Source organism: Streptomyces sp. NPDC059850 (genome assembly GCF_042731515.1).
Taxonomy (GTDB): domain Bacteria; phylum Actinomycetota; class Actinomycetes; order Streptomycetales; family Streptomycetaceae; genus Streptomyces.
The window spans coordinates 1-57,671 of record NZ_JBHWJI010000009.1; the positions used below are offsets into that span (position 1 = coordinate 1).

At 71.6% G+C, this 57,671-nt stretch carries 39 protein-coding genes and 1 pseudogene (1 of these 40 running past the window's edge); 16 read left to right on the forward strand and 24 right to left on the reverse strand.

Going from position 1 to position 57,671, the window contains the following annotated elements; all coding sequences use genetic code 11:
- On the reverse strand, positions 1-611 hold a 611-nt coding region (locus ACFV9T_RS09435), incomplete at its 3' end, for a lyase family protein (RefSeq protein ID WP_385438192.1).
- A 248-nt stretch (positions 612-859) separates the two neighbouring features.
- Between ACFV9T_RS09435 and ACFV9T_RS09440 the strand changes: the two genes are divergently transcribed.
- Entirely contained in the window at positions 860-1,771 is a 912-nt protein-coding gene (locus ACFV9T_RS09440) for a LysR family transcriptional regulator (RefSeq protein ID WP_385437899.1), read from the forward strand.
- Here ACFV9T_RS09440 and ACFV9T_RS09445 read toward each other — a convergent pair.
- From ACFV9T_RS09445 to ACFV9T_RS09460, 4 genes are read right to left on the reverse strand one after another with little or no spacing between them, the layout of a single operon-like run.
- Positions 1,739-2,707: a PfkB family carbohydrate kinase gene (locus ACFV9T_RS09445; RefSeq protein WP_385437902.1), complete on the reverse strand. Its 969-nt coding sequence runs from the start codon at positions 2,705-2,707 to the stop codon at positions 1,739-1,741. The genes ACFV9T_RS09440 and ACFV9T_RS09445 overlap by 33 nt on opposite strands.
- Positions 2,704-4,191, reverse strand: a complete 1,488-nt coding sequence (locus tag ACFV9T_RS09450; protein ID WP_385437903.1) for a purine-cytosine permease family protein — start codon at positions 4,189-4,191, stop codon at positions 2,704-2,706. The genes ACFV9T_RS09445 and ACFV9T_RS09450 overlap by 4 nt, the downstream gene beginning before the upstream one ends.
- Positions 4,192-4,224: 33 nt before the next feature.
- Entirely contained in the window at positions 4,225-5,232 is a 1,008-nt protein-coding gene (locus tag ACFV9T_RS09455; RefSeq protein WP_385437906.1) for an ADP-ribosylglycohydrolase family protein, read from the reverse strand.
- Between the two features lie 56 nt (positions 5,233-5,288).
- A complete protein-coding gene (locus tag ACFV9T_RS09460) occupies positions 5,289-6,005 on the reverse strand; it encodes a GntR family transcriptional regulator (RefSeq protein ID WP_385437907.1) in 717 nt (238 codons plus the stop codon).
- Positions 6,006-6,180: 175 nt separating this feature from the next.
- Here ACFV9T_RS09460 and ACFV9T_RS09465 point away from each other — a divergent pair, with 175 nt between their 5' ends.
- Positions 6,181-6,492 carry a hypothetical protein gene (locus ACFV9T_RS09465; protein WP_385437908.1) on the forward strand — a complete coding sequence of 104 codons (312 nt, stop codon included), beginning with the start codon at positions 6,181-6,183 and terminating at the stop codon, positions 6,490-6,492.
- Positions 6,493-6,591: 99 nt separating this feature from the next.
- Here ACFV9T_RS09465 and ACFV9T_RS09470 read toward each other — a convergent pair whose 3' ends face one another.
- From ACFV9T_RS09470 to ACFV9T_RS09485, 4 genes are all read right to left on the reverse strand, one after another.
- Positions 6,592-7,098, reverse strand: coding sequence for an inclusion body family protein (locus ACFV9T_RS09470; protein ID WP_385437910.1), 507 nt, complete (start codon positions 7,096-7,098; stop codon positions 6,592-6,594).
- 4 nt (positions 7,099-7,102) lie between these two features.
- Positions 7,103-8,953: a thiamine pyrophosphate-binding protein gene (locus ACFV9T_RS09475; RefSeq protein ID WP_385437912.1), complete on the reverse strand. Its 1,851-nt coding sequence runs from the start codon at positions 8,951-8,953 to the stop codon at positions 7,103-7,105.
- Positions 8,950-10,995, reverse strand: coding sequence for an FAD-dependent oxidoreductase (locus ACFV9T_RS09480; protein ID WP_385437914.1), 2,046 nt, complete (start codon positions 10,993-10,995; stop codon positions 8,950-8,952). The genes ACFV9T_RS09475 and ACFV9T_RS09480 overlap by 4 nt, the downstream gene beginning before the upstream one ends.
- Positions 10,996-11,317: 322 nt before the next feature.
- Positions 11,318-12,385: a LacI family DNA-binding transcriptional regulator gene (locus ACFV9T_RS09485; protein WP_385437916.1), complete on the reverse strand. Its 1,068-nt coding sequence runs from the start codon at positions 12,383-12,385 to the stop codon at positions 11,318-11,320.
- A 116-nt stretch (positions 12,386-12,501) separates the two neighbouring features.
- Between ACFV9T_RS09485 and ACFV9T_RS09490 the strand changes: the two genes are divergently transcribed.
- From ACFV9T_RS09490 to ACFV9T_RS09500, 3 genes are all read left to right on the forward strand, one after another.
- The gene (locus ACFV9T_RS09490) at positions 12,502-13,530 is read left to right on the forward strand and encodes an asparaginase (protein ID WP_385437918.1); all 1,029 of its coding nucleotides are present in this window, start codon (positions 12,502-12,504) and stop codon (positions 13,528-13,530) included.
- Positions 13,527-14,435, forward strand: a complete 909-nt coding sequence (locus ACFV9T_RS09495) for a nitrilase family protein (protein ID WP_385437920.1) — start codon at positions 13,527-13,529, stop codon at positions 14,433-14,435. The genes ACFV9T_RS09490 and ACFV9T_RS09495 overlap by 4 nt, the downstream gene beginning before the upstream one ends.
- Positions 14,436-14,580: 145 nt before the next feature.
- Positions 14,581-15,807: a hypothetical protein gene (locus tag ACFV9T_RS09500; protein WP_385437922.1), complete on the forward strand. Its 1,227-nt coding sequence runs from the start codon at positions 14,581-14,583 to the stop codon at positions 15,805-15,807.
- Positions 15,808-15,810: 3 nt separating this feature from the next.
- On the opposite strand, the gene ACFV9T_RS09505 is transcribed toward ACFV9T_RS09500, so the two are convergent.
- Genes ACFV9T_RS09505 through ACFV9T_RS09535 form a run of 7 tightly spaced genes read right to left on the reverse strand, consistent with a single transcriptional unit; the run spans position 15,811 to position 28,252 of the window.
- Positions 15,811-18,492, reverse strand: a complete 2,682-nt coding sequence (locus tag ACFV9T_RS09505; protein WP_385437924.1) for an endo-beta-N-acetylglucosaminidase — start codon at positions 18,490-18,492, stop codon at positions 15,811-15,813.
- A gap of 26 nt (positions 18,493-18,518) precedes the next feature.
- Positions 18,519-20,726 carry a glycoside hydrolase family 3 N-terminal domain-containing protein gene (locus ACFV9T_RS09510; RefSeq protein WP_385437925.1) on the reverse strand — a complete coding sequence of 736 codons (2,208 nt, stop codon included), beginning with the start codon at positions 20,724-20,726 and terminating at the stop codon, positions 18,519-18,521.
- On the reverse strand, positions 20,713-22,014 hold the full coding sequence (locus ACFV9T_RS09515) for a glycosyl hydrolase (protein WP_385437927.1): 1,302 nt from the start codon (positions 22,012-22,014) through the stop codon (positions 20,713-20,715). The genes ACFV9T_RS09510 and ACFV9T_RS09515 overlap by 14 nt, the downstream gene beginning before the upstream one ends.
- 1 nt (position 22,015) lies before the next feature.
- Complete coding sequence (locus ACFV9T_RS09520; RefSeq protein ID WP_385437929.1) at positions 22,016-22,888, reverse strand: carbohydrate ABC transporter permease; 873 nt, start codon at positions 22,886-22,888, stop codon at positions 22,016-22,018.
- Positions 22,888-23,808, reverse strand: coding sequence for a carbohydrate ABC transporter permease (locus ACFV9T_RS09525; RefSeq protein ID WP_385437931.1), 921 nt, complete (start codon positions 23,806-23,808; stop codon positions 22,888-22,890). The genes ACFV9T_RS09520 and ACFV9T_RS09525 overlap by 1 nt, the downstream gene beginning before the upstream one ends.
- Positions 23,809-23,834: 26 nt before the next feature.
- Positions 23,835-25,130 (reverse strand): ABC transporter substrate-binding protein, encoded by a 1,296-nt coding sequence (locus ACFV9T_RS09530; protein WP_385437933.1) that lies wholly within the window; start codon positions 25,128-25,130, stop codon positions 23,835-23,837.
- A gap of 11 nt (positions 25,131-25,141) precedes the next feature.
- Entirely contained in the window at positions 25,142-28,252 is a 3,111-nt protein-coding gene (locus ACFV9T_RS09535) for an alpha-mannosidase (RefSeq protein WP_385437935.1), read from the reverse strand.
- 154 nt (positions 28,253-28,406) lie between these two features.
- On the opposite strand from ACFV9T_RS09535, the gene ACFV9T_RS09540 reads away from it, so the two are divergent.
- The 7 genes from ACFV9T_RS09540 to ACFV9T_RS09570 all read left to right on the forward strand — a co-directional run bounded on the left by ACFV9T_RS09540 (position 28,407) and on the right by ACFV9T_RS09570 (position 47,170).
- Positions 28,407-29,465 (forward strand): LacI family DNA-binding transcriptional regulator, encoded by a 1,059-nt coding sequence (locus ACFV9T_RS09540; protein ID WP_385437937.1) that lies wholly within the window; start codon positions 28,407-28,409, stop codon positions 29,463-29,465.
- 188 nt (positions 29,466-29,653) lie between these two features.
- Complete coding sequence (locus ACFV9T_RS09545) at positions 29,654-33,628, forward strand: amino acid adenylation domain-containing protein (protein WP_385437940.1); 3,975 nt, start codon at positions 29,654-29,656, stop codon at positions 33,626-33,628.
- Complete coding sequence (locus tag ACFV9T_RS09550) at positions 33,625-43,113, forward strand: amino acid adenylation domain-containing protein (RefSeq protein WP_385437942.1); 9,489 nt, start codon at positions 33,625-33,627, stop codon at positions 43,111-43,113. Before ACFV9T_RS09545 ends, ACFV9T_RS09550 begins: the two co-directional genes overlap by 4 nt.
- A gap of 37 nt (positions 43,114-43,150) precedes the next feature.
- Positions 43,151-44,023, forward strand: coding sequence for a TauD/TfdA dioxygenase family protein (locus ACFV9T_RS09555; RefSeq protein WP_385437944.1), 873 nt, complete (start codon positions 43,151-43,153; stop codon positions 44,021-44,023).
- A gap of 29 nt (positions 44,024-44,052) precedes the next feature.
- Positions 44,053-45,294: a glycosyltransferase gene (locus tag ACFV9T_RS09560; protein ID WP_385437947.1), complete on the forward strand. Its 1,242-nt coding sequence runs from the start codon at positions 44,053-44,055 to the stop codon at positions 45,292-45,294.
- A 74-nt stretch (positions 45,295-45,368) separates the two neighbouring features.
- Entirely contained in the window at positions 45,369-46,403 is a 1,035-nt protein-coding gene (gene pip / locus ACFV9T_RS09565) for a prolyl aminopeptidase (RefSeq protein ID WP_385437949.1), read from the forward strand.
- Between the two features lie 59 nt (positions 46,404-46,462).
- The gene (locus tag ACFV9T_RS09570) at positions 46,463-47,170 is read left to right on the forward strand and encodes a DUF2470 domain-containing protein (RefSeq protein WP_385437952.1); all 708 of its coding nucleotides are present in this window, start codon (positions 46,463-46,465) and stop codon (positions 47,168-47,170) included.
- Positions 47,171-47,182: 12 nt separating this feature from the next.
- Here the strand turns inward: ACFV9T_RS09570 and ACFV9T_RS09575 are convergent, their stop codons facing one another.
- From ACFV9T_RS09575 to ACFV9T_RS09590, 4 genes are read right to left on the reverse strand one after another with little or no spacing between them, the layout of a single operon-like run.
- On the reverse strand, positions 47,183-48,343 hold the full coding sequence (locus tag ACFV9T_RS09575; RefSeq protein WP_385437954.1) for an NAD(P)/FAD-dependent oxidoreductase: 1,161 nt from the start codon (positions 48,341-48,343) through the stop codon (positions 47,183-47,185).
- Positions 48,344-48,387: 44 nt separating this feature from the next.
- Positions 48,388-49,152, reverse strand: coding sequence for an amino acid ABC transporter ATP-binding protein (locus tag ACFV9T_RS09580; RefSeq protein WP_385437957.1), 765 nt, complete (start codon positions 49,150-49,152; stop codon positions 48,388-48,390).
- On the reverse strand, positions 49,149-50,099 hold the full coding sequence (locus ACFV9T_RS09585) for an amino acid ABC transporter permease (RefSeq protein ID WP_385437959.1): 951 nt from the start codon (positions 50,097-50,099) through the stop codon (positions 49,149-49,151). The genes ACFV9T_RS09580 and ACFV9T_RS09585 overlap by 4 nt, the downstream gene beginning before the upstream one ends.
- The gene (locus ACFV9T_RS09590) at positions 50,096-51,007 is read right to left on the reverse strand and encodes an ABC transporter substrate-binding protein (RefSeq protein ID WP_385437961.1); all 912 of its coding nucleotides are present in this window, start codon (positions 51,005-51,007) and stop codon (positions 50,096-50,098) included. The genes ACFV9T_RS09585 and ACFV9T_RS09590 overlap by 4 nt, the downstream gene beginning before the upstream one ends.
- 131 nt (positions 51,008-51,138) lie before the next feature.
- Between ACFV9T_RS09590 and ACFV9T_RS09595 the strand changes: the two genes are divergently transcribed.
- A complete protein-coding gene (locus ACFV9T_RS09595) occupies positions 51,139-52,092 on the forward strand; it encodes a LysR family transcriptional regulator (protein ID WP_385437962.1) in 954 nt (317 codons plus the stop codon).
- Between the two features lie 164 nt (positions 52,093-52,256).
- Here the strand turns inward: ACFV9T_RS09595 and ACFV9T_RS09600 are convergent, their stop codons facing one another.
- Positions 52,257-53,108: a class I SAM-dependent methyltransferase gene (locus ACFV9T_RS09600; RefSeq protein WP_385437965.1), complete on the reverse strand. Its 852-nt coding sequence runs from the start codon at positions 53,106-53,108 to the stop codon at positions 52,257-52,259.
- Between the two features lie 179 nt (positions 53,109-53,287).
- Between ACFV9T_RS09600 and ACFV9T_RS09605 the strand changes: the two genes are divergently transcribed.
- From ACFV9T_RS09605 to ppk2, 3 genes are read left to right on the forward strand one after another with little or no spacing between them, the layout of a single operon-like run.
- Complete coding sequence (locus ACFV9T_RS09605) at positions 53,288-54,442, forward strand: anion permease (protein ID WP_385437966.1); 1,155 nt, start codon at positions 53,288-53,290, stop codon at positions 54,440-54,442.
- Between the two features lie 33 nt (positions 54,443-54,475).
- Positions 54,476-54,709 (forward strand): hypothetical protein, encoded by a 234-nt coding sequence (locus tag ACFV9T_RS09610; RefSeq protein WP_385437969.1) that lies wholly within the window; start codon positions 54,476-54,478, stop codon positions 54,707-54,709.
- Between the two features lie 17 nt (positions 54,710-54,726).
- A complete protein-coding gene (gene ppk2, locus ACFV9T_RS09615) occupies positions 54,727-55,620 on the forward strand; it encodes a polyphosphate kinase 2 (protein ID WP_385437970.1) in 894 nt (297 codons plus the stop codon).
- Positions 55,621-55,693: 73 nt separating this feature from the next.
- Here the strand turns inward: ppk2 and ACFV9T_RS09620 are convergent, their stop codons facing one another.
- The 3 genes and pseudogenes from ACFV9T_RS09620 to ACFV9T_RS09630 all read right to left on the reverse strand — a co-directional run.
- On the reverse strand, positions 55,694-56,707 hold the full coding sequence (locus ACFV9T_RS09620) for a Gfo/Idh/MocA family protein (protein ID WP_385437973.1): 1,014 nt from the start codon (positions 56,705-56,707) through the stop codon (positions 55,694-55,696).
- Positions 56,704-57,378, reverse strand: coding sequence for a Gfo/Idh/MocA family protein (locus tag ACFV9T_RS09625; RefSeq protein ID WP_385438195.1), 675 nt, complete (start codon positions 57,376-57,378; stop codon positions 56,704-56,706). Before ACFV9T_RS09625 ends, ACFV9T_RS09620 begins: the two co-directional genes overlap by 4 nt.
- Positions 57,370-57,671 (reverse strand): annotated as a pseudogene (locus ACFV9T_RS09630) (Gfo/Idh/MocA family oxidoreductase); its annotated part runs 55 nt beyond the window's last position; the annotation flags it as partial. The pseudogene ACFV9T_RS09630 and the gene ACFV9T_RS09625, both read right to left, overlap by 9 nt.

Consider the following 57,671-nt stretch of genomic DNA (forward strand, 5'->3'; position numbering starts at 1 on the left):
GAGAACTCCTGGCCGAGCGTCATCGGCACCGCGTCCTGGAGCTGGGTGCGGCCCATCTTCAGGATGTCGCGGAACTCCTCGGCCTTGGCGGCGAACGCCTCCCGCAACACACCCATGGCGTCGAGCAGTTCATGGACGGCGATGACGGTGGCGACCTTGAGGGCCGTCGGGTAGACGTCGTTGGTGGACTGGCTGAGGTTGACGTGTTCGTTGGGGTGGAGGACGCCGTACTCGCCCTTCTCGTGGCCGAGGATCTCTAGGGCCCGGTTGGCGATGACCTCGTTGGCGTTCATGTTCGTCGAGGTACCGGCGCCACCCTGGATCACGTCCACGGTGAACTGATCGTGCAGTCGGCCGTTCCGGATCTCCTGGCAGGCGGCGACGATGGCCGCGGCCTTCTCCGGGGCCAGGAGTCCGAGGTCCTCATTGGCGCGGGCGGTGGCCTCCTTGACCGCCGCGAGCGCGTTGATCAGGTGCGGGTACGCGGAGATCGCCGTACCGGTGATGGGGAAGTTCTCCCGGGCGCGCAGGGTGTGGATGCCCCAGTACGCGTCGGCGGGGACGTCCCGGTCGCCGAGGAGATCGTGCTCGCGGCGATGGTCCGCGGTGATGGACACAGAGGTTTCCTTCGTGGGGGGTGGGGCGTGAGCATGCGGGACGGGACATGACGCGGGCATGTCAGCGCATTTCGCCGACGACGGGCCGATGATCGGTATCGAGGGGGACGTACCAGGCGAGGGCCACCGCGGCCCTCATGAAGGACCACTCTGCGGTGCCGTCGCTGTGAGGTCCATCGGCAATTTCCCCGGTTGCTTATGAAGCTTTGCTTCATGGACACGCTTCTGGTCTACTCCGTCATGTGATCGATCCACGCAGGCTCCGGGTGCTGCGGGCGCTGGCCGAACATGGCACCGTCACCGCCGCCGCCCAGGCGCTCTACATGTCCCCGTCCGCGGCATCGCAGCAGCTCGCCGCGCTTGAGACGGAGGTCGGCCACGGCCTGCTGGAACGGCGCGGGCGCACCGTCCGGCTGACTCCCACCGGCACCGTGCTGGCCGCACACGCGACGAAGATCGCCGCGCAGCTGGAGCAGGCGGAGGCCGAGATGGCCGCGTGCTCGGAGGGCCTGGCCGGTGAAGTGACCATCGCCGCGTTCGCCAGCGCGATCACCGAAGTGGTGGCCCCGGCGGTGGCGACGCTGCGGGAGGACGCTCCGCAGGTGCGGGTCCGGGTGAAGGACGCCGAAGGCCATGCGAGCCAACGGCTCCTCATCGACGGTGCGGTCGATATCGCCCTGTCGGTGGAGCACCGGGACATCCCCGGCCAGAACAGCGAGCAGCTGCTGCGCGAGCCGTTGTACGCGGAGCCGTTCGATGTCGTGCTGCCGTCCGGCCATCGGCTGACCGACGTCCCGGAGGTCGACCTGGCCGACCTGAGCGACGATCCGTGGGTCACTCCCTGGCCCGGCAACCCGGTGCACGACGTCGTCCTGCGCGCCTGCGAGGACGCCCGTTTCCAGCCTCGGGTGGAATGCCTCGCCGATGACTCCCGGGCGGTGTGCGCCCTCGTCGCCGCGGGGGCGGGTGTGGCGCTGGTGCCCCGCTCGGCGCTCCACGGCATCGCCTTCGGCGGCGCCGCCACGCGCCCCGTGCGCGGCCACCGCCCCACGCGGCGGGTGTTCACAGCCGTCCGGCGCGGCAGCGAGCGCCACCCGCTGCTGAGGCTGGCGCTGCGCGAACTACGGGACCGGGCCGCCGCCCTCCGCTCCTGACGGCGGGTCGCCGTCGAGGAAGCCGCGGAGTTCGCCGCGGGTCGGCCCGGTGGCCGGGCCGTGCCGGGTGACGGCGAAGGCGGCCGCCGCGTTGGCACCCCGCGCCGCCTCGACCGGGGGCAGCCCGCTGGCGAGGAGGGCGAGGAAGGCGCCGGTGTGGGCGTCGCCCGCGCCATTGCTGTCGACGGCGGTCACCCGGCGGCCGGGAAGGTGTACGGCCTCGCCGCCGGGCGGTACGAGACGGCATCCGGCGGCGTCGGCCCGTACGATCACCCCGGTGTCCGGGCCCAGCCGCGCGGCGAGCGCGGCCGCGATCGGCGGGGCGTCGTCCAGGCCGGTCAGCAGCCGTCCCTCACGCTGGTTGCAGGTGATCCAGTCGCACCGCGCCAGGACGGGTTCCAGCACGTCCGGGGGAATGTCGGCGACCAGTGGCCCCGGGTCGAGGAAGACGCGGACGTCGTCGGGCAGCCGGGTGATGAGCGAGGCCAGGACCGGGCCGTTCACCGGGTAGGCGAGCCCGTACCCGGACACCTGCACCAGGTCGCCGGGGCGCAGCGCGGCGAGCACCGTGGCCGCGTCGGCCTCGGTCAGCCTGGCCTCCGCTCCGGGGCTGGTGGCGAAGGTGCGCTCGCCACCGTCGTCGACGAAGGCGACGCAGAATCCGGTGTCCGTGTCCGCCAGGGGCGGCAGCAGCACCTCGATGCCCTCGTGTGCGAGGTCGGCGCGCACCCGGTCCGCGAACGGGCCCGTGCCGTGGGCTCCGGCGTAGAGGGCGGGCAGACCCAGGCGGTGTGCGGCCACGAGGACGTTGAAGCCACCGCCCGTGGTGAAGGTGGTGTCCGTGGACACGGTGTCGCCACCGCGCTCGGGCACCTCCGGCACCCGCATCACCAGGTCGACGATGGCGTTGCCGAGGAGTACGAGCCTGCCACTCACGCGTGCTCCTGTGCGGTCGGCGCGAGCGGCGTGGTGTGCTGCGCGGAAGTGTCGTCGCCGCGGTCCGTGCCGTCCAGGCGCCGCAGCAGGGCGTAGACGGCGGCGGCGAGGGTGAGGGTCGCCACCCATCCCAGTCCGTTGACGCCGATCCAGCTGTCCGAGAGCGGTCCGGAGAACCAGATGTCGGTGGCGCCGGTGCCCGCTTCGGTGAAGCACAGCCCCACCACGATGGCCACCGCCCATGCGCTGGTCGCGGGCCAGGAGTAGCCGCCCCGGTACCAGTAGCGGCTGGTGCGGCCGGTGTTCATCAGGGCGTCGGTGTCGTACGACCGCCTCAGGAGCAGGTCGACGGCGAAGACGCCCACCCATGCGGTGATCGGCACGGCGAGGAGGGTGAGGAACGTGATGAACGGACCGTAGAAGTCCTTGGCGATCAGGATGAAGTAGATGCCGCCGACGAAGGTGACCACCACGTCCAGGGCGACGGCCAGGGTGCGCCGGACCCGTATCCCCAGGGTGATCATGGTGAGCCCGGCCGAGTACACGGACAGGTGGTTGGAGAGCAGCAGCCCGCCGAAGGCGGCGACCAGGTACGGGATGGCCATCCACCGGGGCAGCATCGCGTTGATCGCCGAGACCGGGTCGGCCGCGGAGGCGAGATCCGGCTGTCCCGCCGCGAGCAGCGAGCCGAGGGAGATGAGGACGACCAGGGGAATGCCCGCGCCGAACGCCGAGGCCGCCACGAGTTTGCCGCCGGGGATCCGGCGGGGCAGGTAACGGGCGTAATCCGCACCGGCGTTGGCCCAGCCGATGCCCGTTCCGGCGGCGATCATGCCGGTGCCCACGACCATGGCGCCCACCGGGGCGGCCGGGGCCTGGAAGACCTTGTGCCAGTCCACGGTGACCACGAGAAAGGCGATGACGACCAGGTTGAGCAGGCCGAAGGCGTAGGTGGCCCACTTGTTGATCCACATGATGGTGGCGTGTCCGAGGCCGCTGATCAGCAGGGTGCAGCCGATGAAGACCAGCAGGCAGACCACGGTGAGCACGGTGTTCTTCCGCACGCCGAAGGCGACGTCGAGCAGCGCCAGCAGGGCGAAGGCGGCCGTGGTCGTGTTGATCGTCTCCCAGCCGAGCCTGCTCAGCCAGGTGACCAGCGTGGGGCCCGCGTTGCCCCGGACCCCGAACACCGCCCGGGACAGGGTGAGCGCGGGTGCGCCACCGCGCTTTCCGGCGATGCTGAGGGCGCCCACCAGGGCGAACGAGCCGAAGGAGCCGAGCACGGCCACGATGGCCGCCTGCCAGATGTTCAGGCCTCGGAAGCTGACCAGCGCCGCGCCGAGCGGCAGACCCAGGATGCTGATGTTGGCCGCGAACCAGGTCCAGAACATCTGCCCCGGGTGGCCATGGCGTTCGGCGTCGGGCACGGGCTCGATGCCACGTGTCTCCACCGCGCCGACGCGGTCGTTGTCTGATCCGGCCATGGTCGTACCTGTCTTTCTGTTCGGGGAGAGCAGTCACCCGGTCGCGGCGGCCCGCAGTGCGAGGAGGGAGGTGGCCAGCGGCGCCAGGTCGAGGCCGTTGACGGAGCGGAGAGTGGTGAGCGCGTCGGCCGGGAGGCCGCAGGCGCCGCTGAGGGATCCGGCGACGGCCCCGGCGATGGCGCCGATGGTGTCGCAGTCGCCGCCGAGGTTGGCGGCCAGCAGGCAGGCGCGCCACGGTTCGCCGTCGGCCAGGGCCAGGACGGCGAAGGCCGCGGGAACCGACTCCTGGCTGGCGACGCTGGTGCCCACGAGGTCGCTGATACGGTCCAGGGCTTGCTGCTCGGGCAGCCCCCGGACCAGCTCCACGGCCCATTCGATACGGGCCGCGATGGCGGCCCCGTAGACCCAGTGGCCGCGCTCGGCACCGGCGGTCGCGGCCGTGATGGCCGCGGCGATGGCGTCCTCCAGGCCACCGCCGCCGATCCCCCGGCTCACCGCCGCGGCCACGGCGGCGGCGGAGGCGATGCCGAGGGTGGTGTCATGGGTGACCTGGCACGCCGCGGCGACCTGGTCGATGAAGGGCTCCAGCGGTGTGTCGGGGAAGGCCACGCCGACCGGGGTGATCCGCATGGCGGCTCCGTTGGTGGCGCCGGACTTCCCCGCCTCCTCGGGCGGTGTGCCACGGGACACGGCTTCCAGGGCGGCCTTGGTGGACGGGCCCAGCAGATCGAAGGAGCCCTTGGCCTTCATGGCGCGCTCCCACTCCAGCAGCTCCTGGGCGAGCCGCGTCGGATCGATGCGCCCGCCCCCGTCGACCAGCAGGCGGCCGACGATGACGGCCTGGTCGGTGTCGTCGGTGACCGATCCAGCGGGCATTCCGGCGCTCACCGGATTGTCGGCCGGGCCCGGTTCGAACCCGGTGACGGAGCCGAACCGGGTGACGATCGACCGCCGGGACATGATCTGGGTCGGCATGCCGAGCGCGTCGCCCATCGCCAGGCCGTACAGGGCTCCGAGGGCGCGGTCGTGCTGGTCGTTCATCGAGGGTTCCTGTCGGTGCGGTCCGGTACGGGGGTGTTCGGTGCGGGGGCGGCGGCTCATCCGGGCGGCTCGCCGAAGCCGAGGTGGAGTTCGAAGCGGGCTGGGTCCAGCAGGCTGGTCACGTGCTCGACGACGCGGCCGTCCGCTCCTCGGCTGACCCGGCGCGTACGGAGGAACACCTCCCCCTCGCCACGGCGCAGCAGGGCCGCCTCGTCCGCGTCCAGCCTGGTGATCGACGCCCACTCGTCCCCGTACGTGGCGCGGATGCCCACCTCGGCCAGGGTCCTGGTCAGCGAACCGTCCACCAGACCGCGCAGCGGCACCTCGGCGAGGGCGGGGGTCAGCGGGACCCTGCTGCGCTCCAGCGATACGGGGGTGTTCCCGGGCAGGACGCGCAGGCGGTCCAGGGCCAGGAAGCGGCCACCGTCGGTCTCCAGCTCCCCGGCCAGCGCTTCGTCTCGTACCGCTTCGAGGCGCAGCACTTCGGTGGTGATCCGGACGTCCTGGTCGGCCAGGGCCCTGGTCCAGCCCAGCCGGTTGTCCAGCAGGGCTCCGTCGAAGGTGACGAACGAGCCGACTCCGGCGTGGGTGGAGATCAGCCCCTGCTTGCTCAGCTCGTCCAGCGCCTGGCGGACGGTGGTCCGGCTGACCGCGAAGCGCCGGGTGAGCGCGTGTTCGCCGGGCAGCCTGCTGCCCGGCTCCAGGGCACCGCTGTGGATCTCACGGGCCAGGACGCGGGCGACGCGCTGGTGCTTGCGGACCTGTTCAGTCATGTCCGGAAGCTAGCCATACATGTCCAGTCCTGTCTAGAGGGCGGACCGAATCGACCGGCTCCTGGCGCCCACCACCGGGGCTCCACCGAAATTCCTGTGGGGATCGGTATCCAGGTAGGTGGTCAGTCGGTCTGGATATCCACACCGACCGCAGCACTCCGGGAAGGAGTCCGGCATGATGCGCCGCCTCACCACCACGGCAGGGATTCTGGCCGCCGCGGGAGCCCTCGTCCTCGGCATGGCACCATCGGCCTCCGCCGCTCACGGCGACCTCTTCAACAGCACCTGGCGCACCGTCAACCCCAGCGGCTGCATTTCCGTGCCGCTGGAGGACAACCGATTCCACGTGTACAACCAAACCAACGAATACGCGCTCGCCTACATGAACAACGACTGCTCCGGGCCGGTCATCGATGTGATCCCGCCCGACGGCGAGTCCGATGGAGGCGAAATCGCCGTGCTGGGGCGGGCCATCTGGATCCGCTGACGCCCACGGACCCCAGGAACGACGGGGTGGACGGCGCGGGCATGCGCGCCGTCCACGTGGTGTGCCGGGGAGGGTGTTACCCCACCGCGGCGAGGGTCGTCAGGAGCGTTTGTCGATGGTGATGAACGGGTCCCACTGGAAGTAGCCCACTGGCTTCAGGTCGCCGTCCAGGACCTGGAAGTAGAAGCGGTACGTGACCCGGCCGGTCTTGCGGACGTCCGCCTCCCAGTAGTGGTCCTCGTAGTCCTGCGTGACGAATTCCGGCCTGCCGTCGGACCCCTCCTTCGGCATCGGATAGGTGCCGTCGCCCACCACGATCCGTGGCGTGCTGATCAGCGGATCGCTGCTCACGTACCGGTACAGCAGGGCGCTGTATTCGCTGTTGAGCGAGAGCGTCGTCTCGCGCCACCTGATGATGTCCCTCGGATTGGCCCGGAAGTTCAGTTCGGCTCCCGAGGTGCCGACGACGCGGTCCTGACGCGTCGTCATATAGATCAGGCTGTGGTCGACCTGGGTCGGCGCGTCGGGATTCCTCGACGCGCTCGTGTAGCGATGGGCGATCGTGTACGCGTCGAACGCGATCATCACGTTGATGAACTCGGACATATTCCTAACCCCTTTTCTCTTGCACCTTGTAGGCCATCGCCCGCGGGTAGTCGTGCCGGTGCAGGCGGACGCGGACCAGCAGTGGCCCCGCGTTGAGCGGGTCGGTGGGGTCGGCGAGGCGGGTCAGCAGCTCGTCCAGCTCGGAGGTGTGCGCGATGCTGATCCCGTTCACCGGGGTCTTCTTGCCGGAGAAGACCTCCGCGAGGCGGTCGTAGTGCCACGGGTGGAGGACGTTGTAGAAGTCCGCCTCCGGCGCGTCGTCCCCCGCGCCGGAGTCCCGGTCGGCGTAGTAGGACGGGTGCACCAGCATCTGCTCGATGCCGTAGAAGTGTCCGTTGTCCATGACGAACACCACCGACCGCAGCCCGAGCCTGGTGTGGGTGGAGATCTCCTGGCAGGTCTCCTGGAAGGCGCCGTCGCCGACGAACACCATCGGGCGGGCGTGCTCGCGCTCGGGGGCGAGCGCGGCGCCGGTGGCCGCGCCGACGGACCAACCGATGGACAGCCAGCTGATCTGCGACAGGAACCCGCCCGCTGGCAGGCTCAGGTTCATCGAGCCGATGAGGGAGAACGCGGCGTCGGAGACGACCGTCCAGTCCCCTGGGCTCTCCTCGCCCAGGAAGTGGTTGATCCGGTCGAACACGCCGTCGTAGGTGAGCCGTTCGGCGGACCGGGAGTGCGAGCCGCGGGTGCGGAGGGTGGCGCGGTGGCTTCCCAGGCTGGCGGGGCGGTCGGCGGTGGCGCCGAGGTGGGCGTGGGCCTCGGCGTAGTAGTCGGCGGCCAGGCCTCCCGACCCGAAGCGCTTCACCAGCGCGTCCTGGAGGGCGGGCAGCAGCCGCTCCAGCTGGACGTCGGGGAAGTACCGGGTGCCGACGCTGACGCCGCCCTGCGCGGCCATCACCCAGTCGGTACCGACGTACTGGTCCCCGCCGAGGTTCTTCGACGTGGACCAGGCGCCGAGGCCGATCCGGCACGTGGCCCAGTCCTTGAAGATCCAGTGCACATCCGGGTGGCTGGCCGGGCCGTTGTAGACGCCGTGGAACTCCCGCAGTTCCTCGTCGACGACAGCCTTGGCACCCACGGTGGTGCAGAACGGCACTCCGGTGGCTTCCGTCAGGTCGGTGAGCTGGTCGCCGAGGCGGAACCGGTCGATCTCCTCGCCCGCCCACACGATCGGGCGGGGCCTGCCGTCCGGGCCGGGGTGGTCCTCGATCAGGGTGAGGATGGCGTCCACCGCGTTGTCCAGCATGGCCTGGTTGCGCGTACTGAACGGCCGCTCACGGCGGAGGAGGGGCTGCTCGGCGACGGCACAGGGCTCGTCCCACAGGTCCTCCATGACCTCCAGATAGACGGGCCTGCGCTCGGACAGGCAGGCGGTGAGCGCGGCGTCGATCTGGCCGGGGGCGAGGCCCGGGTTGGAGATGACCTGCGCCTCCACGGTGACCTGCCGGTAGACGTCCAGGTTGCTCTCCCGGCGGGGGCTCATATGGGAGGTGAGCAGGCCGACGGCGCGGTAGTTCTGCCACTGCTCGTACGGCGGGCAGGCGTTGATGGCGATGAGCGGGACGTGCTCGACGTAGGCACCGCCGCAGGCGTTGAGCAGGTTGAACGCGCCCACACTGTAGGTGACCGCGGCCGCGCCGATGCCGTGGATACGGGCGTACGCGTCGGCGGCCTGGCCCGCGCCGCCCTCGGTGGGCGTGCCGACCCACTCGATGTCGCCCTCGGCCCGCAGGGTGGTGAGGAACGGGCCCAGGTGGTTGCCGGGGACGCCGAACAGATGGGTGATGCCCAGCTCGGCCAGGCGGCCGGCCAGATAGCGGGCGACCGTGCACTCGGGCGTGAACGCCGTCATGAGCGGCCCCCCGCGTTCGGCCCCGGGGTCGTGAGCTGCGGGGCCTGGTGGACGGCGGTGGCGGCGCGGATGGCGCTCTCCAGAGCGCCCTCGATCCAGGCGTGTTTGAGTGAGGTGTGCTCTCCGGCGAAGTGGACGGGGCCCTCGGGGCGGGAGACGTCCAGGTGGAAGCTGGTCATCTGGTGCGGGGTGTAGATGGCGGCCTCGCCGAACGCGTACGGATCGCGGGCCCAGCTCTTGGTGGCGCCCCGGCCGGTGAAGAACACCTCGATGCGGCGGCCGTGCAGGGCCTGGAGGTTGCGCAGGGCGTAGACGTAGCGCTCGTCGGGGCGCATGGAGTCCCAGCGCGCGGCGTCGTCGGACCAGGAGTACGAGGCGAGCACCACGCCACCGGTGCTGCCCTCGACCTGGTGGGAGGGGTAGTACATGAACCGGTTGGGGTTGTCGGTGGCGGAGCCCCCGCCGAAGCAGTTTGAGGCGGGGCGGACGGCGGGGCCGCGCAGGGGCATGGTGCTGCCCAGCTTCCGCATGTCCTCGGTGACGCTGCTGTCCTTGACCGCGGCACCGAGCAGGCCGGTGACGCCCGCTTCGGCGAACGCGGGGGCGGGGGCGGCTTCGGCGTCCTGCTCGCCGCTCGTCTGGTAGTAGTCGTAGAGACCGGGTGCGATGCTCTCCAGCTCGTTGCGCCAGTCGTCCTCGGTGAACTCCCACCACCGGCGGCTGAACTCCAGCAGCACCTTGGTGGCCTGGTCGTAGTGGGTCTCGATGATGGCGCGGCGCTTCTTGTACGACATCGAGGGGACGATCTCCACGAAGCGCAGCGCGGAGAACGGGATGGTGACGATCGCCAGGTCCGCGGTCCACTGGCGCGGCGCGGCCTGCGGGTCGTCCTCGGGGACGGTGTGCACGGCCACGCCCCATCCGTCGGGTCCGACGGCGCAGGCGCCCTCGGGGGCGGTGTCGCGGCTGGGGTCGTGGTATTCGAGGCGGATCATGCGGTGGCCGAGCTTCACCTCGTCGCGCAGGCCCTGGTGGAGGGCGTGGGGCAGGCGCCAACTACCGCCCTCTATCTCCCAGTAGCGCACACCGGGGTTGATGTCGCTGCGGCTCAGGAAGCTGTGGAAGAAGGAGAGGTGCAGACGCGAGGACATGTTCTCCAGCGTGCCGACGGCCTCGATCGCCTCGTCGCTGAGCCCGCCGCGCTCCCGCAGGAAGCCGCCCATGGAGTAGCCGTCGAAGTCACGGATGACCCGGGCCCAGCCCTCGACCCACTCGTCGAACGGCTTGTTGACGCGCCGCCCGTCGACCACGTCGGAGTAGTAGTCGCGGACGATCTCCAGCGCGTCGTCCACCATCCGCACGACAGGGGCGCGGACCTCGTCGTCGGTGAGGTGGAAGCCCTCGTTGATCCGCTCGGGGGCGGTGGCGTAGTCGGAACGCCGCACCTGCACCCGGTTGGCGCGGATCCAGGAGTTGCCGCGCTTGTCGGGCTCCCGGAAGCCGGGGCTGTCCTCGCCGTGGGTCCAGGTCCGGCCGGTGAAGGAGGTGTACGTGACCGGGGGCACCCTGACGCCGGGGCCGCTGCCGGTGGAGGGGTCGATGTCCACGTTGTAGAACTGGCGGCGGGTGAGCCCGAGTTTGTCGACGAGGGCGAGGACGAGCGGGTGGAAGTCGGGCAGCCGCATGGCCCCGGCCTCGGCGTACTGGGCGGAGTCGTCGAAGGGCTGATGATGCTTGGTGGCGCGGAAGGTCTTGACGCGTCCGCCGACACGGCTGGCGTTGGCTTCCAGGATGGTGACGTCGTGCCCCGCGTCCTTGAGCAGACGTCCGGCGACGAGGCCGGTGATACCGGCGCCGATGATGAGGATCTTCTTACGGGGGTGCGGGGTCGGTCCGAGGCCGCCCGTATCGATCAGCGTGTCGAGATAGCTGAGCTTGAGGTCCTTGTCGTCCGGCCCGATGAGAAGAAGCTCGCGGGCGAGCTTGAGACACGTTTGCCAGCGCGCACGGGCTGCGGAGTTGCCGCGTGGAGTGTCGGTCATAGCTTGCGATCGTAGATATGAAGAAACGATTTCTCGATTCCCCAAACAGGCAATGCGTTGGCAAAGTCCTAAAAATATCGAACACGCGGTTGGCGGAATTGCAAGCTTGCCGGCTTTTACAGGTGAGGGGCCCATGATCCGCACGAGACGGAAGGGGAAGAGGGAACGCAATCGCGGGTGCGCCGGGCGAGTTAACCCGCCGGACCACCCAGTTCATCGAACTGGGCAGCGAATAGAGACCGTCACGCCGATGCGCACAGGAGTTCGGAAACAGTATCGCCTTGGCGCATTCCTGACGACCGTCTTTTGCGCCTACCCGGAATCAGCCGGCCGCACCGGCCCCCACCGTGCTTTCCCGGACCATCAAGCTGGGCTCGAGAGCCTTTGACGCCATTTCCCCGCCACCGATTCCTGTGAGCAGAAGACTCATCGCCTCCGCTCCCATCTCGCGCAGGGGGGATTTGACCGAACTCAACGGCAAGGGCAGTTCACCGGCCAGCGAGACGTCGTTGTATCCGATCACCGCGATGTCCCTGCCGGCGGTCATGCCCGCCGCGCGGAGCGTTCCGAGCGCGCCGATCGCGGCGAAGTCGTTGACCGCGAAGATGCCCGTAGGCATCTCGCCGGGCGCGTCGAGGATCTGCCGGCACGCGCGGTGCCCTCCGGCGACGTCGAACCGGGACGGGACGACGAGTTCGGGAACCAAGGGGTGGCCGGCTTCGCCATAGGCGTCGGCGAATCCGCGGACGCGGTCGAGCGCGGTGCTGGCGTACTGCTCACCCGCGATGACCGCGACCCTGCGGTGGCCCAGCTCCAGGAGGTGCCGCGCCGCCAGACGGCCACCCGCGTAGTCGTCGCAGGTCACGCTCGGGTGATCCTGAGACCACCTGCTGACCAGGACGAACGGCACGCGGCGCGCCTGGAGCTGCGCGATGATCTCGTCGTCTTCGATACGCGCGTCGCCGAGCACGATCCCGTCGACGTGGCGGGCCAGCAGCATGTCGAGCTTGGAGGCGCGTTCCGCCTCGTCGTCGTTGGTGTTCGCCACGAACGTCTGGTACTCGCGGCGGCGCGCCTCTTCGTCGATGCCTTCGTAGATCGTCGCGAGCACGAGGTCGGTGAGGCGCGGCACGAGCACACCGGCAAGCGAGGTGCGCTGCGTCCGCAGCCCGGCCGCGTGGAGGTTGCGGGAGAACCCCAGCTCCCCGGCGATCCGGCGAATGCGTTCGACCGTGTCGGCGGATCCGACGCGAACACCGCTCGACAGTGAGCTGGAGAGCGCGCGCGAGGCCGTCGATGTGTGGACACCCGCAAGGGCGGCGACGGTCGCCAGAGTCGGCCGCCCGGCCTTGTCCAGATGGGGAAGATCTTCTCTGGCTGGTCCGGACACGTATCCCCCTCCCCCTCCGGACACGACCGCCGGAGAGATCTGCAACCGACCCCTTGCCACCCCAAATGACCCCGGCTAGATTAGCACAATCGATTGGCGCAAACGATTGGGCAACTGTGCGGACCGTAGTCGTCATCACCACGGGCGGAACCATCGCCAGTACCTCGGACGAGGACGGCGCCAAGGTCGCGAGCGTCTCCGGCGCCACCCTGGTATCCGGTCTCACCGCCGGACGGAGCGTGCCGGTGCGGGTCGTCGAGGCGATGAACCAGAACAGCTACGCCATCGGCTTCGAGCAGATGGACGAGATCAACCGCCTGGTGAAGGGGGCACTGAGCGACATCGACACCTGCGGTGTGGTGGTGACACACGGCACCGACACGCTGGAGGAGTCGGCGATGCTGGTCGACCTCTGCCACGGGGACCCCCGGCCGGTCGTGTTCACCGGGGCCCAGTTGAGCCACGACGACCGGGCGGCCGACGGCCCGCGCAACCTTGCCGACGCGATCGCCACCGCGGCGTCCCCACAGGCTCGTGATCTCGGAGTCCTGGTCTGTTTCGCCGGCGTACTGCACTCGGCACGAGGGACCCGCAAGGTGCACAACAGCACGCGGTCCGCGTTCCTCGACGCCGACCACGGTCCCGTGGGCACGGTCAATCGCGACGGCCGCGTCCGCTTTCACACACAGCTGCGGCGGGCCGTGACCGGACTGCCACCCGAGGTGGCGATCTCCGGCACCCGGGTCGACATCGTCGCGATCTATCCTGGGTGCGACGCGGCCGCCCTTGAGGCGGTTCTCGCCAGGGGCGCCCGAGGGATCGTCCTGGAGGCGACCGGCTACGGAAACGCGAACGCGGACATCGCCGCCGCGGTCGCACGCTGCACACGCGCCGGGGTGCACGTCGCCCTCTCGTCGCGCGTGGCGGCCGGCGCCATCACACCCGTGTACGGCGGCGGAGGCGGTGGCGTCGATCTGGTCGCCGCGGGCGCCATCGTCTCGGGTCACCTACGTCCCAGCCAGGCACGGGTCCTGCTCGCCGCACTCATCGCGTCCGGGCGCACACACGACCAGATCGTCTCCGCGTTCGCCACCGAACCCGACCGGTCGGAAGCAGTACCCCCACCCCTAGGAGTCCTTCCATGACGGAAACCACCCGCTCGGCCACCCACCCGGCCGTGAGCCCGCTCCGCGTCGCCGCCGTCCAGTCCAACCCGCGGGTCGGACTGGAGAACAAGGCGGACAACGTCGCGGCCACCATCGAGCAGATCGAGGAGTGCGCCGGCCACGGTGCCCGGCTGATCGTGCTGCCCGAGCTGGCCGGCACCGGCTACTCCTTCGACACCCGGGAAGAGGCCTACGCACACGCCGAGCCCGTCCCGGACGGCCCCACCTGCGCGAAGTGGAAAGAACTCGCCGCCCGGCTCGATGTCTACATCGCGGCCGGCATCGCGGAGAGCGACGGTGTCCACCTCTACGACTCGGCCGTCCTGATCGGCCCCGAGGGCTTCATCGGCACGTACCGCAAGTCGCATCTGTGGAACCGGGAAAAGCTGATCTTCACCCCTGGCTCGTCCTACCCCGTCTTCGAGACCAGGATCGGCAGAATCGGGCTCCTCATCTGCTGGGACATCTGGTTCCCCGAAGTGGCCCGGATCCTCACCGCGCAGGGCGCCGACCTCATCTGCTCGGTGAACAACTGGGTGTGGACGCCGCCGCCGCTGTTCGACGAGGCCGGCAACTGCATGGCCAGCTACCTCACGATGGGCGCCTCGCACGTCAACAGCGTCCCGATCATCGCCGCGAACCGCGTCGGTGAGGAACGCGGCGGAAAGTTCCTCGGCTGCTCGCTGATCACCGGAGTGAACGGCTGGCCGACCGCGGGCATCGCCGACGCGGAGAAGGAAGAGATCCTCTACGCCGACATGGACGTCGTCGCGTCCCGCTCGGCAGTCGTCTGGAGCGAGCTCAACGACCTGCCCCGCGACCGCCGCACCGACCTCTACGACCCGCTGCTCGGCTACACCGGCGGCACTCCCGCGGTTCGCTGACCCGACAACGTCACAGCGGACCGCGCATTCCCCCTCGTTGAGCACCGAGTCACCGAGCACCAGGTCACCGAGCACCGGACACCGGACACCGAGCCACCGGGCACCAGCAATTGAGCACCAGCGCACCCTTCAGGCGGGCACCACGATGACGACTCCGACCCACCACCCCTCGCAGGCCGACTCCACACACCCGGACGAGAACCGACCCGAACTGTCACTGCCCGGGCTCCTGCTCGGCGGAGCGCTGACCGTGGGCGCCTTCATGGCCCTGGCTGCTCTCCTGGCCGGGGTACCGGCCGGGCATCACGCCCTGCCGGACTATCCGGACTGGCTCTCGGCAGTCACCCGCGAACCGGCCGCGCGGCTCCAGTGGGTCCTCGGTGACATCAGCGAACCACAGTTCTACAAGTCCTGGGTCGCCTCGCTCGGCCTGCTCGCGGGAGCCACCGTCGGCTGGTGGGCGCTGCGGGCGAAGAAGCCGTGGGCCGGGGAGCCCATCGCCTACGGCACCGGGCTGTGGCCGTGGATGCTCGGCGCGGCAGGCCTCAGCCTGGTGCTGTCCAACGCCCTGTTCGGCGGCAGTCTCGACAGCGGGTGGCAACCGACCTTCGTCCCCTTCGTGTGTGTCGCCACCGCCGTGGTCCTGGTCTACGGCCGCGGCTGGACGAGGCTGTTCACCGGCGCGATTCTCGGTGCGTTCACGACCCCGCTCGCCATGGTTCTCATCGACCATGTCACCGGGCCCCTCACCCTCCCGCCGGTCGTGGCGAACACCGCCTCCATGAGCATCGGTGCCGCGCTCGCCTTCCTGCTGTGCCGGGCACTGCCCTGGATGACACGCCCCGCGCCCGCGCCCGAGTCCCAGGAGGAGACGGTCGCCGCCGAGAAGGCGGCACCGACCCTCCTGAGTGACACCCGATGGATGATCCGCCGGATCATCACCGACTTCACCGAAACCCAGTTCTACGCCAACGAGTGGGCGAGCATCGGGCTGATCATCGGTGCGACCGTCACCACCGTGCTCAACCCGTCGTTCGCCTCCTACGGCACCGGGCTGCTGCCCAGGATCATGCTCGCTCAGGCTCTCACCTCGGCCATCGGCATCATCCTGTGGCGTCACCTCTACCGCGACGGAGGATGGGCACCCACCTACGTCTCGGTGGTGTCCGTGGCGCCGGCCACCGTCTTGGCCTACGGCGACAGCGCCACGGCGCTCATTCTCGGTGCCGTCGGCGGGGCGGTGCTCTGCCCCGTCATCGCGCGGCCGGTCTCCAAGGCGCTGCCCGACGACTTCCATCCGTTCATCGGCAACACCGTCTCCATGGCCCTCGCGACCGCGGCGATCGTCCCCGCCATCGGGCACCTGGTCTGACCGTCAGTTGTCGCGCAGCACCGTCGTCGCCTTGTTTCCGGCGTAGTCCTCCAGGACCGCGACGACCTTGCTGGTGGGGCTGGACATGGTCACCGTCATCGCCGGGCGGGTGGTGCGGCCACGGACGATGTACGGCTTGTTGCCCGAGCCGTAGGTCGTGGCGAACGATTTCGGCTGGCCGTTCTCCAGGATGGTGAGGGTGTGCCAGTCGGAAAGGGTGGGGCGGGAGAAAGCGAAAGTGTTTCCCGTGACTTTTACGGCGGACGCGGGATAGGAACTGATATCGGCATCGGCGAATGTGCCACGCACGCCGGTGGCCGTGCCGTCGCCGGTTTTCACGGTGAGGAGAAATTTACCGCCGCTCACGGGTACGCCGGTCAGGGTCGCGCCCGGCTGGTCGCCCGGTACCGTCACCTCCTTGGTGTACGGCTTGGAGCTGTCGAGGCCCCGGACCTTCACGGTGACGGGCTGACCGGTCTGCCGTGGGGTCCATGTCACCTTCAGGGTGCCGTCCGCCGCCGCTTTGGCGGTCACCTCGGACGGGGCGGTGGACAGGTCGAACGACACGGTCGCGGGCTTGCTCCGGGTGCCGTCCGGGCCGACCGCGACGAGCTTGACCTTCCCTGAGGTGGCGGTGAAGCGCTTGGCGTAGAACACGTCGTCGTAGATGCCGCCGAGGTATGTGTCGTCGAGGTAGACGTCGTAGCGGCGCACCGTGTCGTAGTCGCCGCGCTGCCACGACAGGAACAGCTCGTCACTGCCGGGCAGCAGCTGGTCCATGCGCAGTTGCTTCGGCATGGCCGGGGTGCGGTCGACGCCGTCGTGCAGGGCCAGGGCGCCCACGTTGACCTGGTAGTTCTTGATCGGCTGGGCGCCCGCGGCGACGACGAGGCCGAGGGAGGCGATGCGCTCGCCCGCGTACTTCGACAGGTCGGCGGACGCGGTGGTCCAGCCGGTGGTGTGCTTGCCGGAGCCGGACAGTGGCACCTGCACCACCTCGCCCGGGTCGGAGGCCAGCACCAGCGCGAGCCGCAGCTGGGAGTCGTCGTCCGCCGAGGGCTTGTTGTAGGTGAGGTCGAGGGTGGACGCCGAGGTGACACTCAGGTCGGTCTTGTAGAGGCGTACGGTGTTGTCGCTTTCGAGGGTGCCGCTGAGGGCCAGGGAGCTGCCCCCGTTGTAGGCGCCGATCGGCCGGTAGGAGAAGCGGTCGGCGGGCGTGTACTCGGGGCCGTAGTCGAAGTCGGCCTTGAGGGGCGACTTCCCGGCGTCGATCCACCACTGCCAGGTCAGCGGGATGTCCTGGAGGTTGATGTTGCCCCACTCGGCGTCGTTGGAGAGCTTGCCGTCGCTCCAGGCCGACAGGCCGTGTCCGGTGTTGAAGGACGTGGCGAAGGTGGAGCCCTTGATGACGGAGCGCTCGGCGATGTACTTCGACATGCCCTTCCAGGTGCCCTCCGGTGTGGTGGCGCCCTGGGACGAGCCGGTCCACCAGCGGCGTTCCCGGTCGAAGACGGCCGACTGGGCCTTGTCGTCGGTCTTATTCGCGTAGTCGGAGGAGACGAAGTCGGCGCCGAGCGTGGCGATGGCGTTCATGGGGGCGCCATCGGTGTCGAGGTTGTTGGCGAGGTCGTACGGCTGGTCGAACTGGTACATCCCGGCCTCGACCCCGGCGAAGACACTCTTGCGCGGATCGAGGCCCAGACCCTTCGCGTACGTCTTCGACTTGGTGAGCTTGGACTTGTTCCACCAGTAGTTGAGGAAGATGGAGTCGGACACGTCGCCCTGAGTGGTGTCCCGGACGAACGGGGCGTTCACCGCGTTGAACTCGTTCTGGTACGAGATCCTGCCGGTGGAGTTGTCGATGGAGTCGTACCACTGCACATACAGGCCGCCGTCGCGCAGCTGCTGGAGGAACTTCTTGTAGGCGGGTATGTCGGCCGGGGTCACCGCCTCCTCCTGGTTGATGAAGTAGCCGTCGAAGCCGTAGTACTTGGCGACCTCGATGAGCTTCGCGGCGGCGGGGAAGCTGCCATCGGCCTTCCGCTGGAGCAGTTCGGTGTACGCCTGGTCGCCCCGGTCGTTCGGCGAGAAGAAGACGCAGCCCAGGGACCGTACGCCGTTGGCGTGGGCGGCGTTGGTGTAGCCGGGGTTGGGGAGGTTGACCGCGCCGAACTCGAACCACTTCTCCTTCCAGTCGAGGTCGGGGTCGTAGTAGTCCACGGGTACGCCCTCGGTGGGCATGCCGTGCCAGGACGCGTACACGTCGCTGTACTGCCAGTAGTTGAAGAGGTACTGGCTGAACTCGTTGGTGTACGGGTGGCTTTCGAAGAACGCGTTGCCGTAGTCGCCCGCGAGGGTCAGGGACTGGGTGTCGGCGGGGAGCGACGGTGTGCGCTGGGTGGCGGCGTTGGGCGCGATACGGGTCTGCAGGGGCACCTTGGCGCGCAGCAGCTCGGCGTTCGTGTCGTCCGCCGGATTCCATCGCAGCAGGTCGGTGGAGGAGTAGCCGTGCTGGTAGGGCTGGTTGGCGCCGACGGCGCTCTCCCCCTCCCAGGGGAGGGTGTCGCTCGCCAGGGCGCTGCCCGCGCCCAGGGTCAGGGCCAGCGCCGCCGCCAGGACGCCGGTGCGGGCTCTTCTGGTGCGGGGGCGTCGCGATGGTCTCTGTCGTCGCTGTATTCGTGGCATGCCATGTCCTCGCTTTCGCTGAGCTTTCACTGAGGCGGGCGGATCGTGGTGCTCAGATCGCTCACATACAGATCGGTGCGGGCCCGTGCGGTGGCGCCCTCGGCGAAGCAGCGCGCGGCGGCCAGGTCCCAGGCGACGGTGACGCTGCCGCGTGGCGGGACGGTGACCCGGCGGAAGGCGAGGAGTTCCCGTCGCCGGGGCAGTGTCGTCCCACCGGTGCGGTGGCCGAACAGGGGGACGATGACCTCGGCTTCGGCGGGGGCCGGGTTGGTGAGGCCGACTTCGACGCGTACGGATCGCCCGGACACGTCGGCGGTGAGGTGGTCGAAGGCGATCGTCCCGTAGCGCAGGCCGAACCCGAACGGGAACAGCACCGGGTCCGGCGCGTCCCGGTAGACGTCGGCGGCCGGGTGGCGGTCGTTGTACCGCACGGGCACGGCCGCGGCGTGGCGGGGCGCGGTGAAGGGCAGCAGGCCGACCGGTTCGTGGCCGCCGAGGAGCGCGCCGGTGATGGCTTCGGCGCCGTGCGGGCCGGGGTAGCCCGCCCACAGTACGGCGTCGGTGTGATCCGTCACGGTGGTGAGCACATGGGGTCTGCCCGCGATGACCACCGCCACGACGGGGCAGCCTGCCTGGGCGCGTACGGCGGTGACCAGATCGTCCTGGCCTCCGGGCAGCGACACGTCCGCGAGGTCGACGCCCTCTCCGGCGGTGGCCACCACGGCGGGGCCCGTGACGGCCCCGTTGTCGGCGAAGGTGTCGTCGTAGGCGCGGTGGCTGGTCCCGCCGAGGGCGAGGATCACGACGTCGGCGCCGCGCAGATCGGCCGGGGAGGGCGGGCCCGGCGGGCACACGATCTCGGTGTGGGGCAGGGCCTCGCGCAGCGCGTGTTCCAGGGAGACGGCCGACGCTTCGGGGAGGGGTGGCACATAGTCGCCCAGCAGCGCGGTGACGTCGTGGGCGCCTGGCCCGGCGAGCACCACTTTGGTGAGGGACCGCGGGCGCAGTGGCAGCAGCTGGTCCGCGTTGTGCAGCAGGACCAGGGACTGCCGGGCGAGGCGCCGGGACAGCTGGTCCGTCGTACGGAGGGCCGGTACGAGGCGGTCCGGGCCGGGTGCGGGTCGGCCGTGGGCCGTTTCCGGCAGCAGGCCCAGGCGGTGTTTGAGGGTGAGCACCCGGCGGCAGGCCGCGTCGACCAGCTCGGCCACCCGGGTGTCCTGGGACATGGCGGATTCCAGCAGGGTGAAGGACTCGTCCCACAGGGAGAGGTCCACACCGGCCTCCAGGGCGGCCACTGCGGCGGCCTCCGGGCTTCCGGTCATCGTGGCCAGGCGGTCCACGGCCTGGCCGTCCGCCATGACGATGCCGTCGAATCCGCACTCGGTGCGCAGGAAGCCGGTGAGCAGTTCGCGGTTGGCGCAGCAGGGGACGCCGTCGATGTCGTTGTACGCGGCCATGAAGCCCAGCGCGCCCGCCTCGACCGCCGCCCGGGCGCTCGGCAGATGGAGTTCGCGCAGGTCGCGGGGGCCGATGACGGCGGACTGGCCGTTGCGTCCGCCGACCGCCTCGCCCTGGGCCGCCAGGTGCTTGAGCACGACGGCGACGCTGCCGCGCCCGTCCTGGTGGCCGCCCTGCATCCCGGTCACCACGGCGCGGGTGAGTTCGGCGGCCAGCAGCGGGTCTTCTCCGAAGCACTCCTCCGCCCTCCCCCAGCGCGGGTCGCGCAGCAGGTCCAGCGCCGAGACGAGCGCCATGTGCACGCCGCTCGCCGCCAGTTCGGCGGCGACGGCCGCGGCCGCCTCGGTCAGCAGGTCCGGGTCCCATCCGGCGGCGACGGCGAGGTTCGTGGGCAGCAGCGTCCCGCCGAGGGCCTGGTGGCCATGGGGTGCCTCTTCCGAGAGGAGCACTCCGATGCGGTGGCGGCTGCCGCGCGCCACTTCCTCCTGGACCATCGCGGCGACCTCGGCGCGCTCCTCGGGCCGGATGCCGTCCTGCCACGAGCGGCCCGACCAGGCGTCGGCGCGGAACAGCCCGTACAGGGCCCCGAGTCCGCCCCAGCGGTCGATCTCGGCGCGGGCCGGGCGGGTGAGCCGGAAGCCGCCCCGGGGGGCGCGTTCGACGGCCTGCCAGCCGTAGAGGCGCTGGTTGAGCTGGCCGACCTTCTCCCGTGGGGTCAGCTCGGCGAGGAGGCGTTCGACGGGCGCGGGAGCGGGTGCGTGTTCAGTGTTCGGCATGGGTGTGCGTCCTGCTCAGTACCTCGGCGTCGCTGACCGAGGTGTAGTAGGTGCGGCCGGTGGGTTCGGCGTGGACGAGGGAGGTGATGCCGCGGGCGCTCAGCGCGCCCGGGTCGGCGGCGGACGACGATGCGACGAGGGCGGGGCGTACTCCGGCGCGGGCACCTCGCATCCAGGTCTCGAACACCCCACCGCCCGGGGAGAGTTCGGCGCGGGACACGGGGACATCCTGGCCGTCGACCGGGACCACCACGGCCTCGTGCCGGGGCGCGGGGCGTGGCCGTGTCCGGAGTTCCGCGGCGAGTGCGGCGAAGCGGTGTCCGATCGGCTTCACCACGCCGTCGGCGCCGATCAGGCCGAGGCTGTGTTCGAGGTCCGGGAAGTCTCCGAGGCGGCGGTCCACGTCGTGTGAACACCACCAAGTGATGCCCCACAGCGCCTCGCTGTCGGCTGCCGCCCGTACCGTCTGTTCGAGGAAGTCGGGCGCCTGGTCCTCGGCGAGGTGGTTGAGCGGGGCGCCGACCTCCTGGAGCCACACCGGGCGGGCGGGGTCGGTGGCGAAGGCGCGGGACAGCTCGATGAGGTACGCGGCGTGGTGGACGCTCTCGTGGGACATGGCGCCGTAGCCCTGCGCCGTGCCGTTGAAGATCCACGAGTGGACGACGCTCATGTGGCCGTGGCGGCTGGAGTGTGCGGGGACGAAGGCGTGGCCGTCGGCGTACCAGACGGCGTCGTATTCGGCGTTGAGCCTGAAGTGGCGGGGGTCGCGCGGCCCGGTGCCGTGCAGGGCGTCGAGCCAGCCGGTCACCTGGTGGGGCGTGGCGGGCATCGGGGTGGGGTGCACCGCCGAGGTGAACTGGTTGACCTCGTTGCCCAGGGTCAGCCCGAGGAAGGTGGGCACGTCGTGCAGCTGCTCGTCGAAGGCCTCCACCAGCCGGGCCTGGGCGGCGATGGCGTCGGGGTCGCTGAACATGCTGCGCCGGTGCCAGTCCGTCAGCCAGCTGGGCACGAAGTCGAAGCCGGACAGATGTCCCTGGAGGACATCGACGCTGGCGTCGAGACCGGCTTCGCCCGCGATTTCCACCACCTCGCGGATGTCCCGCAGGGCTCGGTGGCGGATCAGGGTGCGGTTCGGCTGCACGACGGGCCACAGCGGCAGGATGCGTACGTGGTCGATGCCCAGGCCCGCCAGGGATTCCATGTCGCGGCGGGTGGCCGCGCGGTCCGGGGCCAGCCAGGAGTAGAACCAGTCTTTCGACGGTGTGTAGTTGACTCCAAACCTCAGCATCTCAACCTTTCAGGCCGCCGGCTTCCAGCCCGCGGAAGAAGTGGCGCTGCAGGACGGCGAAGAACGCCACGATGGGGACGAGGGCGATGATGGTCCCGGCGGCGATGAGGCGCGGATCGTCGTAGAAGGTGCCGCGCAACCGGTTCAGGCCGACGGTGAGGGTGTAGTTCTGTTCGTCGGACAGGACGATGAGGGGCCAGAGGAAGTCGTTCCACGAGCCGACGAAGGCGAAGATGGCCACCACCGCGATCACGCCTTTGACCTGGGGCACGGAGATCCGGATGAAGCGCTGCCAGGCGTTGGCGCCGTCGACGATGGCGGCTTCTTCCAGCTCTCCGGGGAGGTTGCGGAAGGCGTTGCGCATGAGCAGCACGTTCAGCGCCGCCACCAGGGTCGGCAGGGCGACTCCGACCAGCGTGTTCACCAGTCCGGTGGCCCTGACGGTGAGGAATTGCGCGATGAGGACGGTCTCGGAGGGGACCAGCAGGGCGGCCACGCAGATCGCGGTGGCCACGCCCCGGCCACGGAAGCGCAGTTTCCCGAGCGCGTATCCGGCGCAGGTGGCTCCGACCACGTTGCCGGCCACGGCCATGGCCGCCACCGCCAGGGAGTTCAGCAGGTAGCGCGGCACGGGTACGCGGTCGAGCACCGTGGCGAAGTGGTCGAGCGTCGGGTGGTCGGGGATCAGCTCGGGCGGCCGTGTGTACAGCGGTTCCCCGGCGCCCTTGAGGGACAGCGACAGCTGCCACACCAGTGGCCCCGCCAGGAGTACGGCCATGAGCAGGAGGGTCAGGTGGCGCGCCACGGAGCCGGGGGACGTCCTGCGCCGCCGGGCGGCGGCCGTCGGGCGCGTGCGTGCGGCGGGCTCAGCCATCAGGAACTCCTCTTTCGCTGCAGGGCGAGTTGCGCGAGCAGCAGCCCGCCGAGGATCACGAACATGAAGAGGCTGATCGCGCCCGCGTACCCGGTCCGCGCCTGCAGTCCGGTGCCCTCCCGCTGGATCAGCATCGTCATGGTGAGATCGCCCCCGCCCACTCCCCCGGTGCCGCCGGTGAGCACGTAGACCTCGCCGAACACGCGGAAGGCCGCCACCGAGGACAGCACGGCGATGAGGGTCATCGTGGACCGCACACCGGGGACCGTGACGGCCAGGAAGCTGCGCACCGCCCCGGCCCCGTCCATCGCCGCCGCGTCGTACAGGCTCTGGTCGATGTTGGCCAGCGCCGCCAGGTAGATGACCATGTAGTAGCCGAGGCCGGTCCACACCGTGACGAACATGGCGCTGAAGAGCAGCAGCCACCGGTCGGTGAGGAAGGGGACGGGCTCGGCCACTACATCGAGCGTGGCGAACGTGGCGTTGACCAGACCGCGCTTGTCGAGCATGTTCGTCCAGATCAGGCCGACGACCACGGGCGACATCACGACGGGCAGATACATGGTGGTGCGGAAGAAGCCGGTCAGCCGTCCCGCGCTGCTCACCAAAGTGGCGAGGACGAGCGGGAGGACCACCATGCAGGGCACCACGCACACGGTGTAGAGCGTGGAGTTCAGCAGCGCGGTGGTGAAGCGTTCGTCGGCGAACATGCGGCGGAAGTTGTCCCAGCCCACGAACTCGCCCTGCCGCAGCAGGGTCGAGTCCGTGGACGACAGGCCGAGCGTGTTCGCGAACGGCACCATCACCATCAGCACGATGACGGTCAGCCCCGGCAGCAGGAACAGCCACGGGGTCAGGGACCAGCGGTGCGTGGCCAGGACGGTCGCCGTGCGGCGAGCCGGGCGCGCGGCGCGTTTCACGGACGTACGACGCTGAACGGAGAGGGTCACTTGTCCGCTTTCAGGCGCTCGTTGGAGTACCGGACGGAGGCGTCCAGCGCCGCCTTCACAGATTTCTTGCCCAATAGTGCCTGGGCGATCTGCTCCCGCAGCGTGTTGCTGTCGGCCGAGCCGGAGAACGCGGGCGGCCACCACACGACGGCCTTGCGCACCTGGTCGGCGCTCTCCCGCCGCACCTTGGTGGCCGGGGTGCCGTCGTCCTGGGTGAAGTACGCGTCGTCCAGCGTCCCGGCGGACGAGGGGAAGACCGATGCCTTCTTGGCGAAGCCGAGCTGGTTGGCGGAGTTCGTGACGTACGTGGCGAAGGCGGTGGCCAGGGCCTGGTTCTTGCTCGCGGCGTTGACCACCAGGGATTCGAGGTACATGTTGGGGGCGCTGTCGCTGATGCGCGGCCCGATGCCCAGGTTCTTGTAGACGGCGGGCGCGGTGGCCTTCAGGTCGTCCAGGGTGTACGAGCTGCCGGGCAGGTACGCCAGACGGCCCGCCTTGAACTCCTCCACCTCCTTGGTCTGGAGATTGTTCAGCGCCTCCTCGCCCATGCCCTTCTTGGCGTAGAGCTTGCGGAACCGCTCGACGTACTCGACGCCCTTGGCGTTGTTGTAGGTGAACTTCTCCCCGCGCGCGTCCATGAGGGGCACGCCGTACTCGCCGAAGGTCTCGATGGCGGGCATCCGGGCGATCATCATGGTGTCCGAGCACTTCTCGGCCATGGTTTCCGCCTGGTCGAACAGCTCGTCGTAGGTGGCGGGCAGCTTGCGTGGGTTCAGTCCGCACTTCTTGAAGAGGGACGTGTTGAAGAAGGACGGCCCGGTGTTCAGGTACCACGGGTAGCCGTACGTGCCGCCGTCCAGGCCCTCGAAGGTCATGGCCTCCCATGCCTTGTCCGCGTACTTCTTCTCGGCCTTCGGGTCGGCCTTGTTCAGGTCGAGCAGCACACCCGCCTTGGCCAGGGTGTACGCGGACTCCGGCCCCATGTCGACCACGTCGGGGAGGGACCCGGCAGCGGCGTCGGCCGACAGCTTGTCCTGGTAGCCCTCCGCGGGCTGGTCCACCCACTTGATGTCGGTGCCCGGGTGGGCCTTCTCGAACGAGGCGATGAGGTCGTTGAAGTACGAGGTGAACTTGTCGTTCTTCAGGTTCCAGGTCTGGAAAGTGATCTTGCCGGACACCTTTCCGTCCGACTTCTCCGTCGTCTCGCCGCCACCCATGACACAGGCGGACAGCAACAGCGATCCAGCAGCGAGTCCCGCGATGAGCGCCGACCGTCTTCCCGCTGGCGTCATTCGTCTTCTCCTCATCCGAGGTGTGTTCCAGAGGCGATCCGCAGGGTCGCCACCTGGAAGGGGCCGAGGTTCAGGGCCGCGCCGTCGGCGGGACGGCGCGTACCGGACGGTGTCCGGGGCAGGGCGGTGGGCAGGTCGTCGCCGGGCGCGAGTTCGCGTTCCAGCAGGTCGGTCTCGTGTACGAGGGCGCCCGCGCCGAGTGCCGCGCAGGGCCGGAGCAGGGCGCTGGCCCGGCTTCCCCGCGTTTCGTAGATCCGCACGACGAGGTCCCCCGAACCGTCGTCGGCGAGTTTGATCCAGTCGACCATCGCGTGGCCTTGCAGCGCCTCGATCCCCACCAGGGGTTCCAGTGGCGGGAGCGGTGCGATGTCGGGAGCGTTGAACACGGAGGCGGCCTCGACCGCGGCGGGCACATCCGCGCCGGGGAGCAGCGCCCAGCGGAAGTGGTGGCGGCCCGCGTCCGCATCGGGATCGGGGAAGCGGCTGCCCCGCAGCAGCGACAGCCGGACCACGGTGGCGTCGTGGTCGGCCCGGGCGTCGGCGCCGTACATGGTGTCGTTGAGGATGGCGAGTCCGTACGCGCCGTCCGTCACCTGGATGTACCGGTGCATGGCGGCCTCGAACATCGCGTCCTGCTCGGCGGTGTTCACCAGCAGCGGCCGCTCGACGTATCCGTACTGCGTCTCGAACCGGGCCGTGGGCGCCATGATGTGGACCGGCAGAGCCACCTTGAGCAGCCGCTCACGCTCCTGCCAGTCGACCGCGCACTCCGTCTCGAAGCGTCCGGCGCCCGCCCTCAGCCACATCGTCAGCGTGACCGTCGACGCGCCGAACCGCCGGACGACCTCGACCCCGGCGTCGGGGCCGTCATGGACCACCGTGCGGCTGGTGACATCGTCGACGACCTCGAAGGTGCGCAGGGTATGGCGGTCAACGTCCCAGGCGTCCCACCGCACCGGCTCGTCGCGGAACAGCTGCAGTACGCCCGTACGCCCGCCCGGTGGCACCACCTCGCGGCCACCGCGCAGGTCGCGCAGCGACGTGACGTGGCCGTCGGCGTCGACGACGACCCGCAGCAGACCGTCGTCCAGAACGGTGGCGCCCGCTTCCCCGTCGGTGACGCGCACGGGATCGGGACGCGTGTCGGCGGCGGGGACGAACGGCGGGAGCAGCCCCGCCGTCCCGCCATCGACCGCAGTGCCCAGGGCCTTGGCGGCCTCCTCGATGAGTTCGCGCAGCCGGGACTCGATGGCCTGGTAGGTGTCGCGGGCCTCGCGGTGCACCCAGCTGATCGAGGTGCCCGGCAGGATGTCGTGGAACTGGTGCAGCAGCACACCGCGCCAGATCTCGTCCAGGCTCTCCCCCGGATAGACCGCGCCCCGCAGGACCGTGGCCGCCGCGCTGAGGTACTCGGCCGCCCGGAGAAGCGATTCGCAACGCCGGTTGTGGCGCTTCATCGCCGCTTGGGAGGTCAGGGTGCCCCGGTGCAGCTCCAAGTACAGCTCGCCACGGTGTACGGGCGCCAGTGGCTTCGCCACCTCCTCGACCTCGCGCAGCTCCGCCTCGGCGTCCTCGAAGAACTCCGCCGGAGTGCGGGACACCACGCGTGGCGCGCCCTCCAGGTCGGCGAAGCGGCGCAGCCGTTCGGCCATCTCCCGGGTGGGGCCACCGCCGCCGTCGCCGTAGCCGTAGGGCAGCAGCGAGTGGGAGGCGATCGCCTTGTCCTGGAAGGTGGTGACGGCGTGGCGCAGTTCGCGGGCGGTGACCTCGGCGGCGTAGGTCTCGGCGGGCGGGAAGTGGGTGAAGATCCGCGTGCCGTCGATGCCCTCCCACCAGAAGGAGTGGTGCGGGAAGGTCGTGGTGTCGTTCCAGGAGATCTTCTGGGTCAGGAACCAGCGGGCCCCGGCCCGGCGGGCCAGCTGCGGCAGCGCTCCCGAGTAGCCGAACGAGTCGGGCAGCCACACCTCCCGTGGTTCGATACCGAAGCGGCTGAGGAAGTACCGCTTGCCGTAGGTGAGTTGGCGCACCATGGACTCGCCGGTGGGTATGACGCCGTCCGGCTCCACCCACATGCCGCCGACGGGCACCAGCCGCCCCCGCTCGACGTGGTGGCGCACCCGCGCGAAGAGTTCGGGGTAGTGGTCTTCGAGCCAGGCGAAGTGCTGCGCCGCCGACATGGTGTAGACGAGGTCGGGTTGGGCGTCCAGCAGGGCCAGGGCGTTGGAGACGGTCCGGGCGAGTTTGCGCACCGTCTCACGTAGCGGCCATAGCCACGCCGAGTCCATGTGCGCGTGGCCGACCGCGGTGATCCGGTGGGCGGAAGCGTGTGCGGGAGCGGCGAGCAGTGGCGCGAGGTGGGCGCGTGCCCGGCGGGCGCTGGCCTCGGCGTCCGCCGCGTCGTAGGTGTCGAGGGCGCGCTCGATGCCGTAGAGCAGTTTCCAGTGGCGCGGCTCGTCCTGGTCAAGTTCGGCGGCGAGGCCACCGAGGACGTCCAGGTCGCAGAGGAAGGCGTGCACCTCCGGCACGAACACGGCGGTCTCCGCGCGGCGTAGCCGGAACTGCTCGAAGGGCTCCCGCGCGCCCTTCTCGCCGTGTTCGGTGGCGACGAAGGGCGGCAGGCCGAGCAGCAGGGGGTTCGCCGCGGCCTCGACGTAGAGGGTGAAGCGGCCGTCCGCGCCGAGCAGCCCGGGGCCGGTGTCCCTGTCGCTGAGGCGGATGGCCGTCTGCCGTGGGTGGAGGCCCTTGACGATGGTGCCGTCCGGTGTGAAGACCAGGCCTTCGCAGTGTCCGCCGACGGAATGGTCGAACCAGCCCAGATCGAGGAGCAGGTCGACCGGGCCGGGTGGGGTCCGGGGCTCGACCCGGCCGCTGACGCGGAACCAGGTCGTGGACCACGCGGCCCCCCACGCCTCGCCCAGGGCGAAGGGACGGTAGTCGGGGCGGCCGCGCCGCGGCTCGGTCCTCAGCCCGAGCGCGTGGCGGGGGCTCACCGGTTCGCCGTCGTCCCCGACCGTCCACGCTTCGATCGCGACGTCTCCGAGGCGGCGGTGGACCCGGGGAAGGACGCGCTCCCGACGTACGCGGTCCAGCCGCTCAAGTGTGCTGCTGAAGTGACGGTGCATGTGTGGTCCTCACCGCAGAGAGAGGAGCAACAGGTCGTCTAATACGTTTTAGTAGTGTCGAGTCGGCGGCAGACTAATACGTTTAAGTTCGTCAGTCACCGCAGCGGATCATCACGGTTGCGTAAAGTCGACGGGGGTCACGATGGAGGGGTCGATGCCACCGAAGAACCATGGCTCGCGCGCCGAGGAAGCGCCGCCCCGGCTGCGCAGCACCGATATCGCTCGGCTCGCGGGCGTCTCCGTCGCGGCGGTGTCCATCGCGGTCAACGGGCGCCCCGGGCTGAGCGACGCCACCCGTAAGCGCATCCTCGATGTGGTGGACGAACTCAACTGGCGTCCGCACCGGGCGGCCCGCGCGCTCAAGGGCGCGGCCAGCGATGTGGTCGGCATCGTCATCGCCCGTCCCGCGCGTACGCTCGGCGTCGAGCCGTTCTTCGCCCAGTTCCTCTCCGGTCTGCAGTCCTGCCTGTCCAACCGGGGAATCGCCACGCAGTTGCTCATCGTCGAGGACACCGAGGCCCAGACGGCGGTCTACCGGCGCTGGGCGGCCGAGAACCGGGTGGACGGCCTCGTGCTGCTCGACCTCGCGGTCGACGACACCCGGCCCCAGCTCGTCGCCGATCTGGGCATCCCCGCGGTGGTGTTGGGCAGCCACGGGAACCCCATGCCGCTGGCCAGCGTCTGGGTGGACGACCACGCGGCGACGGTCAGCATCCTGCGCCATCTGGTCTCCCTCGGACACCGGCGCGTCGGCCATGTCAGCGGCACGGTGGCCTACCAGCACACCCAGCGCCGGCTGCGGGCCGTCGCCGACGTACGCGAGTCCACCGGCATCGACGTGACGTCCGTCGCCACCGACTACTCCGACGCCCAGGGCGCGTCGGCCACCCGCCGCCTGCTGGAGGCCAGTCCCCGCCACACGGCCATCGTGTACGACAACGACGTCATGGCGGTCGCCGGGCTCGGCGTGGCCACCGAGATGGGCATCCCGGTGCCCGGCGAGGTGTCCGTGGTGTCCTTCGACGACTCCGTCCTCACCACCATGGCGCACCCCTCGCTCACCGCGCTGACCCGCGACACCTTCGCGCTCGGCACGCTCACCGCCACCGAACTGCTCCGCGTCATGGCCGAACGCCCCGCGCCCCGCGCCGTGCAGGCCCCCACTCCACGACTCGTCGTACGGCAGAGCACCGCCCCTCCCGCCGGGGGCTGATCCGCCGGTCCCGGGGTATTCCCATAATCTCCCTAGACCTGCCCGGTATCCCCCTGGACTTTCCGGAGCCGTTACCGCCGGTTGCGTTCAGGCGGCCATTGACATGGTCATCTTGCTGCCGAAAAATCACCCCGAACGGCTTCGCGATCTCCCATCCATGGCATGAGTGAAAAGAGCTGCTCTTGTCGATGACATCGTTGTCCGACTCCGCCACTTCCGCCGACGCGACCGCGGAACCGCCGGGGCCGGACGGCCGGCCCCCGCTCTCTTTCGGCCAGCGCCGGCTGTGGGCGGTGTCCCAGCGCGAGGGTGCCGCCGTCACGTACAACGAGCCGATGGCGTTCCGGCTGCGGGGGCCGCTGGACCGTACGGTGCTGGGCCGGGCGCTGGACGCCCTGACGGCCCGGCACGAGGCGCTGCGGACCCGGCTGGTGCCGTGCGGGGGCGACGCGTACCAGCAGGTCGACCCGGCGGACACCGGCTTCGCGCTGGCGGTGGACGACCTGTCCGGCCGCCCGGACGCGGAGGACCGGCTCGCCGAGGTGCTGCGCCGGGAGACCCTCGTACCGTTCGACATGGCCGCCGAACCGCTGGCCCGTGGGCGGCTGGTGGTGCTCGGCCCGGACCACCACGTGATCGTGCTGACCGTGCACCACGCGATGTTCGACGGCTGGTCCCGCAGCATGATGCTGCGCGAGACCGGCGCGCTCTACGCCGCCCTGCTGCGCGGCGAGCCGGACCCGCTGCCGCCCGCCCGGTGGCAGTACACCGACTTCACCCGCTGGCAGCGGGAGTGGATGGCGGGCGCGGAACCCGCCGCGCAGGAGGAGTACTGGGCCGGAAAGCTGACCGGTGTGCCACCGCTGCTGGAGCTGCCGACCGACCGGCCGCGCCCGGCCGAGCAGGACCACTCAGGCGACCGGGTGCACCTGGAGATCGGCCCCGAGCTGACCACGGCGCTCAAGGCGGTCACCGAGGACCACGAGGGGTCGCTCTTCTCCACCCTGCTGACCGGCTGGGCGATCGTGCTGTCCCGCCTCTCCGGGCAGCGGGACCTGGCGGTGGGCACCCCCACCGCCAATCGCCGCCGAGGCGATGTCGGCGACATCATGGGCTTCGTCGTCAACACCCTCGCACTGCGCGTGGAGTTGGCGGACGCGCCGACCGGCTCGGAGTTGCTGCGGCAGGTGCGGGCCACGGTCCGGGCCGGAGTGAAGAACACCGATCTGCCCTTCGAGCGGGTCGTGGAGCTGGTCAACCCGCCGCGCAGCGCCGCGCACACCCCGCTGTTCCAGACCATGTTCGCCTGGGTTCCGCCCATGGAGGACGTGATGGAGTTGCCGGGGGTGACAGTCCGGCTGCTGCCGATGCCGTACGCCCCGGCCAAGTTCGACCTGGTCCTCGCGCTGGAGGAGGCGGACGGGCGGATCGTCGGCGATCTGGACTACGCCACCGCGCTGTTCGACCGGGAGACCGTCGAACGCCAGCTGCGCTATCTGGTCCGGGTGCTGGAGCAGCTGGCCCGGGAGCCCGGGCGGCCCGTCGCCGAGTACGCGCTGCTGGACGCGGCGGAGACCGCCGAGCTGCTGGCCGACTGGGACGCCACCGCGATCGCCCCGCGCACGGAAACAGCCGGGCTGGTCGAGCGGTTCGAGGCCCACGTACGGTCCGCTCCGGCGGCCACCGCGGTGGTGGCGGGCGACCGCCGCCTGACCTACGCCGACCTCGACCGGCGGGCCAACCGGCTGGCACACGCCCTGATCGCCCGTGGTGTGCGCCCGGACCAGGTGGTCGCGCTGCACACCGGCCGGTCGGCGGAGCTGGTGGCCGGTGTGCTCGGCATCCTCAAGGCGGGGGCCGGATGGCTGCCCCTCGACCCGGGCCAGCCCGCCGAACGGCTGGCCGCGATGGTGTCCGACGCACGGCCCGCCCTGGTGCTCACCGACCAGCGGGACGCGCCGGACACCTGGCACTCGCTGACGGCCGTCGAGGCCGAGGGCGACCGGGACGACGCGCCGGGGATCACCGTCCCGCCCTCGCATCTGGCGTACGTCATCTACACCTCCGGCTCCACCGGCCGCCCCAAGGGTGTCGCGGTCACGCGCGGCAATGTGCTGAGCCTCTTCGACCAGTGGCTGGCCCGCTTCGGCGCCACCCCGGGAGAGGCCACCTCGGCCTGGTCCAGCATCGGCTTCGACGCCTCGGTGCACGAACTGCTGCTGCCCCTGACCACGGGCGCCGAAGTGCATCTGGTGCCCGAGGATTTACGCGGTGACCCGGCAGCGCTGATGGGCTGGCTGCGCGCACACCGGGTGGTGCAGGCCTTCCTGCCACCGGCCTACGTGCGGTGGATCGACGAGGACCCGGACGGCAGGCTGGCCGGGCTGGCGCTGCGCCAGGTGCTGACCGGGGTGGAGTCGCTGCCCGAGGCGGCCCTGCACCGGATGGTGTCGGCCCTGCCCGGGCTGCGGATCTGCTTCGGCTACGGACCGACCGAAACCACGCTGTACGCCACCGCCTACACCGACCCGCGCCCGGTGGACCGGCCGTGCCCGATCGGCCGCCCGCTGCCCGGCACCCGGCTCTATCTGCTGGACGAGCGGATGCGGCCGGTACCGCCCGGTGTGGTGGGCGAGGTGTACATCGGCGGCGCGAGCGTGGCGCGCGGATACCTCAACCAGCCGGAGCTGACGGCCGAGCGGTTCCTTGACGACCCGTTCGTCCCGGGCGGCCGGATCTACCGCACCGGGGATCTGGCCCGCCGTCTTCCGGACGGCAACGCCGAATACACCGGCCGCCGCGACGACCAGGTCAAGCTGCGCGGCTTCCGCATCGAGCCGGGCGAGGTGGAGGCGGCACTGCTGGCACTGCCGGGGGTGCGGGAGGCCGCTGTACTGGTCGACCGCGACCGGGCGGGGGAACCACGGCTGGTGGCGGGCATCGGACGTGGCGAGGCGCCGTCCCGGCAACCGCACGAGTGGCGGACGGCGCTGGCCGACCGGCTGCCGGACTACATGATCCCGGCGGTCTTCGTGGAACTGCCCGGTCTGCCGCTGGGCCGCAGTGGCAAGCTGGACCGGGCGGCCCTGCTGGAGCACGCGCGGGAGGCGCTGCCCGCCCAGGTCAACACCGCGACCCCGCGCGACCACGTGGAGATGGCGCTGCACCGGATCTGGTCCCGGCTGCTGCTCCACCCCGGCATCGGCATATCGGACAACTTCTTCGACGTCGGTGGCACCTCCATCTCGGCCATCAAGATGGCCCACGCGATCGGCGAGGAGTTCGGCGAAACGCCGCCGATACGCGAGGTGTTCCGGTATCCGACCATAGAGGCGCTCGCCGAACGGCTGCGCCGGGGCGCCGCCGGGCCACCGGATACGAAGCCGGGCACGAACCTGATCGAGTTCCACGCCGGAACCGGACGGCGGCGGCTGGTGTGCGTCCATCCGGCCGGTGGCACCGCCTTCTGCTATCTGCCGCTGGCCGGGGCGCTCCCCGGGGACATCGGCGTACAGGGCATCCAGGCCCCGGGCATCGATCCGGACGAGGAGCGGCTTCCCACGGTCGAGGCGATGGCGCGGGCGTACCTGGAACTGATCGACGCCCGCCCGGACGAGTCGCTGGTGCTGTGCGGGCTGTCGTACGGCGGTCTGATCGCGCACGAGATGGGCCGGCGGCTGGCGCTGGCCGGGCACGCCCGGCTGAGCGTGGTGCTGCTCGACACCCAGGCCACCGACGACCCGGCCGCGCGGGCCGCGATCCAGCCGGTGGCGTACGAGGAGTTCGCGGAGAAGCTGGTGCGGTTCAACGGCATGTACCCGGGCATCGAAGCCGACCAGCTCACCCGGTACTTCGAGACGTACAACCACAGCCGGATGACCGCCCGTGGCCACGACCCGCGGCCGACCACCGCCCCGCTGACGCTGATCGAGGCCGCCGCGGACGGCCCGGGCGCGTCCGGCCCGCATCCGACCCGCGAGTTCTGGCGGCGGCGGGCCGGGGCCGGGCTCGCGGTGGTGCCGCTCGACTGCGGCCACTGGGATCTGCTGGAGGGAGCGCAGGTGTCGGCGGTGGCCGACGTGGTCGTCGGCGAACTGGACCGGCTGGACGCCACGGAGCCCACCCGGCAGGCCGTACCGTACGTGGCGCTGGAGCGCTCATGACGACGTTGAGCGATGGCCGGGCAACGGAGGCCACCGGTCTGGCCCACGGCGTCCATCTGCGGGCACGGCTCACCCCCGACGCGCTCGCGCTGGTGGACCAGGACCGCCGGTTCGGCTACGCGGCGCTGGACATCGCGGGCGCGCGGGTGGCCGCGGCGCTGCGCGGCCACGGGGTGCGCCCCGGCGACGCGGTCGCGGTGGGCCTGCCCCGCTCCTGGCAGCTGGTCGTGGTGGTGCTCGGCGCGCTGCGGCTGGGCGCCCGGGTGGTGCCGCTCGACACTCAGAGCCCGCCGGAGCGGCAGGCGCACATCCTGACGGACTCGGACAGTGTCGTGCTGGTGCACGGCGCCACGCCACCGGAGGGCATCCCGGACACCGTGCGTCCGCTCCCGGCGGCGCGGCTGCTGGACGCCTTGGCGGACCGCGCCACGTCGGTGGACATCTTCCCGGAGCGGCCCGCCGGGCTGGTCCTCTACACCTCCGGCACCACCGGCCGCCCGAAGGGGGTGGAGTTGCCGGAGGCGGGTGTGATGCGGATGGCACGGCCCGGCTGGCTGCCCCTGGAGCAGGGGGCACGGTTCGCCTGCCTGTCGAACCCGGCCTTCGACGCCATCAACTTCGAGATGTGGACACCACTGCTGACCGGCGGTTGCTGCGTGGTGCTGCGCGACGAGGACGTACAGTCGCCGCACCGGCTCGCCGCCACGCTGCTGCGGGAGCGGATCGACACGCTGTTCGTCACCACCGCGCTCTTCCAGGCCGTGGTGGACACCGTGCCCGTGTGCTTCGCCGGTGCGCGGCGGGTGCTGGTCGGTGGCGAGCAGCTCAACCCGGCCGTGGTGCGGCGCTGGTATCGGCACAACCACGGCGGCGGCACGGTGCTGCACAACATCTACGGCCCCACCGAGGTGTGCACGTTCTCGCTCGTTCACCCGATCCCCCGCGACTTCGACGCGGATGTGGTGCCGATCGGCCGTCCGCTACCGGACACCGGGGCGCTGCTGGTGGTACCGGGCTCCGAACGTGTCGCCGAACCGGGCGAGGTGGCCGAGCTGCTGCTGTCCGGGCCGGGCGTGGCGACCGGCTACCGCAACCTGCCGGAGGAGACCGCCCGGCGGTTCGTCCGGCTGGACTGGTACGACGGCGGCCGGGAGCGCTACTACCGCACCGGTGACCTGGTACGGGCCGACGCCGACGGCGCGATCAGCTATCTGGGCCGGGCGGACCGGCAGGTGAAGGTGCGCGGCTTCCGCATCGAACCGGCCGAAGTGGAACGGCGCATCGCGGCGCACCCGGCGGTCCGGCAGGCGTACGTGTGCACCCGGGAGCATCCGGAGACCGCCGGACACGAGCTGCTGGCCTACCTGGTGGCCGGGGCGGAGCTGGACTTCGAGGAGTTCGACCGCCACCTGACGTCCGCCGTACCGGCCTATATGCGGCCGCACCGGGTGTACCGGGTGGACGCGCTGCCGTTGACCGGCAACGGCAAGGTGGACCGGGCCGCGCTGTTACGGCGTGCGGACCGCCCGTGGCAGCGCTCCGCCGACGCCGCCGCCAGCCCGGCCACGATGGCCACCGCACGGCAGCGCGAAGTGCTGGAGCTGGCCGGGGCGGTGCTCGGCACCTCGGGGCTGCGCCCCACGGACCGGTGGATTTCCAGCGGGGGCGACTCGCTGCGGGCGCTGCGGCTCCGGTTCGAGATCCGCCGCCGCTGGGGGTGCGAACTGGGCCAGGCGGAGGTGCTGCACGCCGACTTCGCCGCCATCGCCGAGGCGATCGACCAGGCCAGCACGGGTACGGGGGCCGGACCGCGCTACCCGGTGCCGGGCCCGCCGTCCGGCGCCGCCCGTGGTCCGGCCACCAGCGAACAGCAGCGGCTGTGGCTGCACCACCGGCGCTTCCCCGGTTCCCGTGGCTACACGGTGGGCCAGGCGCTCCGGCTGGACGGCCCGGTGGACGGCGCCGCACTGCGCCGGGCCCTGTGCGGGCTGGTGGCCCGGCATCCGGCGTTGCGTACGGGGTTCGAGGCGTCGCCGGACGGTCTGCTGCAGGTGGTGGGCGAGCCGTACGACCCGTGGGCCGAGCCGGAGGCCGTGGCGCTCACCGGTGTGAAGGCCGTGGCCGCCTTCGCCGACCGGTTCTTCGCCGAGCCACACGATCTGGCACGCCCGCAGATGTTCGCCGCCTGCTGGCTACCTGACGCAGACGGCGGGACGCTGCTGCTGCGGCTGCACCACATCGCGGTGGACGGCTGGTCGTTGACCGTGCTCTTCCGCGACCTGTCGGCTGCCTACGCCCAGGCGCTGACGGCACCGGACACCACACTCCCGGGGTCATCCCCGGCGCCGACCCCGCTGGACCACGCCACCTGGCAGACGCGGTGGTTCGCCACGACCGGGTACGAGGCGCTGCGCACCGGGCTGCGCGAGCGGTGGACCGCCGAGGAGGAGCCGGACGAACCGCTGCGCCCGGTCCGCGCCCGCCCGTACCCCGAGGGCCGGTTGCTGCACACCGCGCTGGCCCCGGACCACCGCGCCACCGTGGACCGGCTCTGCCGCGAACTGGAACTGAGCCGCTTCGAGTTGCTGCTCGGGGTGTTCGCCTGGGGCCTGTACGCGGTCACCGGCCGCACCCGGCCACGCATCGCCACACCGGTGGCGGGCCGCCCTGTGCAGGAGTTCGAGTCGAGCGTCGGGATGTTCGCCAACACCGTGCCGCTGCCTGTGGCCGTCGCGCCGCGCGGCGAGTTGCGCGCCGAGCTGCTGCGGCTGGGCGCGGCGGTGCGCGACACCCTGGAGTGGCAGGACGTGTCGCTCGCCGATGTGCTGGACGACCGTGGCCACCCGGCTGGGCACAGTCCGTTCGATGTGCTGTTCGTGCTGGAGAACACCGACTTCGGCGCGCTGGAGCTGCCCGGGATCACCGCCCGGCCGGTGTGGCGGGCACCGGCCGAGGCCAAGGTGCCGCTGACCGTCTCGCTGGTGGAACACCCGGACGGCTTCGACTGCCTGTGGGAGTACGCGGCCGACCACTTCGCGGCCGACGAGATCGAGGCCATGGACCGGCTGTTCCGTACCGGCCTGGACCTCCTCGCCACCGGCCGGTCCGGTACGCCCGCCGAGGTGGCGGCCCCGTACCGGCGCGGGCTGCCGGAGTTCGGGCGCGGCGCCGAGCCGTCCGGCGGCTGGGCGACGGTGGCCGAGGGCTTCGCCGCCCAGGTCGCCCGGACCCCCGACGCGCCCGCCCTGATGACGGCGGACGGCCCGGTCGGCTACGCACAGCTGGACCGGTGGGCGGCGGCGCTCGCCGGGGAACTGCGGGCCGCTCACCCCCTGGCGGCCAACGGCGAGCGTCATGTGGCGCTGTTTCTGGAGCCGTCGGTGGAGCACGTGGTGGCGCTGCTGGCGCTCGCCCGGCTCAACTGGACCGCGGTGCCGCTCGACCCGGCCTACCCGGCCGAACCGCTGCGGCAGATCCTGCGCCAGGTCGACCCGGTGTGCGTCCTCCTCGCACCGGGCGGCGAGGCGGCGTACGACGAGGTGGCGTGCGACGGGGCGGCGTACGACGGGGTGGACACGGGCGGCGGCACGGTACGCCGGACCATCACCCTGGCCGAAGGCGAGCCGGACAGCGCACCGCCGCCACCGCACGCCGGGCGTCCGCTGTACACACTCTTCACCTCCGGCTCCACCGGCACACCCAAGGGTGTCCAGGTCTCCGACCACACGCTGACCAACCTGCTGCACTGGCAGGCGTCCGAGGGCGGTCTCGGCACACCGGCCGTGACCCAGCAGTTCTCCATGCTGTCGTTCGACGTCTCGTTCCAGGAGATCTTCACCACCCTGTGCGGTGGCGGCACCCTGCACCTCATACGCCCCGGCTGGCGGCAGGACATCCCGGCGCTGCTCGACCAGCTGGAGTCGGCCGGTGTGGAGCGCGTCTTCATGCCGTACGTGGCGCTGCAACTGCTCGCCGAACACGCCGTCCACCTGGGCCGCTATCCGTCGCGACTGCGCGAGGTGGTCACCGCGGGCGAGCAGTTGGTGTGCACCGACGCCATCCGCCGGTGGTTCGCCGGACTGCCGGGTGCCCGGCTGTTCAACCACTACGGGCCGACCGAGACCCACGTGGTCAGCGCCCTGAGCCTGGCGGGCGACCCGGCGCACTGGCCGGAGCGCCCGGCCATCGGCACCCCGGTGGCCGGGGCGCTGCTGCGGGTGGTCGACCGGGCCGGTGAGCCGCTGCCCCCGGGCTGCGTCGGTGACCTGCTGATCGGCGGCACCATGGTGTCCCGCTGCTATCTGGGCGACGGCACGCTCAACCGGGAGCGCTTCACCGAACTGCCGGGTACGGACGGCCTGTTCTACCGCAGTGGCGACCGGGCCGCCTTCGGCCACGACGGGCTGCTGCACCACCACGGCCGGGACGACCAGCAGATCAAACTGAGCGGCCACCGGCTGGAGCTGGGCCAGGTGGAGGCGGCGCTGCTGCGCCATCCGAAGGTGGCGGGCGCGGTGGTGGTCGCGGAGGGCGGCGGGCTGACCGCCTGCCTGGAGTACCGCGGTGACGCCCCTTCGGCCCGGGAGCTGGACGGCCACCTGGCGCCGCTGCTGCCACCGCACGTACGGGTCGACCGGTTCCGTCGACTGGAGTCGCTGCCGCGCACCCCGAGCGGCAAACTGGACCGCCGGGCGGCACCGCGCGCCCCGGGCGAGGAGCTGCGGCGCGCTCCGGCCGATGGTCAGCGGCTCTCGGAGCGGGAGGCCGAACTGACCGCCGCCTTCGAGGCGGTGACCGGTGTGCCCATCGGCCCGGACCAGACGTTTTTCGAGGCCGGTGCGTCCAGCCTGGGGCTGATGCGTTTCCACCTGCGGTGCACCACCGCGCTCGGGGCGCGGTTCGAGATAGCGGACCTGTTCGAGCATGTGACGGTACGTGCGCTGGCGCGCTTCCTGGACGACGGTACGGCGCCGGGCCCGGCCTCCGTGGCCGCGCGTCCCGCCGAGGTGGCGGGCCCGGTCCACACTGCGGGCCACGAGCCCATCGCGGTGGTCGGGATGGCGGTGCGCGTGGCGGGCGCGCCGGACCTGCGGGCCTTCTGGGAGCTGACCCGTAGCGGCGGCCGGGGCATCGAGTACTTCGACGCCCCGGACGGGCTGGTGGGAGCCCGCAGCCAGCTGGACGGGCCGCTCGACTTCGACCCGGAGCACTTCGGCATCAGCCGCCAGGAGGCCCGGCTGATGGACCCGCAGCAGCGGCACACGCTGATGACCTGCGTCGAGGCGCTGGCACACGCCGGTATCGCGGACACCTCGGCGCTGCGGGTCGGGCTGGTGGCCGGTGCGGGCGAGAACACGTACTTCCAGGCCATGCTGCGGCAGACCGGCCCGGACCGGTTGCCGGACGGCTTTCAGCTCGCGCTGCACCACGAGAAGGACTTCCTGGCCACCAAGGCCGCCTACCACCTCGATCTGACCGGCCCCGCCTTCAGCGTGCAGGCGGCGTGCGCCAGTTCACTCTTCGCGGTGCATATGGCCGCCGGGCTGCTGCGGCAGGGCGACGCCGATGTGATGCTGGCGGGCGGGGTGCTGGTGGACACCGGGCTGAGCGATGGCTACCGCTACAAGCCGCAGCACATCTTCTCGATGGACGGGCACTGCCGCCCGTTCAGCGACGACGCCACCGGCACCGTGGGCTCCAGCGGGGTCGGCATGCTGGTGCTCAAGCCGCTGCGGCTGGCCCGCGAGGCCGGGGACACGGTGTACGCGCTGGTCACGGGGTCGGCGGTGAACAACGACGGCTCGGACAAGCTCGGTTACAGCGCCCCCTCCCTCTCCGGCCAGCGCGAGGTGATCCGTACCGCCCTGCGCCGCAGCGGCCGCACCGGCGCCGACCTCGGCTACGTGGAGGCGCATGGCACCGGCACCCGGCTCGGCGACCCGGTCGAAGTGGGCGCGCTGCGCCAGGCGTTCGAGGTGGCGGAGTCCGGCCGTACGGCGCTCAGCTCGGTCAAGAGCCAGATCGGCCACCTGGGCGCGGCGGCCGGTGTGGTCGGTCTGGTCCGGGCCGCGCTCTGTGTCCACCACGGCCTGATCCCGCCCACGCTGGACTTCCGTGCCCTCAACCCGCAGCTCGGCCCCGACCCGACGCCGTTCTACGTACCCACCGAGGCGCTGCCCTGGCCCGCCGACCGGCCACGGGTGGCGGCGGTCAGCAGCTTCGGTATCGGGGGCGCCAACGCGCACGCGGTGATCGAAGCGGGCGAGCCGGGACGGCCTCCGGTCGAAGCGCCGCCCTGCCTGCTGCTCTCCGCCTCCAGCGAGGCGGCGCTGCGCGCCGACGCGGACCGGATCGCCGCCTATCTCGCGGAGCGCCCGGAGGCGTACCCGGCGGTGCTGCGGCATCTCCAGGCCGGTCGCCCGGCCCGTCGCTGGCGGATGGCGGCGGTCTGCCCGGACCCGGGCTCGGCGGTGCGGTGGCTGCGTACCGCGAGTGGCATTGAGGTGGAGCCGGGTACCGAGCCGGTCCCGGTGGCGGACCGCGACGCGCCGCGGTTGGTCGCCGACTGGCTGGCCGGGGAGCGGATCGACTGGCCGACGGGCCCGGCGCAGGCGCCGTGGGACTTCCCTCCGCCGTCCTTCGCGCGGGCGGAGTACGCCATGGCACGGGCGGCGGACGGGTCAGCCCCGGGCCGCATAGCGCCGTCCGGTGTCGCCCCGACCGTTGCCGTCCCGGGCATCGCCGCACCGCCCGGCGCCGCGTCGGCCGGGACCGCGTCGACCGTTGCCATTCCAGGGATCGCGGCTCCACCCGGCGCCGGGCCGACCAGGACCGCCGCGACCGTTGCGGCACCGCCCGGGACCGCCGCAACCGAGGGCGCCGCGATCGTTGCGGCACCGCCCAGTGCCGCGTCGACCGGGGCCGAGTCGCACGGCGCCACCGCCGTTGCCACCCCGACCGGGACCGCCACGACCGGGGCCGCCACCACCGGTGGCGAGCTGACCAAGGCCGCCTGGCCTGCCCGGGTGGCCGAAAAGCGGTGGCTGCACCAGCCGCACTGGGTGCGGTTCCGCCGGGCGGGCGCCACCGGCCCGGCGGCCGCCTCCCGTCCGCTGGTCCTGGTCACGGACGGCCCGGCCGACCCGGAGGAGGTACGGGCGCTGCGCTCGGTCCGTTCCCGGGTGGTGCTGGTGGCCGCCGGGGGCGGGTTCGCCCGGCGCAACGACAGTTCGTACCTGGTGGACCCGGCCGACCCGGCCTCGCTCGGCGCGCTGCTGGACGCGCTGGACGGGCTGGGCGCCGTGGACTGGCTGCACACGCTGCCGCTGGGCGTGACCGGCCCGGTCGACGGCGACCGGCTGGACCGGGCCCGCTGGGCCTGCCTGGACGCTCCGGCCGCGCTGATCCAGGCGGCGGCCGGACGGACCGGTCTCACACCGCGCCCGGTGTGGCTGTCGTACCGGGCCCGGCCGGTGGACGGACCCGTGGACCGGCCCGAGTTGGCGCTGCTGGCCGGGGTCACCGAGGTGGCGCCGCAGGAGGGCGCCGCCGCCGGGCTCTGGGTCGACCTCCCGGCCGCCGCGCCGACCGGCTGGGCGGCGCCGCTGGCCGCGCTGCTGGCCACCGACGAGCAACTGCCCACCCATCTGGCGCTGCGTCACGGCTACTGGTGGCGGCAGGACACGGTGCCGCTACCGGCGCCCAGCGAACGCCCCGTGGTCCCGGCCGCGCCGGACACGGTCCACCTGGTGCTGGGCGGCACCGGCGGCATCGGCGCCACGATCGCGGGCTGGCTGCTGGAGCGGACCGCCGGGCGGGTGCTGCTGCTGGCCCGGCGGCCGGAGCTGCCGGACGCGCTGACGCCATGGGCCGACCGGATCGAGCTGGTCGAGGCCGACCTGACCATCCACTCCCCCGTTCGGCTCGCCGCCGTCGTCGCCGACCGTACGGGGCGGCTGGACACCGTGGTGCACGCGGCGGGCGCGGCAGCGGGCGGGCTGATCGCGCGCCGCGACCCGGCCGTGGCGCGCGCCGGATCGCTCGCCAAGCTGCACGGCGCGCTGCTGGTGGAGCGCCTGGCCGAGCGGTTCCGGCCGCAGCTGGCCGTCTACTGCTCCTCCATGGCCGGGACGCTGGGCGGGGTCGGCCAGCTCGACTACGCCGCGTCGGCCGGGGTGCTGGACGCCTTCGCCCACCACGAGCCGCCCACGCCCGATGGCGGTGGGGCAACGCTCCGGCTGGCCATCGGCTGGGACGTGTGGCGGGAGGCCGGGATGGCGCTGCGGGCACCGGCCGCGGACGTACGCCACCAGGCCCATCTGGCGGTGGGGCTGACGCTGGAGGAGGGCCGTCGCACCCTCGCCCGGGCGCTGGCCGCGCAACTGCCGCAGGTGCTGGTCTCCACCACCGAACTGACCACCTCCCGCGCCTTCTACGCAGGGCCCGCGCCCGCGCCGGACGCCGAACCCGTGGAGTACGCAGACGAACCGGCGGTGCTGCTCGGCGACTGGCTGTGCGAGTGGCTGGGGCTGGACACCCTCGACCCGGACGCCTCGCTGTACGACCTGGGCGCCGACTCGCTGACCCTGCTGGACCTCATCGGCGAGATGAAGCGCCACTTCGACGTGGAACTCGATCTGGCCGAGCTGAGCCACCAGGTCTCGCTGGCCGAGGTGCTGACCCTGCTGGACCGGGAGCGCGGTGGCACAGCCGGGGCAGCCGATGTCGTCACCCTCGACGTGTGGCAGCAGGGCACCGGGACGGAGGTGCTGTGCCTGGTGCACCCGGTCGGCGGGGACATCCAGGCGTACCGCGCGCTGGTCGCGGGGATCGATCCACGGCTGACCGTGGCGTTGATCGCCGACCCGGCGCTGCGCCGTCCCGGCGGCCCGGAATGGACCATCGGTGAACGGGCCCGCCACTACCACGCGGCGCTGGAGGCGCGTTTCCCGGCCGCCGGGTGGCACCGGCAGCTGGCCGGGTGGTCGTTCGGCGCCTGGGTCGCCGTCGGCATGGCCGCCGAGGCGGAGGCGGCCGGGCGGCCCGTGGACACGCTCCATCTGCTCGACCCGCCGCCACCCGGTTCCGGTCCGCTCTACCAGACGTACGGCGAGGGCGAGTTGCGGACCCTCTTCGCGCACGAACTGGGCCTCGGTGGCGACGGCCCGGACGGCGACGTGGCCCGGGAGTACGCCGACCGGCTCACCCGGTGCTGCCTGGCCAACCTCCGCGCCATGGCCGACCACCGGCCACCGCCGCTGGCCACCACCCCGGCCCGGGTGTGGCTGGCCCGGCTCCCGGTGGCGGGCCTGCCGCCCCTCGGCTCCCCCGAGGAGCAGCGCGAGCTGTGGCGGGCCCAGCTGGCCGCGCCGAGCGACTGGCACGAGGTGGAGACCACCCACTACGGACTGGTCCGCCCGCCCCATGTGGCGGCGGTGACGGCCGAGGTCAACGCCGTCCACCGCGCGGTGGCCGATCAGCGCTGACCGCCCGCACCATCCGCCGTACCCAGCAGGGAGAGCCATGGAAGCGTACGAACTCGACGCCATCAAGCGGATCACCACCCGGCCACAGCACACGTACCGGAACATCGAGGTGGCGCCGCTCACCCCGGTCATCGGTGCCGAGGTCTCGGGTCTGGACCTCACCCGGGAGCTGACCGACGAGCAGCTGGCCGAGGTCCGGCGCGCCTTCCTCGACCACCATGTGCTGGTCTTCCGAGGCCAGGACATCAGCGTCGACGACCACAAGCGGTTCGCCCGCCACTTCGGCGAACTCCGCCCGGTCAACCCGCCGCCACCGGAGGGCGACCCGTACGTCCTGGAGATCCGCACCAGCGCCGAGGCCAGCAACGTGGCGGGCAACGGCTGGCACGCCGACGGCACCGCGGACCAGGAGCCGTCGCTCGGCTCGATGCTGCACATCATCCGGACGCCGGAGCCGGACTGCGGCGGCGACACCCTGTTCGCCAACATGCATCTGGCCTACGACATGCTCTCCCCCACGCTGCGCGCCATGCTGGACGGGCTGACCGCGCTGCACGACGGCGGGCTGTCGCTCAAGGGGTACACCCTGCCGCCGGACTACGTGGCGCCGACATCCGAACACCCGCTGGTGGTCCGGCACCCGGAGACCGACCGCCCGGTCCTGTACGTCAACCCCGCCTACACCGACCGCATCCCGCAGCTGTCGGCCGACGAGAGCCGGGCCGTGCTGGACCTGCTCTTCAAGGTGGTCGCGGAACGCCCGCTGCTCTTCTGCCGGGTGCGCTGGGAGCCCCACACCCTGGTGTTCTGGGACAACCGCTGCGTCCAGCACCACGCGGTCTACGACTACTACCCGCACACCCGCTACGGCCGCCGGGTGGCGATCAACGGCGGCCCGCTCAAGAGCTGAGCCCGCCTACGGCGAGGAGAGAGTTCCGGATGCGTGTGGTGCTGTCGGCGTACGGGTCGCGCGGGGACGTCGAACCGATGGCCGCGCTCGCGGTGCGGTTGCGCGCGCTCGGCGCGGAGGTGCGGGTGTGCGCGCCACCGGACGCGGAGTTCGCCGAGCTGCTGGCCGGTGTCGGCGTACCGCTGGTGCCGGTCGGCGAGCCGGTGCGTCCGCTGATGCACGGAGTGGCGCCGCCCTCGGCGGCGGATCTGTCCCGGCTCCGTGTGGAGCTGGTGGCCGCGCAGTTCGGCACCCTCGCCTCGGCGGCCGAGGGATGCGACGCGCTGGTGGCGGCGGGGATGGCACAGGTCGCCGCGCGGTCGGTGGCCGAGAAGCTGGGCATCCCGTACGTGTACGTGAGCTACCAGCCCATCGCCCTGCCGTCGCCGCACCACCCGCCACCGCCACGGGAGGGCCTGCCGTTCCCACCGGACGTCACCGGCAACCGGGCGCTGTGGGACCTGGACGCCCGGCACCTCAACGAGCTGTTCGGCGTGGCGCTGGGCACCCAGCGCGCGGCGATCGGCCTGCCACCGGTGGACGACGTACGCGGCCATGTGTTCACCGGCCGCCCGTGGCTGGCGGCGGACCCCGTCCTGGGCCCGTGGCGGGAGACGGCGGGCCTCACCGTCGTACAGACCGGTGCGTGGGTCCTGCCGGACGAACGCCCGCTCCCGGCAGCGCTGGAGGCGTTCCTGGACGCCGGAACACCGCCGGTGTACGTGGGCTTCGGCAGCATGCGCGCCCCGCAGGACGTGGCCCGGGTGGCCGTCGCGGCGGTCCGCGCGCAGGGCCGCCGCGTCCTCGTCTCGCGCGGCTGGGCGGACCTGGACCCGGACCTGGACCTGACCGACGAGCGGGCGGACTGCCACGTCGTCGGCGAGGTCAACCTGCGGGCCCTGTTCCCCCGGGTGGCCGCCGTCGTGCACCACGGCGGCGCGGGCACGACGGCGGCGGCCGCCCGGGCCGGTGCGCCGCAGGTGGTGGTACCGCAGATGGTGGACCAGCCGTACTGGGCGGGCCGGGTGGCCGCGCTCGGCATCGGCGCGGCACACGACGGCCCGGTCCCGACCACCGCGTCCCTGTCCGCCGCGCTCAGGACGGCGCTGGCCCAGGGGACCCGCGCACGGGCGGCCGCCGTGGCCGCCACGGTCCGCACCGACGGAGCGGCGGTGGCCGCGCGACTGCTGCTCGACACGGTCGCCCAGGGAAGGCGGCCCAAGTCCGCGTAAATCACGCGTGAGGGGTGGCAGTGGTCCGCTAACCTCGCGAGGTTGTCCGCCGCGCCCAGCAGGAGGAGACCGCCATGGCCCAGCCCTTCCCGCCCACCGAACCGGACGCACAGGGACTCCTCGACGTCGGCGACGGCCACCGGATCCACTGGGAGATTAGTGGCAGCCCCGAGGGGAAGGCGGCGCTGTGCGTGCACGGCGGTCCCGGCAGCGGCGGGCGCCGTGGCAGCCGCACGCTGTTCGACCCCGAGGTCTACCGGGTCGTCCTGTTCGACCAGCGCGGCTGCGGTGAGAGCAGGCCGCATGCCTCCGACCCGGCGGTCGGTCTCGAACACAACACCACCCACCACCTCATCGCCGACATGGAGCGGCTCCGCGAACACCTGGGCATCGAGCGCTGGCTCCTCCACGGCGGCTCCTGGGGCTCGACGCTGATCCTGGCCTACGCGGAGCGCTACCCCGAGCGGGTCTCCGAGATCGTCATCGCGGGCGTCACCACGACCCGGCCGGAGGAGACCGACTGGCTCTACCGGGGCGTGGGACGCCTGCTGCCCGGCCCCTGGGAGGCGTTCCGTGACGCGCTGCCACCGCCGGAGCGCGGCGGCGATCTCGTGGCCGCCTACGACCGGCTGCTGAACAGCCCGGACGAGGCGGTCCGGGTCAAGGCGGCCCGGGACTGGTGTGCGTGGGAGGACGCGGTCATCGCCCACGAGGTGCTCGGCAGTCCGGGCTACTACAGCGACAAACCCGACGACGCGCTGATGGCCTTCGTACGGATCTGCGCGCACTACTTCGCCCACGACGCCTGGCTGGAGGACGGGCAACTGCTGCGGGACGCGCACCGGCTGGCGGGGATCCCGGCGGTACTGATCCATGGGCGGCTCGACCTGGGCAGTCCGCTGAAGACCGCGTGGGAGCTGGCCAAGGCGTGGCCGGACGCGGAGTTGAAGGTGATCGACGATTCGGGGCACACGGGCAGTCCCGCGATGCGGGACGCGATCCTCGAAGCCATCGCCCGTTTCGGAAGACAGCCCAATTCGGGAGACAACGGCAGCAACTGGCCCCCAACGCACCCCTCGGGACTACCCGAATCCCGCCCAGTAGGTTAGGTTAGGCATACCTAAGTCGTTCGCTTGGTGTCCGCCCTATCCGCGCCTGGAGCCCCCGGATGCGTCCTTTCGCCCCCCGCCCCACTACCCCGACCGCCGCCGAGCGAGTCCGGTCGATCCTCGCCGCCGCCCACTCAATGTCGGTGGTGAGCGACGGAACCAGCACCGAAGTGCGCCGTCTCGACGGCACGGGGGCGATGGGCCACTTCCACCTCCACCCGCCGTTCGAGGGCACCCCGGGCGCCCAGACCACGATGCGCGTGCCGGTCCGGCTGGAACTCACCGACATCGCCCCCACGCCCGTACGCGACCGCCTCCGCGCCCGCGTCACGGTGACCGGGCTGCTGTCCGCCCCGTACGACGCGGAGTCCACGGAGAGCACCTGCCTGGAGTTCGGCCAGGCGGTCCTCGAAAGCGCCGACGGGCGCGACTACGTCACCCTCCACACCCTCCAGGCGGCACCGCTCGACCCCATCGCGACCAGCGAGGCGAGCATGCTGACCCACCTCGTGGACGACCACAGCGAACTCGTCCCGCTGCTGCTGCGCCTCATCCACCCGCACCCGGAGAAGGGCATGGTGCGCGCCCTCCCGGTGGCGATGGACCGCTACGGCCTCACCCTGCGCCTCGAATACTCCCGCACCCACCACGATGTGCGGCTGCCGTTCAAAACCGCCGTGACCGACATCAACCAGGCCGGACCGCAGATCCACGCCCTGCTGACCACGGCGCGCCGCCTCTCCCACACGGGCAACCTGCTGGCCTGAGCCACCGGCGCGTCAACCGGCTTCGGTGCGGTGGCCGCTCATCACGGCCAGGCTCTCATCGCGGATGGGCTGTGAGGTGTCGCGGTCGGGGCGGTAGGGGGCCAGGGCGGGTTCGGGGGTGGCGGTGGTGAGTTCCCCGGCGGCGAGGGCGGCCAGGAGCGGGGCGAGGGTGACACCGCTGTGGGTGGCGATGGTGTAGAGGCCGGGTGCGTCGAGGTGCGGGCCGACCAGGGGAAGGCCGTCTTCGGGAACGGGGCGGACGCCGATCCGGGTGCCTGCCAGGGCGCGGAAGGCGGGCAGGATCTCGGCGCACCGGCCGAGGAGATCCGCCTCGGGCGGCACCTGGGTGGCCGGGGTCGGGGCGAGGAGGGCGTCGACCGGCCAGGAGATGGCGCAGACCCGGTTGCCCGGGGCGGGGCGCAGATCGACGCCGGGGGTGGCGACGATGGCGCGCAGCGGCTCGGCGAGGGGTACGGACTCGCCCACCAGACCGGGGATCTGGCGCAGCGGCAGCCGTATCCCGGCCAGTGCGGCGATACGTCCGGCGTCGGGTCCCGCGCAGTTGACGACGTGGTCGGCCTCGAAGTGGCGGCCCCGCGCCTCGGCGCCGCGCACCCGTTCACCATCCCGCAGCAGGGCGGTGACGGGAGTGTCGTAGCGGATGTCGGCGCCCAGGGCCGCGGCCCGGTCGAGGAGGGTGCGCGCGAGGAGGGGGGCCTCGTACCAGGTGGCGTCGTCGTGCACGACGAGTTCGGTGGCGCGGCAGGAGGCGGGGGCGACGGCGGGCGCGAGCGTGCGCAGTTCGCCGGGGTCCGCGGTGCGGCAGGGGTGTCCCCAGTCGGCCAGCCGCTCGGCCCGCGCGCGGAGGGTGCGCTGTTCCTCCTCGGTGTGGCCCCACTGGACGAGCGGTGCGCGGTGGCGCCAGCCGGGGGCTCCGGTGCGGGCGTGGACCTCCTGCTCCAGTTCCCGGTGGAGCGCGGCGCTGCGCTGGTTGAGCAGGAAGTAGGAGTGGGGGGTCTTCAGGTGGGTGACGTCGATGGAGAAGGTGGCGCTGGAGGTGCCCGGGGTGGGGCCGCCCGCGTCGAGCACGGTGACGCCGACGCCTGCCTCGGCCAGGCGGTGGGCGGTGGCGGCGCCGATCACTCCGGCGCCGATGACGAGGGCACGGGTCATGGAGACTCCTTCGGTGGCTTGCGGAGGGTCGATTGCCGGGCGGTTCAGAGGACCTTGCTGAGGAAGGCGCGGGTGCGTTCGTGGCGCGGGTCGCTCAGCACGTCCGCCGGGGGGCCGGTCTCGATGACGGCGCCGTCGTCCATGAACACCAGCGAGTCGCCGACCTCGCGGGCGAAGCCCATCTCGTGGGTGACGACGACCATGGTCATGCCGTCCTCGGCGAGCCCTCGCATCACCTCCAGCACCTCTCCGACGAGTTCGGGGTCGAGCGCGGAGGTGGGCTCATCGAACAGCATCAATTCGGGCTTCATCGCCAGGGCGCGGGCGATGGCCACCCGCTGCTGCTGGCCGCCGGAGAGCTGGGCGGGGTAGCTGTGCCTCTTGTCGGCGAGGCCGACGCGGTCGAGGAGTTCCGCACCGCGTATCCGTGCTTGCCCCTTCGGTTCCTTCCTGACCCGGACGGGCGCCTCGATGACGTTTTCCAGGGCGGTCATGTGCGGGAAGAGGTTGAAGCGCTGGAAGACCATGCCGATGCCCCGGCGGCGCCGGGAGACGGCCTTGTCGCTCAGTTCGTGGAGCTTGCCGTCCCGCTCTTCGTAGCCGACCAGCTCGTCGCGGACGTACAGGCGCCCCCGGTCGATGGTCTCCAGGTGGTTGATACAGCGCAGGAAGGTGGACTTGCCGGACCCGGAGGGGCCCACCAGGCACATCACCTCACCGGGGGCGACGGTCAGGTCGATGCCTTTGAGTACGTCGGTGCGGCCGAAGCTCTTGTGCACGCTCTCGGCTCTGATCACTGCGGGGGTCAACGTGCGCTCTCCTCTCGGTGTTTGCGGGCCGCGGCGCGCAGCCGCTGGAGCGGGGTGGGCGGCAGGGCGCGGCTGGTGCCGCGGCCGAAGCGCCGCTCCAGGTAGTACTGGCCGATGTTGAGGACGGACGTGGCCACGAGGTACCAGAAGCAGGCGACGACCAGCAGCGGCACCTGCTGGAAGTTGCGCGAGTAGATGCCCTGGATGGAGGTCAGCAGCTCGGGCACGGCGATGGCGAAGACCAGCGAGGTGGTCTTCAGCATGGAGATCGCCTGATTGCCGGTGGGCGGGATGATGATGCGCAGCGCCTGCGGCAGCACGATGCGGCGCAGGGTCTGCCCGCGGGACATGCCCAGCGCCTGGGCGGCCTCGCTCTGGCCGTCGTCGACGGAGGTGATGCCCGCGCGGACGATCTCGGCCATGTACGCCGCCTCGTGCAGCCCGAGGCCGAGGACGGCGGCGGTGAGCTGGGTGATGAGGACGTTCGTCTCGGCTTCCACGAACGTCGGTCCCCAGGGGATGCCGAGGCCGATGGTGGGGACGATCGCGGAGAGGAAGTACCAGAAGAGGAGCTGGACCAGCAGCGGTGTGCCACGGAAGAGCCAGATGTAGCACCAGCTCAGCCGGGACAGTATCGGGTTGGCGGACATCCGCAGGACGGCGAGGACGACACCGCCGACGATGCCGACCGCCATGGCGAGGACGGTCAGCAGCAGCGTGGTCCGCAGCCCCTCCATGATCACCGGCGAGAAGAGGAATTCGCCGACGGTCCCCCACTGCATACGGGGATTGGTGATCCAGCCCTCCAGGAGGAAGACCATCAGGAACGTCACGGCGACCGCGGCGACGCGCAGCCCCGGGCGGCGCACCGGGACGGCGTGTACGGCCTCGGCGGCGGGTCCGGATCCGGTGCCGCCGGAGTCCTTCCGGGTGAGGGTCTCGGTCATGCCGCGCTCCCGTTCACCGTGGCGCGCTTCAGGGCCCCGGAGGAGATGTTCCATGCCTTGAGGATCTTCGCGTACGTGCCGTTGTCCATGAGTTTCTGCAGGGCACCGCGGATTGCCCGGACCAAGGTCCGCTCCTCCTTGTTGATCAGGATTCCGTAGGGCAGGAAGCGGTACGGCTCACCGGCCGTGCGGAACCTGCCGTGGGACATCTCGGCCTGGTAGACGACGGTGGGGGTGCCGCCGACGAACGCGTCGGCGCGGCCGGTGGACAGCGCCTGGAAGCAGCCGACGGAGTCGGGGAAGACCAGGCTCTCCAGCTCGGGCTTGCCGTCCGCCGCACACTTCTTCGCCTGCGCCGCCACGTCGTCCACCTGTGAGGTGCCCTGCTCGACGGCGACCTGGCTGCCGCACAGGCTGGCCAGCGAGCGGATGTTCCCGGCGGCCTTTTCGGAGGCGAGGATCGAGCTGCTGGTCTTCATGTAGTCGACGAACGTGACCTGTGCCTGGCGCTCCTTCTTGTCGAGCATGGCCTGGATCGCCACGTCGTAGCGGTGGGACCGGACACCGCCGATGATGCTGTCGAAGTTCGCCTGCACCAGGTGGACCCGGAGGCCGAGGACCTGGCCGACCGCGCGGATGAGGTCGGGTTCGGCGCCGATGACGGTCTTGTTGTCGATGTCCAGGAGGGACAGCGGCGGGTAGTCGTTGCCGACAGCCGAAGTGAGGGACCCCTTGCCGCGGATGTCCTGTGGGAGCAAGGCACGGAGTGCGGGGTCGACGCGCTGCTCGGGCACCTTGGACTGGTTGACGGTCGTGGTGCCGCCGCACGCCGTCACGGTCGGCGTGAGCAGTGCCGCGAGCGCGAGGGGAAGTGCGGTGGCGCGGGCTCGCGCCTGCCTTCCGGGCATGATGCCTCCCTTCTGGGCTGCTGGTCAGGGGACCGGCACGGGGCTGGTGACCGCCCAATCTGCGGGATGGCGGTGGCTCGGGCAAGAACAGGGAGAATGAACGTTTCCACGCGGAGTGTTAACTTCCTTTGATGCTGACCCCGCCGCAGCTCCAGGCGATATGCGAGGTGGTCGCGGCGGGCTCGTTCCGTTCCGCAGCCCAGCGCCTCGGCTACACGCCCTCCGCCGTCTCCCAGCAGATCTCGACCATCGAGCGCGCCCTGGGCGTCGCCCTCTTCGAGCGCTCGCCGCGCAGCGTGCGCCCCACTCCCGCCGGGCTCCAGCTCGCCCGGCGCGCGGGCCGCCTGCTGGCCGACCTGTCGGCGACGGAGAACGAGATGCGCGCCTACGCGGCCGCCGAGCGGGGACGGCTGCGGCTGGGCAGCTTCTGGTCCGCGGGGTTCCGGCTGGTGCCGACGGTGCTGACGGGGTTCCTCCGCGACCGGCCGGAGGTCGACGTCCGCTACGAGGAAGGCGACCCGCAGGTCACCGTGCCCGCGGTGGTGGAGGGGCGGCTGGATCTCGCCGTGATCTTCGAATACGGCGTGGTGCCGCACAGCTGGCCCGATGGCCTCGACCACACGCTGGTGCGGGAAGAGCCGCTGTACGTCCTCCTCCCCGCCGGACACCCCCTCGCCGGACGGCGCCACATCCGCCTCGCCGATCTGCGGGACGAGCGCTGGATCAGCTACCACGAGGACACCGACGCCGCCCGCTGCCTGCGCCACATCTGCGCGGCCGGTGGCTTCCTGCCCGAGGTGCTCTTCCGTACCAACGACTACAACCTGCCCTACGAGCTGGTCCGGCAGGGCCTGGGGGTGGCGATCGCACCGGAACTCGCCATCGCGGACACCTCCGCCTCACCCGACGCCTCCGGCACCCACCTCGTCCGGCTCACCGACCCGACCCACACCCGCCGGGTCTACGCCACCCGCCGTACCAGCGACCCCAATCCGTTCCTCCCCCAGGCCCTCGCCCTCCTGCACACCGCCGCGGCCGCCCTGCCGGAGCGGGGCGACGCGGAGTGCCACACGGTCACCGGATAACGCGTGCCGACGCCCGGCCTGACCGTGTAAGGATCAAGGCGGACAGCTACTCCACCAAGGCCAACCCAGGTCGACCGCCTTGGCCCGCGAGTGCAAGACCGACCGACACCGCTCCACTCATCAGGCCCGCTTGGAATCGATCATCCAGGGAACCGGGAGGCGCTCTACCGGCGGACCGCCGAGATCAGTCCGCCGGGCCGCTCCTCGCGCTGCGGCGGGGTGCTGATCGGGCGGCCGTAGGCGGCAGCGCGCTCGCGCAGGGTGTGGCTGTCGGCCTCCCAACCGTGCCCGGCCAGCCAGCCGACCGGGTCGTCGGGCATCTCCGAGACCCACATGGACGCCGCCGACCCCGGCACGGCATCCGCGCCGAAGCGCTCGATCACGCCGGGCGAGCCCAACGTCAGCCCCATCCGACTGCCCGCCGCCGACTGCGTGCTGATCCGGGCGAGCAACAGCTCCACCGCGTCCTCGGGCAGATAGATCAGTAGTCCTTCGGCGATCCACGCGGTCGGCGCGGCCGGGTCGTGCCCCGCGGCGGCCAGCGCGCCTGGCCAGTCCTCACGCAGATCCACCGCGACGGTGATCCGCTCGCAACGCGCGACGGCCCGTTCCTGGCGCAGCACCGAAGCCTTGAAGTCCAGTGGGGCGGCGGTGTCGACCTCGAACAGCCGGGTGCCCTCGGGCCAGTCCATCCGGAAAGCCCGGCTGTCCATGCCGGCGCCGAGCAGCACGACCTGCCGGACCCCGGACGCGGAGGCCTGCTGCAACAGGTCGTCGAGGAACTTCGTCCTGATGACGATGGAGAACGACACTGCCAGCCGGCGGCGTCGCGCGGCCTCGTCGTCGGGCAGCGGCGGCGAGCAGGGCCACAGACCGCCGGCGGTGGCGAAGGCCTGTGCCAGTGGGTCGCGGAACAGCGCGTTCTCCCGCTCAGTCTCCAGCGCCCGCACTCTGGCCACCCCCACTGCAGTGGCCCACACTCCCGACGGCTGCACCCGCTCCTGCTCATCAGTCACCGCGCCAGCCTAGATGAACGATTCCAAGGGGCCTGATGAGTGGAACTAGCTATGGGGCAGGCGGGACTGATTCAGGTCGCCGCCGGTCTGCGCCAGGGCGGCACGACCCGCGCGGCGTCCTTGTACTTCTTTTGCCACGCGTTCGCTGGGCATTGGCCTGAGCTTGTTTGCATACAGGAATGGACCACATCACCTTCCTGGTGGCGGTCGTCATCGTCACGGCCCTCGCCTTCGACTTCACCAACGGATTCCACGACACGGCCAACGCGATGGCGACCTCCATCGCCACCGGCGCGCTCACCCCCAGAACGGCGGTTCTGGTGAGCGGTGTGCTCAACGTCGTCGGTGCCTTCCTGTCCACCGAGGTCGCCAAGACCATCTCCGGCGGTATCGTCGACGACGCCCTGGTCAGTCCAGGGATGATCTTCGCCGGGCTGGTCGGGGCCATCCTCTGGAATCTGCTGACCTGGCTGGTCGGGCTGCCGTCGAGTTCGTCGCACGCCCTGTTCGGCGGGCTGATCGGGGCCGTGTGGGTCGGGGCGGGCTCCCATGGTGTGCACTTCGACAAGGTCGTCGAGAAGGTGCTGATCCCGGCGGTGGCCTCGCCGCTCGTGGCCGGTGTCGCCGCGCTGCTGGCCACCTACCTCGCGTACCGGCTCACCGACCGCGCCCGTAAGAAGTCGGTGACCAAGGGCTTCCGGGTCGGTCAGATCGCCTCGGCCTCGCTGGTCTCCCTCGCACACGGCACGAACGACGCGCAGAAGACCATGGGCGTCATCACGCTGACCCTGATCTCGGCGGGCGCGCTCGGCCATGACGCCGGTCCGCCGCTGTGGGTGATCGCCGCCGCGGGGCTCGCCATCGGCCTCGGCACCTACCTGGGCGGCTGGCGGATCATCCGCACCATGGGCAAGGGCCTCACCGAGATCCAGTCGCCGCAGGGCTTCGCCGCCGAGACCGCCTCCACCACCGTCATCCTCACCTCCGCGCACCTCGGCTTCGCCCTGTCCACCACCCAGGTCGCCTCCGGCAGCATCCTCGGCGCGGGGCTGGGCCGCAGGCTGGCGGAGGTGCGCTGGGGCGTCGCGGGCCGCATGGTCATCGCCTGGATGGTCACGCTGCCCGCCGCCGCGGTGGTCGGTGGCGTCTCCGCGAGCGTGGTCACCAACGGCGGGAACATCGGCGCGGCGGTCGTCGCCCTGGTCGGCGCGGCCCTCGCCGCCGGCATCGTCGCACTCTCGCGCAAGAACCCCGTGCACGCCCAGAATGTGAACGACACCCACGAGGTCACCCTCCGCACCGACCAGCCGACCGCTGTCGGCACGGCCGCGTAAGTTCCTTTCGAATCACGGAGAGTTGAAGAAACGATGCATCTCGACTGGAACGCACTCGGTCAGGTCGCCGCGGTGAGCATCGGCGTCACCGTCGCCGTGGTCACCGTCTTCGCCCTCGGCGTCCTGGGCCTCGCCCGCGTCGAGGCGGCCCGTGAGGAGAACGGCACCGGCTCCACCCTCGGCCTCACCCAGGCCGGCCTGTGCTTCGCCGCGTGCGCGGCGGTGGTGGCGTACGGAATCTATCTGATCGTGCCGCAGTTCCACTGAGGCGAAAGGAAGACCGGATGACGACACCGCCCTTGCTGTCCGAGCTGGCCGACCTGCGGGTCGACTACAGCGACCACGACGACCCCGTACTCATCCGGCCGGACGGAAGCCCGGTCGACACCTGGCGGGAGAACTATCCGTACGCGCGGCGCATGGAGCGCCCGGAGTACGAGTGGCACAAGCGGCTGCAGCAGATAGAACTGCTGAAGCTGCAGAGCTGGATCAAGGAGACCGGACGCCGTCTCGTCATCGTCTTCGAGGGCCGGGACGCGGCGGGCAAGGGCGGCACGATCAAGCGCTTCACCGAGCACCTCAACCCGCGCGGCGCACGGGTCGTGGCGCTGGAGAAGCCGACCGAGCGCGAGCGCGGCCAGTGGTACTTTCAGCGGTACGTGGAGCATCTGCCGACCGCGGGCGAGATCGTGCTCTTCGACCGGTCCTGGTACAACCGGGCCGGTGTCGAGCGGGTCATGGGCTTCTGCGCGGAGGACGAGTACCAGCGCTTCATGCGCCAGGCGCCGATGTTCGAGCGGATGCTCGTGGACGACGGCGTGGACCTGGTGAAGTTCTGGTTCTCGGTGTCCCAGAGCGAGCAGCGCACCCGCTTCACGATCCGCCAGGTGGACCCCGTACGGCAGTGGAAGCTCAGCCCGATGGACCTGGCCTCGCTGGACCGCTGGGACGACTACACCGCCGCGAAGGTCGCCATGTTCCGCGAGACGGACACGGAACACGCGCCCTGGACGGTGGTCAGGAGCAACGACAAGAAGCGGGCCCGTGTCGAGGCCATGCGCAGCGTGCTCGACCGCTTCGACTACGCCGACAAGGACGCGGAGGTGGTCGGCACCGCCGATCCGCGCATCGTGGGCGCGGCGGCGGGTCTGCTGGAGGAGGGCGAAGACGTGCGCTGACGCGCGCTGGCGGCGCCATCGCGCCGAAGGGGCCCGGCCTGCGGGGAAGTGGCCGGGCCCCTTCGGCGTGTTCTCACGGGTGTGCGGCGACGGCGGCGGGGCGGCCGGTGCGCAGCGAGTCGTAGGCGGCCAGGACGATGCGCAGGGTGCGCAGGCCCGCCTCGCCGTCGGGGGCCGGGCGCCGCCGGGTGCGGGCGGCGTCGAGGAACTCGTCCAGCATGGCGGCGTCCAGGTCGGTGCCGCCGGGTTCCCAGCGGGCGCGGCCGTCCACCGAGTCGAAGCCGCCGAGCAGCCGGGGGAAGGCGTCGAACTCGACGATGGCGCGCTCCCCCACGCAGGTCAGGGTCAGCCCTCCCCAGGTGGGGTGGGCCGGGGGCTGGCTCCAGCTGCAGTCGATGGTGGCGACGGCGCCGCTCGGGTAGCGGATGGTGACCAGGCCCGCCGTCTCGACGGGCGAGTCGGCGTCGAGGACGGTGTTGGCCTGGGCGTATACCTCGGCGGCCGGTTCGCCGTGGAGCAGGACGTCCATCAGGTCGGCGAGGTGCACGGTGTGGTCCATGACCGCACCGCCGCCCGCGAGGGCCGGATCGGCGAACCAGCGGCGGACCCGGGCGGGGTTGGTGCCGTTGTTGGTGCCGTGGACACTGACGAGGCCCCCGAGGGAGCCGTCGGCCAGGGAGCGGTGGAGGGTTTCGAAGGCCGGGCTGAACCGTACGGGGTAGGCGGTCATCAGGCCGACCCCGGCGCGTGCGCAGGCGTCGATCATGGCGCGGGCGTCCGCCTCCGTGGTGGCGAGCGGCTTCTCGCAGAGCACCTGGGCACCGGCCGCCGCCGCGCGCTCGACCAGGGGCCGGTGGCGGGCGTTCTCGCTGCACACCACGACCGCGTCGGGGGGCGGCGAGAAGGCCTCGTCCCAGCTGTCCGCGTACGGCACCCCGAGCCCTTCGGCGAGGGCGCGGCCGCGGGTGGGGTCGCCGGGCGGGGCATCGGGGTCGGCGGTGATCAGGTCGATGCCGTCGCGGTCGCGCAGCAGCTCGATGTAGGTCGCCGCGTGGACATGGGCGAAGGACAGTACGGCGACCCTCACGTGGTGGCTCCTTCCTTGGGGGCGGTCAGCTCGACGGCGCGGCCCGTGCGGGCGGAGAGGGCTGCGGCCTCGGCGATACGGACGGCGGCCACGCCGTCGCGGGCGCTCACCCGGGGCGGTGGGCCGCCCGCGAACGCCTCGGCGAACTCGCGTATCTGGGTGAGGTAGGGGGACTCGCCGAAGTCACCGGCCGGGATGCCGTCCTCCTCGGCCACGATGCCGGTGACGCGCAGGCCGGGCGCCGCGAGCGAGTCGTAGCGTACGGTCCCGCCGGTCCCGGCCACGTGGAAGGTGGTACGGAACCGGGTGGCCGGGGGCGCCCAGACGCCCACGACCTGGCTGATGACACCGCCCTCGTGGGTGAGGACCGCGCCTCCGGTGGCGACCGCCCCGGCCGGGGCGGGGGCGGACAAGTGGCCGCGCTGGTAGGCGTGGACCCGTACGACCTCGCCGAACAGCCAGCGGGCGATGTCCAGGTCGTGGATCATCTGGTCGATCAGGATGCCGCCGGAGCGCGCGGGGTCGGCGAACCAGCGGCTCCAGGTGGGGTAGCGGCCGGTGCGGGTGAAGCGGGCGACCGCGACGCGGCCGACTTCGCCGTCCGCGACGGCGGCCCGGAGCCGGGTGTAGGCGGGGAAGTAGCGCACCACGTGGCCGGGGTAGAGCCGCACCCCGGCGGCGTCGGCGGCGTCCGCCATCTCCTCGGCATCGGCGCCGCTCAGCGCGAGCGGCTTCTCGCACAGGACGTGGGCGCCCGCTGCGATGGCGGCGAGCGCGATGCCGTGGTGGGTGTCGGTGGGGGTGCAGATGTCCACCGCGTCGGCGCCGCTGATCGCGTCGTGCAGCGAGTCGGCGGTGGTGGCGCCGAATTCATGGGCGAGCGTGGCGGTGTGGGGGTCGGGCGCGTAGACGCGTACGCGGGCGCCGAGCGCGGCCCAGGCGGGCAGGTGGGTGCGGGCGATGC

Bases quoted from the DNA above. Each gene is read 5' to 3' on its own strand.
- ACFV9T_RS09450 (WP_385437903.1), bottom strand. From the start codon at position 4,191: ATGGCCGGATCAGACAACGACCGCGTCGGCGCGGTGGAGACACGTGGC.
- ACFV9T_RS09455 (WP_385437906.1), bottom strand. From the start codon at position 5,232: ATGAACGACCAGCACGACCGCGCCCTCGGAGCCCTGTACGGCCTGGCG.
- ACFV9T_RS09460 (WP_385437907.1), bottom strand. From the start codon at position 6,005: ATGACTGAACAGGTCCGCAAGCACCAGCGCGTCGCCCGCGTCCTGGCC.
- ACFV9T_RS09465 (WP_385437908.1), top strand. From the start codon at position 6,181: ATGATGCGCCGCCTCACCACCACGGCAGGGATTCTGGCCGCCGCGGGA.
- ACFV9T_RS09470 (WP_385437910.1), bottom strand. From the start codon at position 7,098: ATGTCCGAGTTCATCAACGTGATGATCGCGTTCGACGCGTACACGATC.
- ACFV9T_RS09475 (WP_385437912.1), bottom strand. From the start codon at position 8,953: ATGACGGCGTTCACGCCCGAGTGCACGGTCGCCCGCTATCTGGCCGGC.
- ACFV9T_RS09480 (WP_385437914.1), bottom strand. From the start codon at position 10,995: ATGACCGACACTCCACGCGGCAACTCCGCAGCCCGTGCGCGCTGGCAA.
- ACFV9T_RS09495 (WP_385437920.1), top strand. From the start codon at position 13,527: ATGACGGAAACCACCCGCTCGGCCACCCACCCGGCCGTGAGCCCGCTC.
- ACFV9T_RS09500 (WP_385437922.1), top strand. From the start codon at position 14,581: ATGACGACTCCGACCCACCACCCCTCGCAGGCCGACTCCACACACCCG.
- ACFV9T_RS09505 (WP_385437924.1), bottom strand. From the start codon at position 18,492: ATGCCACGAATACAGCGACGACAGAGACCATCGCGACGCCCCCGCACC.
- ACFV9T_RS09510 (WP_385437925.1), bottom strand. From the start codon at position 20,726: ATGCCGAACACTGAACACGCACCCGCTCCCGCGCCCGTCGAACGCCTC.
- ACFV9T_RS09515 (WP_385437927.1), bottom strand. From the start codon at position 22,014: ATGCTGAGGTTTGGAGTCAACTACACACCGTCGAAAGACTGGTTCTAC.
- ACFV9T_RS09520 (WP_385437929.1), bottom strand. From the start codon at position 22,888: ATGGCTGAGCCCGCCGCACGCACGCGCCCGACGGCCGCCGCCCGGCGG.
- ACFV9T_RS09530 (WP_385437933.1), bottom strand. From the start codon at position 25,130: ATGACGCCAGCGGGAAGACGGTCGGCGCTCATCGCGGGACTCGCTGCT.
- ACFV9T_RS09535 (WP_385437935.1), bottom strand. From the start codon at position 28,252: ATGCACCGTCACTTCAGCAGCACACTTGAGCGGCTGGACCGCGTACGT.
- ACFV9T_RS09540 (WP_385437937.1), top strand. From the start codon at position 28,407: ATGCCACCGAAGAACCATGGCTCGCGCGCCGAGGAAGCGCCGCCCCGG.
- ACFV9T_RS09545 (WP_385437940.1), top strand. From the start codon at position 29,654: ATGACATCGTTGTCCGACTCCGCCACTTCCGCCGACGCGACCGCGGAA.
- ACFV9T_RS09550 (WP_385437942.1), top strand. From the start codon at position 33,625: ATGACGACGTTGAGCGATGGCCGGGCAACGGAGGCCACCGGTCTGGCC.
- ACFV9T_RS09555 (WP_385437944.1), top strand. From the start codon at position 43,151: ATGGAAGCGTACGAACTCGACGCCATCAAGCGGATCACCACCCGGCCA.
- ACFV9T_RS09560 (WP_385437947.1), top strand. From the start codon at position 44,053: ATGCGTGTGGTGCTGTCGGCGTACGGGTCGCGCGGGGACGTCGAACCG.
- pip (WP_385437949.1), top strand. From the start codon at position 45,369: ATGGCCCAGCCCTTCCCGCCCACCGAACCGGACGCACAGGGACTCCTC.
- ACFV9T_RS09570 (WP_385437952.1), top strand. From the start codon at position 46,463: ATGCGTCCTTTCGCCCCCCGCCCCACTACCCCGACCGCCGCCGAGCGA.
- ACFV9T_RS09575 (WP_385437954.1), bottom strand. From the start codon at position 48,343: ATGACCCGTGCCCTCGTCATCGGCGCCGGAGTGATCGGCGCCGCCACC.
- ACFV9T_RS09585 (WP_385437959.1), bottom strand. From the start codon at position 50,099: ATGACCGAGACCCTCACCCGGAAGGACTCCGGCGGCACCGGATCCGGA.
- ACFV9T_RS09590 (WP_385437961.1), bottom strand. From the start codon at position 51,007: ATGCCCGGAAGGCAGGCGCGAGCCCGCGCCACCGCACTTCCCCTCGCG.
- ACFV9T_RS09595 (WP_385437962.1), top strand. From the start codon at position 51,139: ATGCTGACCCCGCCGCAGCTCCAGGCGATATGCGAGGTGGTCGCGGCG.
- ACFV9T_RS09605 (WP_385437966.1), top strand. From the start codon at position 53,288: ATGGACCACATCACCTTCCTGGTGGCGGTCGTCATCGTCACGGCCCTC.
- ACFV9T_RS09610 (WP_385437969.1), top strand. From the start codon at position 54,476: ATGCATCTCGACTGGAACGCACTCGGTCAGGTCGCCGCGGTGAGCATC.
- ppk2 (WP_385437970.1), top strand. From the start codon at position 54,727: ATGACGACACCGCCCTTGCTGTCCGAGCTGGCCGACCTGCGGGTCGAC.